We start from the raw sequence: 57671 nt of genomic DNA on the forward strand, positions 1-57671 counted from the left end.
AAGTTCTCCAGCGGTAACTATCCCTTGCCCACCTCTTCCTCTTAAAGCTAATTCAATAAGAGTCATTTTGTCACAATTATAATATTCCAATTCATAGGAAAAAAAGTTGTCCCAAAAAGAAATATAATAAAGATATTTAACAGCGTTTAGTCAGATAATTTTTATATTCTGATTAAAATATGATATTATGATAGTATGAAATACGCGGAAAGATTTAATTAGTTAGTTTACGTAATAACTTTCATGATACAAGAGCATTTACCTCTTATAACTGGCAAAGGTAGTTATATAGATGATATTAATCCGAAGAATGTAGTTTACCTTCACATAATTAGATCTCCAATAGCTAGGGGTATAATAAAGAGTATATCCAAACCGGAAAGCGCACTCTTATCGTTAACATGGGAAGATGTGAAATTATACATGCCAGTGAGGCTATTTCCAGACCTAGCTAAAACTGCACAAGTTGCTAAAATGCCAGTATTGGCTGATGGTAGGGTCAACTTCGTAGGTCAACCAATTTTAGCATTTGTGGTTGAAGATAGGTACAGGACTGAGGACGTTGCAGAGGAAGTTTTAATTGATTATGACGAATTAAAGCCAGTAGTTGATCCTGAGGAATCCTTAAATGCGGATCCCATTCATCCAGGTTTAAAAAGTAACATCTCCATAGATCAACTTTTAGAAGGGGGAAACTTATCATTAAAAAATAAGGCTGAGGTTGTTGTAAGTAGGAAACTTAAGCAACAAAGGGTAGTTTCAAATCCAATGGAACCAAAAGGTTTCATCTGTTGGTGGGATAATGATATACTAAACGTTTACGTTTCCACACAAGCACCGTTTGGAGTAAAGAATGATCTAAGGGAAATTTTAGGTATTTCTCCAGAAAAGATAAGAGTTTATTCCGCGCCTAACGTAGGAGGAGGATTTGGGAATAAGAGTGGGGGATACCCAGAATATGTCCTAGCAGCGATAGCTTCCTTGAAGCTTGGTAGGCCAGTTAAATGGATAGAAACTAGAAGTGAAATGCTAGTCAATACTCAATCCTTAGGTAGAGGGGAGGTATCAGATATGAGACTTTATGCTACCAAGGACGGTGAGATTTTAGGAATAGAAGGCACTATAATAGCAAATATAGGTGCTTTCGATTACGGAATAGGCTTCATTGCTCCTTTATTTATTGCGAGACTATCTAATGGTCCCTATAAGATGAAATTCGCATCGATAAGAGCAATGGGAGTATTTACTAACACTCCTCCAATGGGATTTTATAGGGGTGCTGGTAGACCAGAGGCTGCTTTAATTCATGAGACTTTGGTTGAGGATTTGGCTGAGGAGTTGGGTGTGGATTCTGTTGAGATTAGGAGGAGGAATTTGATTGGTGATAATGGTTATGTTACTCCTTTGGGTGTTAGGATTGATCCTGCTGGTTATAATGAGGTGTTGAATGAGGCTGAGAAGTATTATAGGAAGGCTAAGGAGGTTTATAAGGACAAGGGAGTTTCAATAGTTACGTTCGCCGAGATAGTCAGAACTTCGCCAGGTGAAGGTGCTAGAGTTAAGATAGAAAACGGTAAAGTACATTTTTACTTGGGAATAGGTCCACATGGTCAAGCTTATGGTAGCACATTCAAGAGACTGGCATCTGAAGTACTAGGTATAAGTGAAGATAAAATAGAGATAACTACTGGTAGTTCTGAGATAGTTAAAGAGGGAATAGGTAGTTTCGGTTCTAGGGCAGGCACTATAGGAGGTTCTGCCGTGATAGCTGCTGCAACTGAATTACTCAAGAAGTTGAATACTAATTCTTTAAATGAGAGTGAACTAGTTAAGTATGAAGGTGTTGAGGCTGAAGTGTTCTATAAAGCTGATGATATCTTTGCCCCAGGAGCTCACGTAGCTGTAATTGATGTAGATAAGGAGACTGGATTTATTAGAGTTTTGGAGTATTACGCTGTTGATGATGTTGGTAGAGCTATGAATAAGGAAGAGATAGAGGGACAAATAATTGGAAGTGTCCTACAAGGGGCATCACAAGTTATAATTGAAGCTATGAGATATGATGAGAGGGGAATCCCATTATGTTCCTCAATTGCAGATTGTGGAGTTCCAACAGCTTTGGAAGCTCCTTTAAAGGTAAAAACTGAGTATATAGAGTATCCCTCTCAGCTTTTGTCCAGAAGTAGAGGTGTAGGAGAGGCCGGCACGACCGGCGCTTTACCAGCTGTTTTCATAGCAGTGGAAAAGGTTACTAAAAAGAAGTTTGATAGAACCCCCGTAGATCCTTGGATATTAGTTTCCTCTACATAATAAGGTGTACGATTATAGATCAATAAATGGAAAAAGAGATTTATAGCCTTTAGCGATATATAACTGAGGTTTTCAAAATTATATACTGTCGTTATCATAATATTCTAATATGATCAGAAAGAGAAAGGACTTTTTCCCTATTTTATAAAGCCGTAGGTGCTGCTTAGTTTATCAGTTTAATGTTTTTACACCAAATCACTATTATTTTTCCTATTGATTAATATCAGATATATGATTTCTATTTGTGAAAATTTAACAAATCTATAAAACACGTGCTATTCAAGTCAACTGTAAATTGTAATATCTTATATGAAAATAATGGTAATGGTTCTTTCTCTTAGTACCTTTAGTATAATGTTCGCTCACGCTAGTCCCCTATTAGTCTTTGAAATATGAAATCAATTATTACAAATACTTCTACAGAAACAAATTGAAATCGTGAAGGAGACGTAAATCGCCCAGAGGCACATAGAAGCAAGCTTAATATCTAGAAATTAATATAAACTTTACTTAAAATTCTCTAGTTAGTAGATAACACTTGGCCGTGCACTTTTATGATCCTATCGCTAATAAACCAATATAACTATTTGATCAAGTTTATATTAGTGAAATTCAGCACCGGTCTCATAGTTTTCCTACTCGTGTTAATTTTTAGGTAATAATCTTGGATTAGACTCAATTATCTTTACTAAGTTATCTAAAGTTTTTAACTTCTCATCGACTTCCTCCTCTTTCTCTTCAAGTTGTTTATGTAAATCGGTAAGTTCTTTTTGCACTTCTTCAAGCTTTTTCTTGCACTTTTCTTCAATTTCCTTAAGTTCATCATTACACTTATCAAAGTTATCGAGATATTTTATGGTAGCGTAAATGATCGAGGCTACAGCTATTCTCTCATCTTCCGTTAATTGTTCTCCGTGCACAAACTTATCTAATGCAATAGAAAGTTGTTTTATCCATTCTTCAAGCATAATAATCATACTAGTAGAGGATTTATATTTGTTTTTCGTTTTCGTAATTTCGACCCTAATTTCCCTTCTGTACCGCGTATGAGAAAGTTTAAATTAGTATGCGAGAAGAACATTAAATTGATGCCTTCGTTCGGCATTATGACAGATATTGTAACTGAAGAACTTAAGGAAGAGCTAAGGAAAAAGTTAGGAAGGGAAATTCCTAGTGTTACTGTGGAGTTTGTTAACTACCTCCCTCCTCAAGTATTGGCATATGTAAGGGCTAACGATTACACAATATACGTCAACTATGAACAGTATATGAGAGCTAAGAGAATGGGATACGAATACGATTATTTGTACGTTATACTACTACACGAATACTTACATATTATCGGGATTGCTGATGAAAGAGAGGTAAGGAGGATAGATTTAGAAATGGTAAAGGACAAGTTTGGTGAAAATAGTACAGCATATAAAATAGCCTTAAATCTAGCAGACCCTAGGGATATACATTTAAATGAATCTCAAAGATTAGGCGGAAAGCCAAATACCTTTATGTAATACAAAAATATTTATTTTCTTGGTTTTACATTTTAGTTAAGAGTAGTTAGGTATCTGAATTAGAAGGGAAATGTTTATATAGAAAAGAAATAAGATACTCTTGTGCAGGATAAAATAGAAATTTATGGCGAAGAATACGATGAGAAACTTTCTGTAATATTAGCCGATCCCAATTTTTTAATTACAAATCTGCTTGGGGCGTCAAATGTTGATATTAAAGAAGGCGACTTTACTGCAGAAGTTCCTTTATCAGCACTACTTGGTAAGGCTACAATAGTAATATATGGCAAAGTCTTCAGATCCCTAAACTCTATAACTTATGTGATTAACGTTGCCGGATATGGTCCAGATAAGGGTGGGAAAATAAGAGTCCAGTTAGAAAAAGGTAAGATAATTATTGATGTAGAATTTAATATTCCATTAGGGTTTTTAAATGCAAGACTTATTAAATCGAGAATAGCCGATTTCAAAAACAAGGCAAATGAGTTGATAAGACTAGAAAGGATAAAGAGAAAAATTTAACTTTAGTATAAAATACTTTCAAAACTCATCGAGCTGATTTGAACACTATATAGCCATAAAGGGATCTATCTACCATAAAAATCCTTTTATTAATTAACGTTTAATTATTTATTATGGACTTCTCCGAATTGAGAGATATTGAGCAAAAGGTAGAGGAGAGAGAGGATTTTTCTGGAGATAAAGTAAGACCATTAGTCGTGTTTTTCCCTAAGGATGAGGATGAGGTTATTAGAATTGTTAAGTTTGCTAAGAAAAACAAAGTACCCATAATACCCTGGGGTCAAGGAACGAGTTTAACTGGAGCAGTCTCATGTGATAAAAACTGTATACTTGTTGACCTATCAAAAATGAATAAAATTTTAGAGATAAACGATGTTGACTGGTATGTAAGAGTCCAACCGGGAATTAAATTAATAGACCTTTTCGAGGAATTGGAGAAAAAGGGCTTTATGTTACCTCCAGATCCAGCAAGCTTCTTCCTATGTTCAGTCGGCGGGGCAGTTGCTGAATCCTCAGGAGGGATGAGGGGAGTAAGACATGGCTCGTTTAGAGAATGGGTATTATCATTACGTGTTGTATTACCAGATGGGGAAGTAATTAAGGTTGGAGAACCACTAAGGAAGAATAGGGCCGGATATGATTTAGTCCATTTGTTTGTGGGAAGTGAGGGAACTTTAGGAATAATAACGGAAATCTGGTTAAGAATAATCCCAATTTCCAAGAGGAAGATGGTTATGATAGCTGCAATGCTAAAAGATTTCGAATCTGCAGGGGAAGTGATATTAGGTTTAAGGAAGAACAAGATCTTGCCAGAGTTATCAGAATATGTTGATGCTGATGTAGTCAAGGCGTTGAATAAGCACTTTAGCGCTAACCTAAAGGAAACGGAGGGAGGAATGCTATTAATTTCAATAGAGGAAGATAGTGTTAATGATGTATTGAAAGTTCTTGAGGGGAGGGCAGTTGATATTAAAATTGCAGAAGGTGAAGAGGCACAGAAATTGTACTCATTAAGATCACAAGCTGCGATTGCAGTGAAAGCAGAGGCAGGAAACGTATTTTACGCTGAAGACATAGTTGTACCAGTTTCTAAATTGCCCGAGGCTATAAGAAGACTTGGAGAAATAGGCGAGAAGTACAATACTAAATTCTACGTAATATCACATATAGGTGATGGTAACCTTCATCCAAATATAATAATTGAGGAAAAAGAAGTAAGGGAAAAGGCATTTGAAGAAATAGCTAGAATGGCAATAGAGTTAGGTGGTTCTGTTAGCGGTGAGCATGGTATTGGTGTGCAGAAGGCAAAGTTAATGGCTGAGCAAATAGTTAAACACAATGGTATTAGGGTATTAGACTTAATGTATCAGATAAAGAAGTTAATTGATCCAGACGACATAATGAATCCAAATAAGTATGTAGAGTTAGCCTATAAGTACATATCCTCTCCTACAAATTCTATACTAGATTAATAGGATTTACTAACTTAAAGTTAGGTCCTTTTAATTCTTACTATAAAATTTACCCTCCTAATATTTAATGTAACATTTTCTCTTCTCAAAATTGTAACATCTAAACACTTTATCTTAACGGGGGTTAAGGGATCTTCCGCCCCCTTCCTCAAGGGGATGGATAGCCCCCTTATATAAAAGTTTTTTAACTAATCTAATCATATATTTCTTACATGATAGTTACCAATGGAGTAAGCGTCACCGAGACGCCTTGGTTAAAGCGAGGGTCAATGAGGTACGCCTCTGCTCCAGACAGTAGCCCCAAAGGCGGTAACAGTGTCATGGTTAATGAGTTTCGTTCGGGGTCGGAACGACCCTTAGTGTGGAGCTCTGCCCTCTACCGCTGGCAAGGTGGGGGTATGAGGCAGGAAGCCTTGTCCGTTAGGGCAGGGCAGTTCACTCTGGCATAGCTAGTGGAGACTACTTTCCCATTTTCAAATACCTAAACCAGTAAACACTAATTCCATCTCGTCTACAACATAAATGCTACTAGGTGATTTAGTATCAACCTACGCCAATGCTATTATTGGACGCACTTTATATGACTGTATATTACTTTTTAAATGTTAATAATTTAAGTTTTTACTAAATATAATGAAGATTTTATTAACCCCGATACGAAAAGTAAATTGGTGAGTAAAAAGTGAGTAGTCTTAAGATATATAAGGAATTGGATTTGACTAGTTCTTCGTGTGCTGGGCCTATTGGTGAGTTGTCCAGTGTTATTGATGAGTTGAGGGATGGCGAGGCTGTTAAGGTCATTTTGGGTGATGAGGCCACTAAGAAGGACATTACTTTGTGGAGTAAGAAGAAGGGCTTGAAAATAGTACAAGAGTCGCAAGAGGGAAGCAAGTACGTATTATTAATAAGCAAATAAGGAATTAGGTTACTTTTCTTTTTTCTCTCCTATTTTTATTCAAAAGGAGTGTATTAGGTGAAGTTAACATATGGACGTATTTTAGGGCAATTTTTATGCTCTTTATGTCTGGTGTAAATGAAGGTTTATCCATTAATGGGTTAATCCAGATGATAGAGTTACACCTTTGTTTTATAATTTTCAACTCTCTTTCTAATAACTCTAATTCACCTAAATCCCATCCATCGCTAAATATTACAACACTACATTTCCTGAATAGTAATTCGCCATAGTTTTTCCTTAGATTATATAAGGCTTCTCCTATTCTCGTTCCACTTCCATAAGATACTAGGGAGATTATTTTTTTCACATCAATCTCGTCTATTCTGCTTACTTGGAAAAATTTTGTAACTCTTCTCATATCAGTACTAAAGTAGAATATTTCAGCTCTATTAGTAACTCTTCTAGTAAAGAACGAGAGTAATAGTATTTCCTTAATATAGTCCTTCATTGAACCTGATATATCGCATAATAATACCATGTATGATTTATTTATTTTCCTCCTATGTTTAATAAGATATGGCGATTCTAATGAGTATTTTATTTCATCCCTTATTGTCATTCTTACATCTATTTCCCCGTTATCATTAACTTTGAATCTATGTCCCTCATAATTTAGTGTAATTTCCTTGAGCCTCTTTGCTATTTTACTCCATTTTATCATGTCACTATTTTCTATATTGAATAAAATTGTCTTAATTTTAGATTCAGCTGGACTATACATGTAAAGTTCATTGGTTAAATATGGCCTATCAGTTACTTTACCCAGAACTGAATATTTATTTTCAATTTCTTGTCTTTCATCTAGTCTATCTTTATCTATTGCAAAATCTTTTATCATTGTTGCCTTTAGTACTGCCTTAATGGTCTCAAAATCTCTGTCTTTTATTAATTTTAGTGAATTTATCGTGTCTATAGTCTCATCTACTCCAACATTCCTACCTAATTGTCTGATAATATTAGCTATCTTTATTATTTTCTTTTCTTCTTCCATTTTTAATTCCCTCAAAATGCCTTATATCATCCTCATCCTTAAGCAAAACATTTACCACTAAACTCTTTATATCCTCCTCGGATTCCGCACCTAGTAAGTTTATCGCATTAACTAGATCTATAGTCTCAGCTATTCCGGGTTTATGTAATATTTCTTCATCTTGTCTAACACTATTCACTATTTTAATGACCTTTCTAGCTTTCTCCACGTCTATTTCTCTAACTTTTCTTCTTACTATTTCTAACTCCTTTTCCTCATCTGGATAATTCAAGTATAGGTAAAGGCATCTTCTTTTAAGTGCGTCTGAAAGGTCTCTAGTCTTATTAGACGTTATGAACACAAATGGTTTATCTTTAGCTTTTATGGTTCCCAACTCTGGAATAGTTACTTGAAATTCCCCTAGAAATTCTAGTAAAAATCCCTCGAATTCAGGATCAGCTCTATCAATTTCATCAATTAATAAAACCACTCTCTTATCACTTTTTATAGCTTTCAATAATGGTCTCTCAATTAGAAATTCCTCACTATATATTCTTTTCTTAACTTCATTCTCATCCACTTGCTGCATCATTTTAATTTCTAATAACTGTTTTGGATAATTCCACTCATAAAGGGCATGAGTGTAATCTAGACCTTCATAACATTGCAGTCTTATTAAGTCTAAGTCCAGCACTTTAGCTATAACCTTAGCTAGTTCCGTTTTTCCACAACCTGGCGGTCCTTCTACAAGCAAAGGCTTTTCTAACTTCAAAGCAAGGAATACCGCTATAGCTGACTTTCTATCAATTATATAGTCCTTTTCGGCAAGCAATCTAATTAATTCATCTACACTGTTAAGCATAATTTATAACACCTATAGAAATAAATTGAATAGAGTACAGAAAAACGTTTTATTAATTGATATCTTCCTATTATTACTCATCAGACGCTACTCCTTTCTCCTTGAGAACCTTCCAAACTTTCCACGGCCATATGGGCATGTCAATATGTTTAACTCCTAAATCCCATAAGGCGTCAACTACTGCATTCACAAATGCCGCTGGGGATCCTACAGTAGCTGACTCTCCTACTCCTTTAGCACCTAAAGGATGATGTGGTGATGGTGTCACAGTCTTATCTAATTCCCATTTAGGTGTTTCAACCGCAGTAGGTATTAGGTATTCGGCGAAGCTTCCTCCATAAATGTTTCCATTCTCGTCATAACGTATTTCCTCCATGAAAGCTGTACCAAAACCCATTGTTAGTGCTCCCATTATTTGCCCATCCACAATCACTGGGTTTATTATATTACCACAGTCGTCAACAGCCACAAATCTCCTTACCTTAACTTGTCCAGTTCCCTTATCTATATCCACTACACAGATATAAGCTCCAAATGGGAATGTCATATTTGGAGGGTTATAATACGTTACTGCTTCAAGTCCTGCTTCAACGTTAGGTGGTGGGTTAGTATACGCAGCAAGTGCAACATCTTGGATAGTTTTATATTTGTCTGGATAGCCTTTAACGTAAAACTTGCCCTTTTCAAATACTATATCCTCTTCTCTGGCTTCAAGTAAATGAGCTGCTATTTTTTTAGCCTTATCTAAAATCTTTCTAGAAGCTACAGCGGCAGCAGCACCTGCTGTAGGTGTACTACGACTTGCGTAGGTACCTAAACCATATGGACAAGTATCTGTATCACCCTCTTCTACTATTATGTCCTCTACTGGGATGCCTAATATTTCAGAGATTATTTGGGCATATGTCGTCTCATGCCCTTGACCTTGTGCTCGTGTTCCAAATCTAGCTATGACTTTTCCAGTTGGATGTATCCTAATTTCAGCACTATCGAACATTTTAATACCGACTATATCAAACAGATCAGCTGGACCAGCCCCTACTATTTCCACAAAAGTGCTAATTCCTATGCCCATAAGTTCTCCCTTCTTTCTCTTCTCCTCTTGCTCCTTTCTTAACTCGTAATATCCTATCTTTTCCATTGCTTTCTTTAACGCTGAAGCGTAGTTTCCACTATCATAAGTCCAACCAAGTGCGGATCTATATGGAAACTTCTCTGGAGGGATGAAGTTCTTTAGTCTTAATTCTGCAGGATCCATATGTAATTCGTGTGCTAAAATATCAACTAATCTCTCTATTGTGTAAGAGGCTTCTGTTACTCTGAATGAACACCTATATGCTATACCACCAGCTGGCTTGTTAGTATAAGCTCCAGTAACCTCAACATACGCAGCCTTTATATCATAAGCACCAGTACAAATACTAAATAACCCTGCTGGGAATTTGCTTGGATTTGCATCACCATAAAACGCTCCATGGTCACTTATCACTTTAATTCTAAGTCCCAAGATAGTACCATCCTTCTTAGCGGCCAATTCACCATGGATGTGGAAGTCCCTTGCGAATGCTGTGCTTCTCATATCTTCTGATCTAGTGTTTATCCATTTAACTGGTCTTCCTAATTTTACTGATGCGTAGGCTGAAACTACATATCCGGGATAGACATATACTTTGCCACCAAATCCTCCTCCTATATCTGGTGACACTATCCTTATCTTGTTTTCAGGAATTTTAGTTACCATTGAGAACACCGTCCTAACGACGTGAGGAGCTTGAGTAGTCATCCATAGGGTTAACTTTCCAGAAACTGGGTCATAATGCGCTATTGACCCCACTGGCTCCATATAGGCCACATGTAGACGCTGATAATAGAAGTCTTGGCTCACTACAATATCCGCTTCTTTAAATATTTTTTCAGTAACCTCTTTATTGCCAGCTTCCCATCTAAATACTAGATTAGATTTCTTATCTGGCCTAACAATAGGAGAATTGGGCTCTAACGCTTTTTTAGGATCGATTACTGGTTCTAACGGCTCATATTCTATTTCTACTTGATTTGCAGCATCCATCGCTGCATACTTATCCTCAGCTATTATGGCCACTACTTCTTGCCCTTGAAACACTACTTTATCGGTTGGCAAAACCATCATTTTATCTCCCATTAACGTTGGGATCCAAGCTAGTCCAGCTTTATCTAGCTCTTCTCCAGTAATTATATCAATAACTCCCGGTATAGACTTAGCTTTCTCGACACTAATTTTCTTTATTTTTGCATGAGCGTACGGACTTCTTACGAAAACTAGATATGCCATATTAGGTAGTTTTATATCGTCAACGTAAGTTCCCTTACCCATTAAAAATCTAACATCCTCTTTACGCCTTATCTTATGTCCCATACCGTGAACTCCAATTGGCGGTAAGGTTTCTTCCATCCTAACTCATCTCCCTCATTTTCTCAGAAGCATATTTTATGGCTTCAACAATATTCTGATATCCAGTACATCTGCATAAATTTCCAGAGATACCCCATCTTATCTCTTCCTCCGTTGGATTTGGATTCCTTTTAAGTAATTGATACGCGGCCATTATCATTCCAGGAGTACAATAACCGCATTGCAACCCATGCTTAACCCAAAATCCTTCTTGTATTGGGTGTAATTTACCATCTCTAGCTAAACCCTCTATAGTTAGCACTTCCTTTCCATTAGCTTGAACTGCAAATATAGTACACGATTTTGCTGCTTTACCATTAAGAATTACCGTACAAGCGCCGCAGTTTGTTGTATCGCATCCTACATGAGTTCCGGTTAGTCCTGCAACCTCCCTAATAAAATGTACTAATAATAATCTTGGCTCTATATCGGCCTCATAAGGCTTTCCATTAATCGTTATTCTCACGTGAACCTTCTGAGCCACTTTAAGCACCTCCCAATACTCTTCTCAAGCTATGTCTAATTGCCCTTATTGTTAACACTCCAGCCATTGCCTTCTTATAATCTCCAGGGGGACCAAAAGGTTCTTCCACTGGCGTAATCTCTTCAGTAACTATTTTTCCAACCTCTTTAATTAGGTTATCATTTATTTTATTCCCCCTCAACAAATTCTCAGCCCTAGTTACCTTTACTGGATTATTTGCGGCTCCTCCTATTGCAATCCCAGCATCTTTGACAGTACCATCGTAGTCTAGGGATAAGTTAACTGCAGTGGAAACTATTGCGAAATCTCCAACTCTTCTCTCTAATTTTATATAATGACCCCCATTTCTAGGTTGAGGAATTGGAATTCTTACCTCAGTCAAAATTTCATCCGGTCTTAGAGCAGTTTGGAAGGGTCCTAAAAAGAAATCTTTAGCCTTAATAATCCTACTTCCCGAGAGGCTGGTAGCAACAAATTCAGCGTTATATGCTAGCATTACTGCAGGTAAATTATTTCCGGGATGATTGTAGCATACATTTCCTCCAACTGTCCCCCAATTCCTAACTATTGGATCAGCTAAATGCTTAATAGCTTCATGAAGTAATGGATACTTAGACTTTATTAAATCTGAATATTCCAAATCAGAATACCTAGTGAGAGCGCCTATTTTTAAATATCCATCAGATTCAATAATATATGAGAGATTAGGTATATTATTAAGGTCAATTACGTACTTAGGAGAGACTATTCTTAATTTCATTGCAATTATCAGACTTTGTCCGCCAGCTAGTACCTTAGCATCTTCGCTATACTTAGAAAGGAACTCTAATGCTTCATTAAGAGTGCTCGGAGAAAAATAATCAAATGGTGCAGGATACACTTACCTCACTATGTATCGATTCGTTATATTAGTATAAAAAGGTAATTATGTCTAATAATACATATTCCATTATTTGACATATATTTGAGGATTACCATCAAATTTATCCTTACAATATTTACTACAGAAATAGTATACTTTACTCCCAAAAGTTGAATAGTAAGGAACTGACGTAGAGATACTCATCCCACAAACTGGATCAGTAGCCTCATTAGTTTTCTCTTTAACATTCCTTGTATTTGTTTCTCTAATATTTGAAATTTTAACTACCTCAGCTAAAACACTTAACGCTATTTCTTCAGGCAATGTAGCGTTTATATCTATCCCCGCAGGAACTTTAATCCTAGAAAGAGAGTCATCTTTGTAGCCCTTATTACGTAAATATGAAAGTAAATCCTCTCCCCTTCTCTTTCCTGCTATGACTCCAATATACTTTATCCCAGTGTTTAGAAGAGCTTCTGCAAATTCGTGATCCTTTTCGCCCATTGTAGCTACTATAGCAAAGGTATTTCTGGTTATTTTTACATTTCCTATCTCATTTGTACTATCTAACTTTATTATGATAAAGCCAAGCATCTCTCCTAATTTCTGAACGTAATGCGTTATAGGGTTATTTCCTACTAAAATAAGCCTTTTCTTAGATAGTAAGGGCTCTATATATACATGAACAATTCCTCCATGGCAAGTATTTAAGCTTAAATATTTAATTTGACCGTTTTCTATGGCTTCTAACGAATATCTTATTATATCATCCCTAGTACAAAATCCCCCTATCCATCCCTCAAAGTTTCCATCACTCTTAACAATTATTTTATTTCCGGGCTTTAAAGAGCTTGGTCCTTCAGTGCTAATTACTTCAACAATAGCGAATTCTTCATCATTTTCAATTAATTCCCTAACTCTATTTATAAACTCATAAGAATGGCCAAAGTAGCTAATCTTCTCTTCATACATCATTACAAATTAATATGAAAATGAGACTATTTAAACTTAATCTCACTATATTTGAAAAACACTAAAGAGAGTTTTAATATTTTAGCTAGTCATAGTCAAGTATACTCCCAATAGCGTTATTGCAGAACCAATAATTTGCAATGGTGTAGGGATCTCTCTAAAGAACGCATAAGACAATACGTAAGCCATTATCGGAACTAACAATGAACCAGATCCAGCCTTAACACTTCCCAAATGCTTAACCGCATTAAACCAGAAATAGAATCCTCCAACTTGCGAAATCAACCCTAAAGCTAATAGCAATCCAATATTCATTACGTTAACCACGAAATGATATCCAATTGGTGTTAAGAGTAATAGGATTGGCAGTGACGTTATTCCCATGAATCCGTTTAACTTCACTAAGTCTTCCTTAACTAAATTTCTCTTGTAATATACTGTACCAATAGCCCATACTAAACCTCCTACTAGACCAAACAAAAGCCCTAAATCAAATGATAGGAAAGCCGATGCTGTAACTCCTATTACACCTAAAATTATTCCAATAATTCCTTTCGCCTTAACTTTGGTTCCTAAGATCGTCTCTATAATAAGGATAAATAGTGGCTGAGTATATATCATAACTGCTACTAAACCGGGATTAGAGGAAAAATAGACGCCTAAGTTTAAAAACGTTAACAATCCCACAAAATTAAACAAACCGTTAATAAATTGTTTCAAACCAACTGAAAGACCTCTGCCTAGTATAATGAAAAACACACTAGCTATTGCCACTCTAACAACGCTCACTATCATAGGCGACGAGTAGTACGTAATGAGTTTAGTTAAAGGATACGAAAGGCCCCAAACTATTGCCACTGGAATCATCCATTTTACAAATAGATATGAGGTACTGGATGACATAGTGTAAGATTACATGAGTAAGTAAAAAAGTTTACTGTTAACTATTGAACAACTTTATGAAAGCTATAAGAAAAATCACTTTAACAATTCCTTAAGATCAAATCCTTTATCTGCCAAAGAGTTCTTCTTATTTGAAACATCCACACTTCCTTCAATTAACTTATTTAGAACCTCTAATTCACTGTAATCCCTATTTATAGCTACATATCCCCTAACTATACCGCCTTTCAAATATATTACATTAAAATTAGGATTATCAGAGTTAAACCTCCCTCTTATTATATATTCGTCATAATTCCTCGTTTCACCGGCTGACTCTATGTGTAAGTCGAATATGTCTGACCATATGGATGATATGAAATTGTAAGCCTCTCTGCTTCCAGCCATATTCCTAGCTGCCAATTTTCCAGTGTACTCCGCGTTGTTCCAATGCTCTATTCTCTTCCTCTTACCCTCCCTTGGATCGAATATGTTAGCGATGTCCCCAGCTGCATAAATATCCCTGGCATTCGTCTCTAGGTACTCGTTAACAACTATGCCATTATCCACTTGCATTCCACTTCTCTGCGCTAGTTCGACATTTGGCGAGATTCCCACTGCGATTAGGAACATGTCTGCCTCAATTTTTCTACCGCTTGAGGTTGTTGCGATTTTCCCTTGAATCTCCTTCACTGACTCGTTTAGAATGAAGTTTATTCCCTTACTTTCCAAGTATTGTTGTATGACTCTTGATACTTTTTCGTCTACGAATGTATTCCATATGTATGGCATTACTTCCACTACTGTAGTCCTTACGCCAAGTGTTGTCAAGCTAGAGGCCACTTCAACACCTATAAATCCAGCACCAATTATTAACGCGTTTTTGCCTTTACTCGCAGCTTCCCTTATCCTATCTGCGTCATCCAAACTTCTTAAGTATAACGCGTTTTCACTCCCCGGAATGTTTAATCTCCTAGGCCTACCACCAGTACTTATTAATGCCTTATCAAAGGATATTACACTACCATCATTTAGTATTGCCTCCTTTAAATTAGCATCAATCCTTTCGACACTCTTGTTTAACATTACCTCTAAATTATCCCTCTTGTAAAAATCATCAGACTCGAAGAATAATTTATCTCGTGGCATTTCTCCTCTGAGGTAATATTTTGATAGTGGTGGTCTATCGTATGGGTAGTATCTGTCTGATGTTACCATGATTATTTTTGAGTTTGGTTTTAGTTCTAGTAGTTCCTTCAACGCGTTGTATCCCGCAATACCACTCCCAATTATTAAGTATTGACAAGATTTTTCGGTCATAATAATGAATTCGTAAAGGATGATTATAAACCTTAAATTTATACTTGCTTTGTGTTGAATTCTCACAAAGAGAGAGATAAGAGGGACTATAAACCTAAATTGTACACTTGGAGGTAAATTGATAAGGAAGATAATATAGTAGTTCAGTGGAAAAATATTCAATATATCAACAAAGCAATTCAGAGTACTTATCTTCCTCCTTTTGTAAAAGCTTTCTGCAACCATTATTGCGAGATGCTGAAAGTATTTTGGGAAAGTTTTATTATTTAACAATCCTTCGTTATTATATGCAAGATCCTGTTTGCAAGATGGAAGTTGAGAACACTACACCACATAGGATAAACTATAAAGGTATAACGTACTATTTCTGCTCTAAAGGGTGTTTAGACGAGTTTAAGAAAAATCCAGCAAAATACGTCTCCCCAACTGATTTGAATAAGAAAATTAACGTTAAGATCGTTTACTGTAGACCTTGTAAGTATATGGATAGGGCGTTAAATCTAGCTAGAGACATTTTATCCTATTTTGAGGAGGCTAATGTTGAGCTAGTCCAGGGTGATAGGGGAATTATGGACATATATGTTAACGATGAATTAGTATTTTCTAGGTATATAGAAAAAAGGTTTCCAGAAAGTGATGAGATTCTAAAAAGTATAGGTCAAAAATTACAACTTGCCAGACAGTCTTAGGATATCCTCTACAATACTCTCAATTTCTTCAATGTTACTGTAATTCTTTTTTATATCCTCTATTGTCATCTTCTTCTCTGTAAGGTGTTTAACTAGAACGTCAGTAGCTATTTTAGTTAAGGTCTCTACGTCAACCTTATATTTATCTTTCAGTTGCATTACTGCATCATCTACTGTACAACTCTTAACGTTAGTAGGGGCTGATAACCCTTTAAGGTCTTTTAATTTCCAACTCATAATTAATGAATAATTGTACAAGCTAAAAATCCTTTTCTTCAAGAGGCATATAACCTTTTATTCTCTTGATAAAATAATCATAAGCAAGTTGGACTAAGTTTTTATTCATGAACAGAGATAGATAATTTATGATAAGAGGGATAGACGGTATAATTAAAGGGAGAAATACTATGGATGGTGCTGGGGTTAAACTTTACAGAGTGTTCGGTGGGCCAGATACAGTGGATCTGACAGATCCCTTCCTTTTGCTGGACTTCTTCGGTTCGAATAAGGTTGAGGAGTACATTAATGGGTTTCCGTGGCATCCACATAGAGGAATTGAGACTGTGACATTATTATTTGAGGGAAAAGTAGAACATCAAGATAGTTTAGGCAATAAGGGTACAATATATCCCGGTCAAGTTCAATGGATGACCGCAGGGAGTGGGATATTTCACCAAGAAATGCCAAAACCATTAGAGGGTACAGAAATACCTAAGTATAATCAAGATCCCTTCCTAGTAAGAGGATTACAATTGTGGGTAAACCTACCATCTTACAAGAAGATGACGCAACCAGTATATAGAGATGTCAAAAGTATTCCAAGAGAGAGGTTTGAGTTTGGAGAGGTATCGGTATTGGCTGGAGAGTTTGCTGGAATTGAGGGACCAGTTAAGGTTAAGAGCGATGTCGATCCCTCATATATTCATGTGAAATTAAATGGAGACATGAGACTAAAGGTAAAAGAAGGATATACAGTATTGGCCTACGTGGTTGATGGTACTGCTAGGTTTGCTCCTAATTCTCCAGAAATAGGAAAGGGTAATTTAGTGATCTTCACTAGGGAAGGAGATGAAATTAAAATTAGTGGGAACGCTAGCTTTATAGTACTGTCTGGAAGGCCTCTAAATGAACCAGTAGCGTGGTATGGACCAATAGTTATGAATACTGAAGATCAGATAATTGAAGCCTTCGAAGATTTGAGGAAGGGTACGTTCATAAGACATAGGGAAGTATTATATGAGTAATACCACGGGTAGGACTTAGTTTAGTTTTATTATTTTTCCTGAATAAATTAATGGGATATTCTTTCAAAATTTAGGGAATACGAAGAGTATTACGCTAGTTAAAAAAGATTCCTCTATTTCTATATGGGATTAAAGTTTAGTGATCTCGAAATACAAAATCTCTCAAAAGAAGACATTATAGAGAAGTTAAAGAATATGCAGAAAGTTAGAGGAGTTGAATTAGATCTTGAAGTTCAAAAAGGGAAGATAGGCGGTATAGAGATTTCACACTACTATTTCCATTAAGTTTATAGTCTAGTATTACTATGTAAAAACAATATGAAAATTACGTCTATTGCAATGACCTACGAAAGCATATGGATCCTACAACTAATCTCTCAATTTTCTTTATTAATCTAAGCTTATAAGTAACTTATTGATGGATGATGAGGTATAATAATTTTCTGGAAACACTAACGTCGATGACTTGTGCTAGATGCGGATACGTCAGGGAAGATTTAACTCTCTTCGACCGCGTGTTTGTTTGTCCTAAATGCGGTTGGATAGTAGACCGTGACTATAATGCTTCTCTCAACATCCTACACAGATCGGGGTCGGAACGACCCCTAGTGTGGAGCTCTGCCCTCTACCGCTGGCAAGGTGGGGGTATGAAGCAGGAAGCCCTGTCCGTTACGGTAGACCCAAAATCACCTCCATAAAAATAAATCTATAGTATTAATAAGTGTTTCCTCAAGATTAAATATAAAATCCTTTAGATCAGATAAATCGTCTAGAAAGCAGAGGATGAGCAGCAATCTAAACTCCTCTCTTGTCATGACGTTCTTAAACACGGTGTAAAGCGAGTAGAAGATCATGGCCAGCACGAAGATCAACTCGCGGAAGATGAACTTGGTGGAGCTCGTGAAGGGAAGGAAGGCCTTGATGTTCCTGTAAGACGTCTCAATGGGACTCCTAACCTTGTTGTACAACTTCAGCACTTCCCTCTTGGGTAGGTCGAGGTTGGTCGCCCTCGCGAAGTACACCACGGTCTTCTTCCTCTTCTTAACGATTTCCTTACCATACACCAGGAGTCTGAACTTGACCTGCTCTTCCTTCTTATGCCTCTTACTGTTTGTCGTGTACTCTCCGTCGAACTCCTCGTAGATCTTCACGTCCCCCACAGGGACTCCTATCACGAACTTGAACTGCGATATGAACTTGAGGACTTCCACGGTGTAGAATCCCGCGTCCAAGGTTACGAGCCCCACCTTGAAGCCCATTCCCACAATTTGCTCCATGAGAAGCTTCACGATCTCATCCTTGCTCATCCCGTTAACTTGGGGAACGAAAGCTAGGAGGAGCACCATATTCTGATACTTCGTGGTCGCGGTAGCGTAGTTCCACGAGTTCCCCTTGGCTGAACTACCCAGTCCCTCCACCGGCTTACCATACCACGTCTTGGTTGTCCAGTCTATGGAGATGTCGACTTCCTTCACTCCCTTGAGTATCTCCATGGAAATCCTCCTCATGGACTCTAATAGCTTCTCGATCACCTCAGTTCCCTGCTCCTCCACGTAGTTCCTCACGGTCTGTGGTGACACGTTATACCCTTTGGACTTGCTTTCCACGGAGTCGTTCCACAAGCACGCGGAGACCAGAACTCTCGATACCTCCTCCGCCTTTCTTCCCTTGAAGCTCAACATGGAAAGTAATTTATACCCTACTTGTTGTAGATTATTTTGGTGAGGAAGACCAGGTGTTATCACCTTGTCTTCACCACGTGATAATACCGGCTTCCTCACCTTAAATCTTTCTTCAATTAATTGCGTTCTTGTCAAAGCTATAAATTCTATTATTTTTCAGAATCTGATATTACCCAACCAAAATTATTTTTTGTAAAATGATTTTGGGTCTACCGGTTAGTGCAAGGTAGTTCACTAGTGCTTTCAGAAAGTTTATAGCTTTAGGCAAAGGATATACCACTAGATTATAGTCTAAGAACTTTTCCAAAATACTAACGTAGGTTATGGAAATAATGAGATATTACATAACATAAGTCTAGAAATAGCGGAAAAAGGAGTTTACGTGAGAGTGTCCGGAATGTAATTATCTGAACGAATAGATAAACAGAATGATAAATATTAATATTGCCAGAAGGGTAGGACCTGGATCACCGAGAAAAACTTTATAATGGAAAAATATCAAGACGAGAGGATTTACCTATCGCGCATAGCGTTGCTTGATCGCGAGGAGGCGCGTCTCAGAGCTGAACGGCTCTACGTCCTGGAGGAGTCCTCCGTTGGATCGCGAGGAACATCTTGATGTTGTAGATCACTCCCAGGACGTGAAGGAAGACGTCGTTCCTCCAGGTCGTGGTCCCGTAGGGCCTCCAGAACGCGTTCAGGTAGGTGCCGAAGAACTCCACGTGGGCCCTCAGGGTAGTGAAGGGCTTCTCCCGCGCTATGAGCTGTGTCGGGGAGGGAGAGAATCCCCTGTCCGCGATCTTAATCCCCTTGAGCGGTGACTTGAACCTCTTGTCCGAGAAGTTGGCCGGCTTCACCGTGATGGACCTCACGAAGAGGGAGACGGAGATCACGGCTATGGCCTTGAGCCCGTAGTGCGAGACCCCTCTCTTCTTGGTCCACCTTCCCTCGAACCTCCTCTTGGTTCTCCCCAGGGAGAGCAGCTTCCTGGCCCTCTCCAGGTTACCTTCCCTCCTCTCCAGCTCCGCCTTCTCCCGAAAGGTCTCCACGCTCCTCTTCCCAGGAGGTAAGTCCAGTAGGAAGGAGTCCACTAGCCACGCCATGAAGTCCACGAGATGCGCGCTCGCAGGGAGGTAACTGGGTAGGCACTTCTCCTCAAGCTTGAAGGAAATCTCCAACAACTTCTTCCTCACCCCGTACAACCTGCCCACGAAGTCGTGCAGCGTGCTCTTCCCCACCTTCCTCCCCACGAACCAGGCCACGACCACGTTCACGTTAACCATTTTCACCGCGTCCCTATAGGAGCAAGAGTAGAGCACCATGACGATTAACAACTTCAAGTAAACCAGCGCGCCCTCGCCCAGAACCCTCTCCAAATCCATGGCGTCCAGCACGGGCTTGATCTCCGTTAACCATTTTTCCCTCCACGGCATATCCTCTATTGGGGGAAGAGGGTAGTACATCAGGTTTGGTATGTGTCTTAATGTTCTTGCCATGGTACTACCCTCTACTCCCATAACTTAAGTGTTACTCCAATTTAATCCAAGATAATGCTAAAAACCAATTTATTCTTGCCAATAAAAATTCAATTTTTTACATTCCGGACACTCTCACGTAATACTGGGAAAAACGGTGCGGGAAAAACTACCTTACTAAGGACAATAGCCGGAATTCTGAAACCGATTAGGGGAGAGATTAAGGTTAACGGAAAAGTGGCTTATATTTCTCACTCTTATGGATTGCCTTAAGAGATGAAAGTTAGGGAGACGCTGGAGTTTTTCAGAAAGATATTACTGGGTGGAGACATAGAAAAAGTAATTAACGAATTAAATTTACAGGATATTCTGGATAATAGGATTAGTGACTTATCTGAAGGGCAGAAAGGAAGGATTTCGTTAGCTAAAGTATTCATGAGGGGAGGATAAATACGATTAGTAGTTTTAGGAAATTCCCTTATTATAAAAAGTCAAAATATTTATCCATGTATTTATAAATATCTTTCATTGTACTTCTTAATATTATAGCTTATCAATAAACATTTCTCATCTAACCAGGAAAGATTCGTTATATATTTTTAACGTAACGTAAAAGTGTAACGATTTTCCTATAAATGCTATACGATATATTCTTGTTAGACTAGCCTACTTCTGCATTAGATCCTATAATTTCCAGTGAAATTAGAAAGAAGATTGTGGACATTTCTAGGCAATAGTCCTATATGCTTCACACAATTTATATGAAGCTAAGGATATTGGAAACTATGTCATACTAATAGATAATGGTAAAGTCGTAAGATACAGTAAGATTATTGACATTAAGGTGAGGGAATACTTGATCGGAATAAGGTCTCCTCAAAACCTATCGGATATTTTAGACGGATATTATGAAGGTGAATATTTTATGATTAAACTTAATGACCCTTCGGAACTAAATAATATTTTGAAGAGAATACTAGAGAGGGGGATAGTTGTATATGAAGTTAAAGAACTGAAAAATCCTTTGGAAGATCTACTTAGGTGAGAGGCTTAATGATCTATGAATTCTTGAAAAGAGTATTAAGAGAAATAGGGGTACCACAGCGTATTATTTCGTGCTAGCCTTTCTTCTCTTTGGACTAGACATCTACATTTCAATAAGAATAGCTAAACTATACTTCTCTCCGTCTCTTTTAATGAACTATACAATTTCGCCACTAATTCTAGGGCTAGGACTATCTACACTAATAATATCCATGTTTAATGATGATAGACAGAGCGGATTAGTAGAATATCTTATTGCGGAGGGGTTTAAACCAAGCACTCTTTTCATTACCTACCTATATTACAATATTCCTTATCTTAGCCTTACCCATAGAATTCGTAATATCAGTTATATTAGGCGCTTGTTAAGTAACGTATACTATTCAATTTAATATTGATAAACGCTTTAGGAATAAGTTGGTTTGTAATTCCGACTTCTCTCTACATAACTTATTTTCAGAGGACTACTACTTCAAGTAGATACACATTAGGAACGTTTATCGGATATGGAATATTCTTCGTCTATCTTTTCTCACTTCAATTTATAACAAATAATTTGAGGGAGATAACTTCAGTCATGTTTTATATAGGATTAGCGTTTGTAATGTTATCAGCCATATTAACCTTCTCACTTCTCAATAAAATTCGTTCAGAAAAGTTATTACCTTAGTCACTAATTTCTAACCTTTTTATTAGCCAATACCGAAGTCCACCTTTGAGATAAAGAAGATTAGGCATTTATTACATACCATGAATATAAATTATATCCTAGATTAGCAACACCGTTAGTGTCATTAAACTCCATTCCAACTTGTATCGCATCTAAATAATATGTATTGGGATTGTATATTGAAACTCCAGCCTTTTCTAGATAAGATCCCATTTTCTTTAAAACATAAGCTATTGGTATTCCTATTTGACCTTCTAACTGTTTGGGAGATAAGAAGTATATTGATGTCCAACCGTTTGCTGATCCAGTTCTAGGTAAAACGTAAACTGACCACGTTAAATTCTCTATTGTACCATTAATTAATGTAGGAATTTGTATTGATCCCACACTGACCATGTAAGGATCTCCCTTAGTTATATTCTCCTGCCAATTCATCCAGATCATCACCTCGAAGTCCCCATATTGTAAATAAGTTATATTTGGATTTTGAGAAAGCCAAATGTCATATGAAAAATCATCAATAACTCCTACATTTTTATATACAGTGAAATTAAGAATAGATAAGAAATTTGGTAGGTTTGAGACTATCATTGGTAAAGACAAATAAGGACTCACCTCAGTTTTCCCGGCAAATGGAAACCATAACTCTTGGCCATACATTAATCCCGGGTAGCCATCAACAGATATAGAAGGAGTTATTTTCTTTATGTTAGACATATTCACATGGACATTGAGGTAGGGAGTAAAATTCATTATTACCTTGCCTTGACCAGACGCAATATTCCATAAAAATGGCGAAGCATACAAGGTTGCCACGTTATTATCCAGCAATGCCATCCCATATCTACTCTGACTTAAGTAGCTTCCAATCAATGAGAAACCAGATGCGAAAGTGGGAAATAGGATAATTGAAGCGTTTTGAGTATAAGTTGATGTAGAAGAAGTTTGAGGGGAAGAAGAGGTTGATGTAGAAGTTGGATAGGTGGGGGATGAAGATGAGCATGAAGTAGAAGACGTCATATTTCGGGGAAATGATGTAGAAGTTTGGGGAATTCTCTCGAAATAGGTAAACGATGAAGCTACTATAATCAGTATAATTATCATTATAGATATAACAATTATTTTTTTATCCATAATATATTTCCTTGAGGAGCATATTAAAGCTATCCATGTCCAAGTGAACTACCCCACCCTCACGGACAAGGTATCCTCACCTCGCGATTTCCTGCTTCTCTGAGCAACCTCTATCCCCCATAGTGGAGGTCCCATCGAACGAAACCGTTCTGTAATGCCCCGTATGAAGGAGGGGTTACGGAGGGTTTGCTCTCCACAAGCACTGAGGCAGTCCCGATCCCGCACTAGATCTTTCAGCCAAGGTCAGATTCATTTTATCACTTTTTTCACTAATAAACGCTTCTAGGGGCTATCCATCCCCACGGAAGGGTACTTTCCTCCTTAACCTATTTAGGTTAATTAGCTGGGGAGAGTAATATTCTCCTCAGCTGGGGAAACGTGGTCGACGGGATAAATGAAGCCAAGTCTTCGGGTACGGGCGTGACGAGCCCCTACAGTCAGACTGAACATTTGCAGGAAGTTGTATACTGCCTTAGCTAGAAAGTTGGCTAGGATAGTGTGGAGTGTTTGGTATAATAATGCGAGGTGAAGTGACCCTCCCCTTAATTACGCGGATTGAAAGAGTCGCGTGGCAATAGTAGCTTACACTATGCTCAAAATTCAACCGAAAGATTTATTACTAAACGCCCCCAACTGCTGTAATTTAGTTTTATTCGTTCTATAGTTTTACGTGAATCGGTGCAGGAGTATCAAATATTTTTAAATATCTGGAATCATTAATATTTATGAATGGTTCAAGACTTCTCTTGTCCCTTCTAAAGGATTACGATGTTGAACACATATTTGGTTTGCCTGGCGAATCATCAATATCGTTATATGATCAACTTAAGGAGGGGGAGATTCAGCATATAGTAACCAGAGATGAGAGGAATGCAGTATACATGGCAGACGCCTATGCCAAACTAACTTATAAACCTGGAATAGTAGAGGGACCCAGTGTAGGCTCCGTGTATATGCTGCCTGGCGTAGCCGAGGCATATAAGTCATCTACACCATTAATAGTAATAACTACCGATACACCATTATACGGAGAGAAGGAGAATTACTTGACAGCATTAGATCAGACTTCTCTTTTTAGACCGATAACTAAGGAGACTATAACAGTCTATAAGGTTGAGGAATTACCTCATGCTATAAGGAGGGCATTTAGATTAAGCACCAGTGGAAAACTAGGGCCAGTTCACCTAAGAATACCCTTAGAAGTTTTAGAGAGTGAATTAGAGGGTAATGTTAAAATTAAAGCCCAAAAGGAGTTCTCAAAATATCCAGCTCAAAGGCCTTTAGCGGATCGTGAAATGATCAAGAAAGCAGTAAAAATAATTTTGAAGAGTGAATTCCCAGTAATAATTTGCGGTCAAGGTGCCCTATACTCAATGGCGTGGGATGAGATAATCGAGTTAGCTGAATTACTTGGAATTCCAGTAGGGACTACAATAACTGGTAAGGGTTGTATGCAAGAAACACATCCCCTGTCGATCGGTGTAGTTGGTGGTAGGGGAGGGACAAGTTTTTCGAACAGTGTTGTAGACAAGTCAGATCTTATAATTCTCGTAGGAAGTAATACGGATTCAGCAAATACTTATAACTGGACTATACCATCTAGAGATAAAACCATAATCCATATTGACATTAGTGAGGAAGAGGCTGGGAATAATTACGAGAGCTTAAACCTAATAGGTGATGCTAAAGCTACATTAAGGGAAATAATTAATGAAATTAAAGGTAGTGGAGAAATTAGGAAAAAGAATATTGTTTTAGATAGAAGTGCGTTCGAAGAAAGGCTTAGTGAGGAGCGGAGAAATGTAGTAAACCCGCTACGTTTCATAAAGGAGCTTTGGAATTTGTCACAGGGAGAGGCAGTGTTGATAGCAGACCCCGGAGTTAGCTCAATTTATACTGCTGCTTTCTATAAGGCCAAGAGAGCCGGTAGGTATTTCGTTTTTAACTATGGTCTAGGTGGTCTTGGCTATTCAATTCCAGCATCCGTAGGTGCTTATTTTGCAAGGCCTAACTCTTTAATTTTCTCTCTTTCTGGAGATGGGAGTTTCGGCTTCTCAGCTGGTGAGCTAGAGACCATTAAGAGAGTTAGTGCTAACGTAGTTGTTATTCTCTTTAATAATGGAAGTTACGGTTGGATAAGGGCTGAGATGAGGGCTAGGGGTAAGGATATTGTTGGAACTGATTTTTCAAGTCCAGATTACGTCAAGATTGCGGAAGGGTATGGGCTATCAGGATATAGGATAACCACTGATGATGTGATATCCGATACGTTAAAGAGGGCGATAAAGAATACTCCTTCTTTAGTTGAGGTTATTGTTGAGCCGGAGGATAAGTTCGTTCCACCAGTTATGCCTTGGAGTAAGAGATTTATTTAAATTACATAAAATAAACGCTAAGAATTTTATAGCTGATTTTCTACAATTTGGTTCAAAATTTTTCTATTAGCAATATAAAAAAGATTTGGTTCATTTAGGCAAAAAGGAGTCAGATATGATCTTGGACCTTAAGGTATTTAACTTCACTAGGGGAGAGTGTTCTCATGCAGTCATCTTATTCGATATCATATAGTAAAACTATATCAAGTTTTCTCTGATATACTGTACTCCCTTCAAGTAAGCCTCATTTAAAGGGAGTTATCTCCCTTGAGAACACGTGAGAATACATGACATTCAACAAGGCCAAACAGTACCCCACATCCTCTCACTTCTACGGTGGCAGAAAATCACTGCCACGGTCCACTTTGTTAGAGGCGAGGCATGTGGTGCCTCTTCACTAGGCTGTAGACCGTAGTCAATGGCTTTCCCCAAATTTTATTCACCATTTAGCAAATCTCTTATTTTGCAGAACTGCTTTCTTCGTGTTTATCTATATTTTTTCGTAAATTTTTCTAACGTAGACTTATATATTAGATACGATGTTAGCCAAGTTATAGCAAATGTTCCTATGATTATGAATCCAATATTTTCCCAGTATATATTGCTAAGGAAGTTCACTTGATCCCAGAATGGTCCGGATAAGTTAAATTGACTTGTCACTAACCCTAATAACTCTATAGTACCAACAAGATACGATACAATAATCGATATTAAAGTCATTGTTAGATTATACCATAACTTCCTGACTGGATCAGTGAACGCCCAGCCATAAGCTCCATTCATGAAGAGACCATCAGTTGTATCTATTAATGTCATTCCTACTGTAAATAAGAATGGAAATACTAATAACGTATATAGCGGAACTTTTAGAAATATTCCAGCGGCTGCTGCAGAGATCGCAAGTAGTGCTGTTTCTGAAGCAGTATCAAATCCTAAACCGAATAGAAGACCAATTAAGTATAAATAATATTGGTTATTAACAATCTTAAATAACTTACTGAAGTACTTATTCATAAAGCCTCTCTGCATCAGAACCTCCTCAAGTTTTCCCTTATCCACTTCCCTTTTCTTCAAATAAGCCTTGTATAAACGATATATTTCTAAAAGAACCAGGAAATTAAGAAAACCTATAATATATAGGAAACTACCACTTACTAAAGTCCCTATAATACTACCAAGCTTCTCTAGAAATGGGAGTTGTGATACTATATACCTAGTAGAAACTATTAAACCCAATGATAATAATATTACAATAGTTGAATGCCCAAGCGAGAAGAATAGACCAGTAAATTGTGGGGGTTTACCCTCTTGTATTAACTTTCTGATCGAATTGTCTATTGCTGCCAAATGGTCAGCATCAACTGCATGTCTTAAACCCAGAAGGTATGACAAGATACCTAGGGTTAGGAAAGTTCCCACTATATGCTCCTCCTCTAAGCTCACTTTTACATTACTAACAACCCTTCCAGTGGTAAATAGCCAATAAAATAGTAATCCAGTTATAATGGCCTCCAATAAATAAAATATAACATACTTATTCCGATTCATGTATATAGATAGCTCTCTGCTTATTTAAACTTTACTACTTATTTCGTTACGGATTCATACCAAAAATTAACTTTTACTTAGTTATATATATATTAATATATATTAAAAAATATAGTATTGATTAGCCATATTGTCTTATCCATTCTGCAGGGAGTGTTCTCATGCAGTCATCTTATTTGAGAAGTATTAGTAAAAATGTATCAGACTAGAGGTTTTTATAATTAGCCGTTTGATCTGAAGATAGTTACGGGATTAGAAAGTGAAAGACTGACAGAAAAACTCATGTGCGAGGTTTTTGTGAGGGTTAGCAAGATGGACCTCTTAACCTATATATAGAACGCCCCTCGCACAATTAATACTTATGATTCTAAGAAATTTAAATCTTAAGCCAAGAAAGTACGAGCTAAAGGATATTGCACTAGCATTAGCAGCCTACTCCTTGGGAGTTCAAATCACGAAAACAAGAATCCCACCATCAACCCTATCTTGAGGAAAATAGGGATAAGGAGGAGAAGAGATCAGCATGACCATCATGTAACTCTAATAGAGTAGTGGAGAACGGTTCATCTAGAGGGAAAACTAAGTACAAGTACAAGACGTGTGGAAGGATATTTTACGACGCACTGGAGCACAGAATGGATAGGGAACAGAGGGAGAGAATCTTAAAGGAGTACTTAAACAAGATGAGCATGAGGGCAATATCCAGGGTTGAAGGTAAGTCATTAACTACGGAAGAGGTATACCACATAGGCCCTCGTTTTAACCAAGGCGTCTCGGTGACGCTTACTATGTTAATAACTATCATCAAGATACAAATGAATTGTGTTGTTTTTAATTCTATAAGGGGCTATTCATCCTCGCAGTAGGAGTCTTCTGTCCCTTACCTCTTAATATAAATTTTTCAATGTAAAATTAACCCTATTAGTTATTAAATATAGATCATTTGTTTAAACTCCTCTGTCTTCTAATGAGTATTTAGTCTAATATCAAAAAAGCTTTATTTGTGCAGAAAACAATTTAATACTATGCATGAATGGTCTATTGCCTACTCAATAGTTAAAACACTAACTGATAATTTTAACAAGAAAGTACTAAAAACTACATTAGTAATACCACATTTCTCATTTCTTGACTTAGAAATACTTAAGGATGCATTTAATGAATTAAAGAAAGAAAATGGAATTACTCAAGATGCTGAGCTCGAAATTAAAATAGCTAAGCCTAGGTTTAGATGTATGAATTGTAATAGGGAGTTCAGTCTGTCAGATGTTGAAAATCAACTAAGTAATGTTAGAAATCAATACGGTGAGGAATATCCTTTACACTTAATGCCAGAACTCTTCCCAACATTTTTAAAGTGCCCATATTGTGGTTCCCATGATATTGAAGCTAAGGGTCAAGAGATTTACATAGAGAATGTGGTGGAGGAAAGTGGATCCGTTGCGAGAACTAGCTAAGAGTAAGCTAAAAGGTAAGAAAGTTATTACGATAATGAGTAGTAAAGGCGGTGTCGGAAAAAGTGTAGTATCGGCCTTACTTTCACTTTCCTTAATATCATCTGTTACACTAATAGACATGGATATACATAGCATGGGAATAGCTAAGCTCTTTGGTATTGAGAATAGGAATCTAGAAGTATCAAAGGAGGGGATTGTACCAATAAAAATAAGAAACGTTAATCTAATCTCGCTTGCAAGTATTGTTAGAGATAGATATGTTATACTACCTGGTAGAAACCAAAGTAACGTTATGAGGGAATTGATAGCGTATTCGATAATAAATAGTGATTATGTCGTATTTGACTTACCACCAGGGTTGGGGGACGAGGTTCTAGTGTTGGAAGAGTTAACAGATTTTAAGCCAGTAGTAGTTACAACACCATCAAAGGTCTCAGTAAAGGTAGTTAAGAATTTGATAGAGTACATGAACGAGAGGGGAAAGAAATCATTGGTTGTAGTTAACATGTCTTACTTTAATTGTCATGGTGAAAGAGTATACCCATTTGGTTATTACGATGGCGAGGTAAACTTACCAATAGATCCTAACATAGAGGAATATATAGGTAAGATTCATGAATATTATGGAGAGGTGAAAAAGGTAATTGAGAAGGAGCTAATTCCTAAACTCGTTTTTTAAAAACTCCCTTATTTTCTCATAAGCCTCCACTTCAACGTTTGTAGCGTTTTTGAAAAGGCTTACATAAAAATCAATTGATAGATTTAAATTTAGATGTTTATTATAGCCTAATTTCTCTGCTTCAGATTTATATAGTACCAATGGAATGGACATATTTCTAAACCTCACTTTAGTATAAACGAAATCTACTATGTGATCTGTACCGCATTCTGCTATCAATTTCTTTTGGAATAGTTTAGAGGAAATATCATAGGGATTAATACCTATTACCTTCTCCTCACATAGATTATTAGTAATAGTTACGATAAGCTGTTCATTGACTACCTTCTCACTATGTACTATTAAATCCCACTCCTTTAAGGTCTTTATGACATAATAAGGTGCGATCGCAACACTTGGTTTTACTATTGAAATAATAAGATTACCAAATTTTATTTTACCATTAAATATCTGTGATAAGATTACCTCTGATGGTAAATTCTCGATTAGATATCTTGCGGTTGGAATACTGCTAATCAAAGATATTAATCTGTCATTTATAACCCAAAAATTGTAGTTCTCGATGACAAGTAAGTTATAGGGAATTTCACCAATGAGATTGACCATCTTGTCATCTTCACTGGTTAAGTCAATTATTATTCACCACCCCGTAAAGCTTTTTAATTGTATCGTCTACGGTGACTTCGATCCCAAAATTCTTTTTCAAAAATTCGGTCAATGATAAAACTATTTGATCTAGTTTTCTTCTCAACTCCTCTGATAGTCCTAGCTTTACATCTAAGACATAAGGCTTACAGCCCACTAAGTATACTTCTGGAGCATAGCCCATGATCTTAAGAGTTGTTAAAATACTTTGTATCCCTACACCATGTGACCCTGAATACTCAAAATCTAATACTGTAGAGGTCACCTCATCACTATCTATGTTAATGTCAATTCTACTTATATCGAAATCTTTATCCATCGCTACCGCATCAATTAAAATGATTATATCATAATCTTTAAGTACTTCCATAGCTGATGCTCCAGCTGCTCCAAGATCTATAACATCACATCCCTTGACATTTCCGTATAGGGCTTCTGCCATATATGATCCAAATCCATCATCACCCATTAGCCTATTTCCAACTCCTACTATTGCTATCCTTTTCATTTAAAAATCCCTCCAATACTTCTCACCTTCTGGAATAGGCTTCCAACTGGGCTTCTTTTGGGAATTCATTATCCTTCCGTGAAGTCTTACGAGCCTTGAGATCACTGGCATTAACTCCTCCCTCTCCTTAACTTGGTCTGTAATCAATCTACCTACTAAATCCCTCGCCTTCAGCAAGTTGTCTGTAACGTCCTTCCATAATCCCCAGTCAGCTGAAGTGAGTTCTATAATTTTATTCCCCTCAATATCGTATTTTAATAATAATGAGATCACATCTGATAAGTGTTTATCTAAAGCGAAATGAATCTGAAGCTTTGATAGTAATAAATCTTCCTCATTTAATGTAAACTCTGAGTTCCAATTAACTGGGATTACGTGGCTAAATCTCATTTCGTTGAAGTAATAAGCTCTTACCACTTTCTCTTCCTTGAAGAACATACTTACAATATTTCCTAGTGTTTTCTCGAGGTGAAAGTATGGAGTGTAATCTAGATTGTACATAACTTGTTTAAACTTTTCCCTATCTTCAGTTCTTACTATGAAATTAATGTCTTGAGGACCACTTCTTCTATACAACTTCATTATATCTGACGATAGTTTGTTATCCTTGACCTTATAGTAAACTGCGATGGATCCATAAAGTAAAGCAACTATCCCTTTCTCTTTACATTTCTCATATATTTTTTCAGCATCACTCAAATAATCATTAAACATCTTATTAACATCAATCTTTCTAAGTTGTGCATCAAATGGGGAAATTCCAGACATTATATTTACATATTATCTTAGTGATATATATTTTTACCTATATTTCTTTATGTTTTTACTTTATCTAATAATTTTTCTAATTCGTTTAATAAACTTATAATATCAATAAAATTCTGTGATCTCTTTATAATCCTTATATACTTGTCTATTTGGATAGTCGTGAAATTCCTATTCATCATTTTAAAATCTGGATCATTTGTAATTACAATTCCACAATTAGTGACACTACCAATTAATGGTAAAACGGAAGGTATCTGAAGTACTTTAGCAATATTAAAATCTCCCTCAACCTCTATATAAACCTCATAACTCCACACTATTTCATCCAATCTTAAAGAGTATCTAGCTTTAAGAAAATTTAATAGATCATTAACTAGTTTCTGAGACTCATCTCCAATAAACATGATCTGCTTTACGAAATTGCCACCTCTTTCATCTAATATTAGGTTAATCTTAACACCCCTAAAACTAAACTCTAAGGAACTTGTGTAAAAAAACGAATTAATAATTTCTCTAGGAATTGGTCTTAAAAAGGAAATTGTATAGACCATTTCCCTTATTTTCCTAGCCTTCTTAACACTTCCCTTTTCATCATTTCCTTGCATGTTTTACCCCACTTACTAATTTCTCCATCATTGTTCACAACTTCACATTCAATTACTATTAAATCTGGAGGTAAACTACCCATTACTCTAGCCATTTTAATAAAAGTATCAACATCCATGAAGTAAGCTTTCATTCCGCTATGAATTTCTAAAAAATCTGAAAAGGTGCTACCATTAAACTCTGGTCTATATACTCTTAACTCCTCCTTCCCTCTCTTTTCACTTGCTAATAGAATAAGATTATCTAGATTAAGTTGAAATAAAAAAGTAGATGCCTTAATTGCACCCAAACTTAAATCAATTACCTCAATACCCTCTAGTCTCATTTCTTCCATAACTAGCAATGGAATTTGATAATCTCCTTTATACCAATAACCTATTGCTGCGATTTTTGGCATTTATTGGCACCTTTAGGTTTTATTGTTTCTGCTAGCTTCCATAATATATTTTCTGGGTTTTCAATATTTAAGGGAGTCACATTGCACGCTAATGCTGCTAACCTTCTTGATTCGCTTATCCTAATGTTCCTATTCTCTTTTATTTCTAAATTGAGGTTATACTCCCTTAAAATCTCCTTTAGAATTGAAATTGAATCTTCTCTTTCCCTAATAACTGGGTAAATGAGTTCCTTAACACTTTGTTTAACATCTTCATCTAAAACTTTGGTTATATCACTAATCATCTTGTCGAATCCTAAAATACGAAGTAGAAAACCACTCATATCTTTATCCCCCTATCCAGTAGCTCAGTAAAGTAGATCACTTTGAAATCGGCTTGTTTATCCTTTACTGCATTCTCTAGTGACAACATACAGTTAGGATCAAATACTATTACGCTCTTCCCTCCCCATTTGGTTAGCTGAGAAACGACGTAATTTCTAACTCTCTTCAGAATATCCTTTTTCTCACCTATCAATTCTACATGATGAGTACACGTGTATAATTTATCTGAAGATGGCTTCTCCTTAGGCTCAATGAATTGCGGAGCTGTTAGCCTTAATATCTCTCTAGGTGGCTCCTCAATACCACCCAGTCTACTGAGGAATTCTGAGTAGTGGACACTAGTAGGCGCTACTATATCAGCCTTTTCTAACTTTACTTTACCTTGCTTATACATGTCATACACAGTTTTGGTTAAATGTTCAACTTCTATTGGAGGAGTCTCCTTAATGCTCTTTGGACCTTGCCATCTTAGCCAGAAATACCCCATACCATCTGTGGTGATTATCTTTTTAACATTTAGTTTCATAGCAGTTTCATAAATTCTAACTAATATACCTCTGGCAGTCTCAAAGTCACCCATAAGATATGCGTAATATCCTGGATCACTAATTTCAGAGCTTACAGTTACGCTGAGTTTTAGTTTACTTAAAACGCTTACGGTATTAGCCAAAACGTTAGTGTTTTGAATCTCCAAGGGTGAAGGAACATATAGTATTTCACTGTCCTTTTTATCTATATTAAAGCCTACCTTACTTGCTACTTCACCCCAATTTTCTATTCCAAATGCGTTTCCTTTTTCTTTAGAATTAATAATTAACTTCTCTGCACTTTCATAATTAAATCCAGAATAGTGAAGAATCCTCCTCATTATTATAGCAGTATACCAATTTGGTACCTCCATTGGAGATGTATATGTACACGCTCCACATGCAGTACAATCATATGCAGATTCAGTCCAATGTTTAAATTCATTTCCACTTATTCTTCTAAGCCTTAAATATCTAGCAACAATGCCATAACCAGTGTAAAACATTGAATATATTTTATTAATTTCATACGTTCTCCAGGCTGGCACATCATAAAATTTCTTAGTTTCCTGCCAAAATGGGCATGAATAACTACAAATCCCACATCTCATACAATTCTCTATTCCCATTACATCTGATGGAGTAAACTCATCAAAAGTCTTAGATGCTAATTTTCTATTTATTTCAACCTTTCCCTTACTCAACCTAAATCCCCCACATTTAAACTCTTCTTTTACCATATACACTACCTGCAAATCCCTTCTGCACATAATACCAGAACATATGGAATGCCTTACTAAATGGCGTATATCCTATGAATATTCCAATTAACGCTATGTGTAAACCATACCAGTTGGCTTGATTAGGTATACCTAGATATGGAAATCCCCAATCATATGCTGCCCCTAGACCAGTGATCATTATGGCTGCTAATAATATTAAGAAAACGTAATCACCAACACTGCTAATCATTCTATGTCTGGTAGTATCATCAACTATTCTAGTAGCTAAATAACCTACTAAACCCGCTAATGCTAGCAAGGTCATAAAACTTCCATTAACTATTACTGATAATACACCCCATGGCGAAATTGTATTCGTTGCTACTTGAGCGGAATTCCAGGCTCCAACTGGATTCATTATTCCTCCTTGAGAATATGAATTTGGACCAAGTATTCCTATCTGATACCCTGAGGTAAATGACTCTGGTACTGATGCAGGCATCAACCAACCAAGAATATTCTGAAGTCCGGTAAGTTCGCTATATATGTAGTTCCACGCTATAATGTGAATACCTACAACTATGATTAGACCTAATATGAAGATGTGGTTAAATATTGTCTCTAAGATCAATAATGGATCATTTTTAGCGGCTCTACCGAATGGTCTAGGAATCGCACTAACCGCTTCCTTAAATTCAGTAGCAAATCCAGCTTGTCCCTTTGTCGCGGCTCTTGAAAATAAAAATTCCCTAGCTATCCTATAAATAGCACCGAAAACAAAAAATATAATACCTATAGGGAAAATGACATCTAAGCCCCACCAATACAGACTTAATGGAGTCGCTGGACCACCATTTGCTCCTATTGCAGCATGGACTACTATCAATTACTTCACCCTCATTGCAAACTTATAGAATGCCTTTATGGATTCACTTAAATCTATAGGAGCTCCTAAGGTGATATATCTAACTTTACCGTTTGGCAAAACTACGTGAACCCCACAAACGAAGCATGGGTCGAATGATCTTAGTGTTGCTGCAAATTCAAACCCATCCCATTGCTCTAATGGTGTTACTGTTAATTTTGGTATACCATTAATGTTATACCCTTGATTTCCTTGGATAACTTCCTCAAAAGTTCCAGCACCTCCATTTTTAGCCAATAATGAAAATGGTTGTATTTCCCCTATAACATCTTGATAAGAGTTAACAACCCTAGGACCAGCATTTACTGTTGTTGGTTGTTGCTGCTGCGGGTTTATTGTAGGAACTGTGGGACCACTGCCTAAGGCTATAACTTCTGAGTGCCACTGTGCTCCTCTAGGTGCCTCTTTAAGGCCAACTCCTAGTGCAACATCCGTATTAGTATTCTTCTTATAGGTCCAATCATACTGGTTACCTCTACTAACTGCAGTTTGTCCTTGAGTCAGATACTTTACTGCAGCAAACCAAGCTATCCATCCACCAGCACCTTCTAAAGCCACAGCGTGAGCTCTAGCTCTCATTCTTTCCACAGCATTGGTAGTCACATTTATAGTACCGTTAGATAGCTTAGATGATAAGGCCCATGGTGAAACATACTTTATGTCTATCTCACCTTGTAGTTCTGGCGGTAATATTATCCTAGAAGAAACGGTTTGCGGTAAGTTCCATATTACTGATTGCTCATTACTATTATAATTGATTTCTATACCCGCAACTGAATATGTTGAAGTGTAAATTGGATCCGGACCTTGTGGCTGCAATACTTGAACCCACATAACAGCTTGCGGATCTGCCTCAACATTGAAGAAGGAGTTCATAGTAGGTTTATGCCCAGAATATGGTACTATTCTCGGCGATACTGCCCAGCTATACTTATTCTGTGAATTTCCGCTTCCAAATGGATAGCCCCTAGCTAATGGCATTGGTATTGTCCATTTCTTCCATGGATGATAATTACTTACTGGATTTCCTATTGGATCTTGCGAGATTCCAGAAACCTCTGACGGAACTTGAGGGTTGTTTACCCAATCCTCATAAAACGAAGACTCGATAAATTGTCTCATTCCTAGATTTATATCAATTAGACTATTAGTTACCAGTTGTGGGGGTGAATTTGGGCTTGTTTGTATTACCAGTCCAGGTTTAACTACTCTAGCCCTTCCCCATGCTCCCATGTTTTCATATGTAGCGTCATATTCCATAACTGAAGTTGATGAGGGGGTCACTGAGGGAGGTTCAGCTACATCACTTTGGCCATAGCATAAATAATTTCCTGGCCTATTACCCATTTCAGCAAAGCCTAAATTATTATATTTGTCGTAATACGCTTGTACACCGAAAGCGTTACCATAATCGGTTAAGAATAGATTTAACACTTCCCAATACGCTACTTGCTTCTTTAAGTATGCTGTTCCATCTACTAATCTTTGTAAGTACTGTTGTAGGTTTTCTACAGTAGCAGGGACTCCTATCCCACCTGGAACCATGGTTATAGGATGCGGGACTCTTAAATAGTATAATAGCTCAGCTTCATGAAATATTCTCCACACATATGCACCTTCCAACCATATCGCACCGATGATTGGAACTAGACCATCCATTATATCAGCCACTGTTCTCATGGTTACTCCGCTAAACTTTAGCTCGCTAGGAGCTCCATTTGGAAATGCTTCAGAATACTCTAAAACCTTGCTTATTGGTGTTTGTTGTGCTAATTGGTAAATTTCTGGTGGATAATAGCCTGCAATCTTAAAGAATAGTGAACTCCAATCTGGTCCACCTAAAGCTGTTAAATGTGCAGTGTGATCATACATCATTGCAGCATCATTAGCTAACATGATAGTCTCTAGTCCTAACGGTGGTGGAGCATAACCGCCCATTGCCATTTCTTGCGCTATTCTCTCTATGAACTGATGATGTTCTCCACATATTCCACACTCTCTGGATGATAACATTATGACATCTGGTGCTGGTTTATTCCTCATGAAGATCTCGAATCCTCTAAACATTCCTGCTCCAGCATATGCTTCTACAGCCCTGACTTGATTTTGACCTTCTATATTTACGCTTACTTGAATCCCTAACTCTGGCTTTATTCTAACTATGGGCTCTATTACAACTGGCTTTGTCCAATCATATTTAAATAGGTATGAAGAGGCCATTTTAACTCACCTCCTTAGCTTTTGGAATTATGGGTTTACCTCTTCTCCTAGATAAATAATAAGAACCTACACCCACCACTATTCCGGCACCTACAGCTGCAGCTAGTAATGTTGTTGAAGGTAGAGTTGGTGCATTTGGTGGTGCATAGAATGGTTCATATAAATCTGGAAACCCTGGGGCAGTACAAGCGATACATACTCCACCTCTAGTGCATCCTCCTACACCACCGACCCAACCTAAAAGTGGGGCGGGACTATTAGCTTCAGTACCCTTACATCCTAGGCTATAAGTACATTGAGGGTCTCCGAAATTCTTAGCAAATATGCCTTGTGCGAAGAATCCAGCTCTTGGACAATTCTGATGGGTTTCATTTCCGTAAAAGTATTTTGGTCTATTGAAAACATCTAGAGATTCTGACGGTGCGGGACCTAATCCTCTGGCATATAGTACTCCAGCTACTAATGTTCTCATAATCCAATCCCCGGCAGGTGGATCAGCTGCGATTGCAACAATTGGTTGTTTTAACGTACTTAACCAATGATAACTTGGTCCGGGATATGCCGTATTATATGGCGAATTGGTAACAGCATATATATCTTCATCAATTACTTGCTCTCCTCTGAAGTAACCTAAACCTTTCTGATATACTTCATGTATATATGCAGGGAAACCTAAAATTCCCCTATAGGGATCATCTAGCATTCCCATAGTATATGTGGGACTTCTCTGTCCTAATCCATTTGTAGTGGAAGGTATTCCCCCATATGTTGCACAAGCACCGGTAGCATAAACTAGAGCTGCTCTCTTCATTAGATTAAATACGAACTCGTCACATAATAGTACATGACCGCTAGGTGTTCTGCCGGCAGAACACCAGAAGGAGTCCTTGGGTTTTTGATAATATAGTCCAAATTCATCAAACATCGTACCCTCAACAACTAATACATAGGGGTCGAAAACCCCAGCTAATGCAGCCTCCATAGTAGGATAGGCCATATCATCTTGTGGCATAAGTATTGGGTGATAAACTAGATTTACGTTCCCTAGATTTGCTATTGACGGAGCTCTTAATGTTATTGGTTGTAGATTTATTGTTACTTGCGTTATCACATCTTCTACAGCAGGGTTCATTGCATCTATAAACGCTATTGTGTTTCCTCCACACCATCCGTTCCCTGTCCATATCACGTTTATTGGATCTGCTAAAGAATCGCTAGCCATATTAAATAGATCTTTCCAAGTTAATCCCTTCTCCATCATCCAAGCTGTTAATCCTGTAATACCCGCTAGTTTCATGAAATCTCGTCTGCTTATTCCCACCTTTATTTGTCTAGGTTTAGGATCTTTCACTCTACTCCCCTTTATTAGGTATATTAAAGTATACCATGTTTATAAATTTTTCTTATAAACTTGCTACATCATATTGTTTTATTTTTTATTCACGATCTATGAGAATAATAATAGAAGATCGGAAACAACGAAACGAAAAAGGGTGTAAGTGATAGTACCATAACTGCTGAGATTACATTGTAAAAATAAGCTACTGATGCTCCGAAGAGTAACTCTGAAACGGCTGGGAGTAAGGACAAGTAGGGAACTATTCTTACATTCACTTCTTTCCTACTCATATCTACATAATAAAACATCATTGATGTCATTAAAAGTGTTGCAATTGCGTATGGAATTTGATTGATTGTTAGGGAATAATAAAATTCTGTTGAAGAAAGGGAAAGACTGGATATGGCGAATAGTAGATAATAGAACGTATTAATCCTTCCGCTAATATATTTATAAGAAAAATAAATTGTGAAGATTACTGAGAGAAGTAGTTCAAGTATGGAAGACTCTTTAATGGGATCGTACGGTAATGGAAGTATTGAATGCGTCATCTCCGAGGCTATGTTTGGTCCTGCAAATATTAGGGAAGAAAGAAGAAGCGAATAAATGTTTCTATATTTAAAACTTAAGTAAGCTATTTCTGGAAACACCATGAGGAAGAACATGAACGAGTTAACAACTTCTAGAATTGCTGGAATTATAATTTGGGATATCGATAACGAGAAGCTTGGAATATCCGTTGCATAAAAGTATAGGCTATATAGAGATTTTGTTAAATTACCCCTTAGTATTACGTAATATAGTAAGCTCATTAGAATCTCTTGTATAACTAAGGAGGACACTATGGCAAATTTGTATTTTCCGAGATTATAACTTATCTGCATTATTAGCCAGAAATAAACAACAATTATTAATGACAACATAAAGTCCGATAGGGAGAATAGTACGAAATATACCGCAGTTGATATATAACTTATGAGAAGAAAAAGGTATCCTAGTTTGTTCTTTAACGCGAATTTATATGACATAGTGACTAATATGGTCATCGCGGATATGTAAAATATATAGAATAGTACTAACAAGTGGGTTTCACTGTTCATATGTTTACTCTTCTCAAAAATAATTATAAAGTTTACCATAATATACCTAGTATAGCTTATTAACTACTAAAGTAATTAGAATTTATATGAAATTTCTATCATGGAGGGAAGCAGTTAATGAAAATAAGAAGCTGATAGTGTTATTTATGACTACTAGTTGGTGCGAAAGTTGTGAAGAGCAAGAAAAGGAATTACTTGAAATCGAGGATGAAAGAGTTTCCCTAGTTAAGGAAGATGCTGATGAAAGGTTGGATTTAGCTGTAAGATATACACCCCAAATTTACCCAACAATTAGTCTAATATCTAAAAATTCTGTCATTGGGGGAACTTACGGCTTAGTAAAAAGGGGCAAATTGATAGAAATGATAAGTGAGGCCTTAAAGCTAATAGAGGGAAAGGGTAAGTTTATAGTTCCCCCTAAACTGTCTTCCCAAAAAATTGATAAATTCCCACCAGATTACGCATTTAACCATATCTTAAGGGTTTGTGAGGGATATTTTGATTGGAAAGAGGGAGGATTTGAGAGGGAACCAAAGCATGTTTCTCCAGAAGTATTACAGCTATTCTTGCATTTTAATGATTATTATCATAAGATAATGGTGGAAGTAACGTTAGATAACGCTATAGAATATTTATGGGAAAATGGATTTTGTATGTTTTCCAAGTCAGGAGATTGGAAGGAACCCTATAAGGCTAAATTATTAGACTATAATGCTGAAATGGTTAAGACGCTTGTTAAGGCGTACCAAGTTTTGAAAAAGGAGATCTACCTAGATTACGCAATTGCTACTACTGACTGGTTATTGAGTAAGAGGGACAATAGGGGTTACTTCATCAATGGTGAATTTCTTGGAGTAGAGGATAAGAGACCATTTCTCAACGTTAATGCTAATGTTGGAGACGCCTTCATGGAAGTTTATAGGATTACCAATGACAAGAAATATCTGGAGATTGCAAAAGACTTAGAACAGAGATTAGTATTAGCACATAGAATGGATGTACTTTCTCCTCCATACTTGATAGATTTAGCCTCATACTTAAATTTCCTCTCTAAACTTAATCCAGATAAAGCTAGAAATTTATTGCATATACTTGACGATTATAAAGGAAGTGAGGCTTATTACGACACGACATTAGGGTTTGCTACGGAGAACAAGATAGGTAGGTTTTACTTCCTTTACGATAATGTTTTGCTAGCAAACGCATTGATTAACCTTAATATTTTTGAAGAAGCCAAAAGAATTGTAGATATGTTTCTCTCCTCATATAGCATTTACGTATATTTTAACCAAGCTAAGTATGCTCTAGTTTTGGGTGAAATTTATGGTCTCTTTACTCACTAAACTATATTTTCTTCTGATAGGTTTAAGCCAATTACCATTTTTATATGAAATTACAGTTCTGCTTCATTCTACGACATCTTTTCCACTTATATACATAAATTATAGCCTAGGGATAATAATTATAGTTACCCTCATTTGTAACCTATTCATGTTATTAGATGGTTATACTAAATACGCTTCTGTCCTCCTTCTTGTTCCAGTTATAAATGTATTTATTATACCTTTTATCTCGTATAAGTTAACATCATCTAAACTATTAACCGGAATTACCTTTTCCCTATGGTTTTCTAACTTAGTCTTCACATTAATCTCCAATGTACCTACAACAATCTATTATGGAAGTGGTAAGTATTTTCTAGATAAATTTATGGTCTTAGATTTTCTCTCAGTTGCGTCTCTTATAATTATTGGATATTGTGTTATTTATAAGGAAAAGAAGATTTCCAAAAATAGGTAACATTATTAACAAAAAGTTTTTATAAAGAAGAGAGAAGAGTGCATGTGAAACTAAAAATAGTGTGTTCGATGTATATGTTTTTATTAGCGCTAATCCCTTCTACAGCTTTCTCCTTTGTAAATCAAGTAGGAGATTCTATTTTAATTGTAAATGAGCACAACTTAACAATATCTGGGCTCAACATATTTGAAGGAAATATAACAATTGTCAACTCAAGTAACATTGTCATAGAAAACAATAATATCTTAAATAGTTTTTATTTTGGTATTTTCGTATATAACTCTATAAATGTCACAATCTCAAATAATATAATTAAAAATTCCTATTATGACGGAATTTCCATAAGGAACTCCAAATACGTGGAGATTAAATATAATATTATTACAAATAATACCAATGGGAATGGGATTTCAGTTTGGGATGATAGCAAGTATATAAACATAAACAACAATAAATTATTGTATAACCTATACGGAATTTTTGTACTATCCAGCTCAAATGTTAGTATCTTCAATAACAGTTTATCTAACATATACCATTATGGAGTATATCTCTATAACTCTAGTTTAACTAAAGTTCCTAATAATTCGATACGTAACTCCGATGTGGGGATAGAAATTATCATGGGAAATCTCATATCGATACAATCTAACGCTATACTAAATAATCTTGTTGGCATTTACATAGGAGAAAATATAGGAAACCTTACTATAATAGGTAATTTAATCCAAAACTCCAAGTATTTTGGGGTATTAATTTATAATTATCCTACCACTTTCATCTTCAAAACAAATGCCTTTATGAACAACGTCTTGAACGTCTTTTATGCGTATAATTCAACAATTCCTAAGATAAGTGTTTCGAATTCAACTATATTAACAACGATAAAACAAAGCGATAGCCATCTCGTGAAACTTTCTCCCATTATACCATTGTTACTATTGATAATGATAGTATTCCTTGTCTACTTATTTCTATTTAGAAAAGGCAGAAGATAATGAATTTTCAAGTAAACTTCTCATTTCCTTTTCGTAATTTAACATTTCGATGTATTCTTCATTAGAAATCTTACTCACTATCATACCGTAACTCACAACAACGTAGTCCCCTTCTTTGACATCATCAACATTATTTATAACAGGTTCGACCAATCCATTACCGTAATCTACGAAGGCTACTATTCCATTAATTTGAACAACTTTTGCAGGTAAACTTATACACATAAGATAACAATGTTTTTAATACTTTTAAATCTTTATAACTCTTATGAGCTTATATGATTTAGAAATAATCGACCTAGACGTCAATATAAGGGATGGGAAAGTAGTTAGTGCTAAGTGCTCTGGAAACAAGGTAAGAGGATTTGAAAAAGCATTTACGGGGAAAGATGCTAAAACGTTATATGAAGTTTTACCTAGAGTCTTAGCTACATGCAGCCAATCTCACCTTTACGTATATGTTAAACCTCATATCCAAACTTCAATAACTGAACTACTTATGTTTCTAGAAATCATTGACAGTCATATGAAACACCCTTATGCTTACTGGTTTCCACATATAATTAAAGACGACAGTGGTGTTTCACCAAATTATTTCATTTGAAAGATATAATATTAGCACTTTCAAAAAGAGATTGATATAGAGAAAAACAATAAAATTATTATGAAACATAACATGTTAAAATAATTTGCAAAAAATATAGCGTACAATTCTAATAATAAGAGGAGAATTCTGAATTTTTCTCACGTGGTGAAAACGACGTGCATAGTCTCCTCTGAACACCGAGAAAGTTAGAGAAGCTTGACGAATGAATCGAAGGACAAAACCTTCTTACACGTGGACTTGAAGTTAAAGAGAAGATGATTCACTAGATTCCACGCAGAATCCAGAACCGTATAATAGAGGAACAAGAAGATCTTATTACTCAACTTCCTAACATACCTTATCCTTGCCTTCCTAACCTTAAAACCCTCCTCAACCTGCCACCTCAACCTATAGAGTTCAGCCAGTTCATAGGGATCTCCCTCGAAGTTCGTTACGAACATGAAGTGCCTCGGCTTTCCCTTAACGTAAACCACATCGTAATAATAAAGCCCTTCAAATTCCAAGACCCTATACGCAACGTAAACCTTGTCCTTAACCTCGTATCTCTTCTCAACTAATGGAACGTTAGATAGTTCCTTGAATCCCTTCAAGTTCGACTTTCCTCTCACAATGGTCTTCACGGGCATTTCCTTGATGACCCCTAGGTTCAAGAATCCGGCGTCAGCTACAACGTAATCTATTTCCATGTATTGGCTTACTTCCCTCACGCTCCTGAGTAGGAACTGTGATGGACTGTCGCTTCTCAAATCTGCTACCTCCACTAGGAGGGGTAACCTTAAGGGATATACGAGGTCCAAGGATCTCATCTTTACTCCTTTTCTCTTCCAGTTGTAGAGTAGAAAGCCCTCTGCTTTTTCTTGTTCCTTTTCTCCCACGGTTAATCCGGTCTCATCTACAGCGACTACGTTGATCTCTCCCTTTACTTCTCTGTAGATTGGGTAGAACTTGAAGGTTCTCTGACCTTTACTAATTACTTTCTCGCCTCGTCTTACTACCTTCAAGTAGTATTTTCCTCTGTTTCCGGTTAGCAAGGATGGTGCTGCTTTCACTATTTCCGGGTCTAGATCTTGAGAGATAACGTTAATATTGTTTGTTGCTAAAGTTATAGCGAGGGACTTCAGCTCCGTTTTGGATACTTGTATGGTTTGCATAACGGAGTTATGGAGTCCCTCGCTTTAACCTTTTCTTGTTCATCTCGTCCTTCCACCTACTTTCCTCTATTGATAATACTAGACAAATGGTATTACTCTTTATATATAAACTCGTTTTCTGTTAGTTTCTTCAACAAATATGAAAATTTTTTGCTTCTTGTGTTGAAATAAGCCGATTTTTCTAACTCCGCTCTGATATTTTTCTCTTCCATAGAAATTGTATCATTTTGAGTAAAATTGGTGAAACACCACTGTAAAGACGAGAAGTACTCTTTCCCCTCAGGAGAAAAATTTAGAAAAGTGAGTTTAGTATCTAGAAAAATAAAAGAGATTATGGAGAAAATTGGAGGAAAGTGGCCTCATGTGGATTATTTAAAAGGTGAGAAAATTGTGAAAATTACAAAAGGAGAACTAAGAGATATAACAAGTTTTATGGAAAGTGAGTTACTTGGAATGTCAATAGAGGACTTTCTTAACGTAAAAAGGTTGGAGGAATTATCTGGTGATCTAAAACTAATGGTGGAGAAAAGTATTGATTCGTTGAACTGGAATTTCGGGTTAAGGAATTATCTAGTAGTTGGATTTCCTTTTAAAAATACTGAATTTGATTGCAATTACATTAAGGATGAGGGACTAGAGGTAAGTTATAAGGGTAAAAAGGTTGAAGTTGGACCATTGGCTCAAGCTTTAACTTTTGATAAATTAGTCAAAAGCTATTTTAATAAATATGGTCCTTCACCACTACTTAGGGAAATATCTAGGATTAAAGTTGCTGTGAAACTAATAAGCGAGATTAACGATTTAGATATAAGTAGTGAAAGATTTTCGATTTCAGATGGCAATTACGTTTCTTTTGCCGAGTCAATCAGAGGTTCTCTAATTCATCAGTATGAAATAAGTAATGGTAAAATTTCGAATTATAGGATAACGCAACCAACTACATTTATAGCTTCACCGGGTGGTGCATTGGAAAGCGCGGTAATTGGATTACCGATTAAGAGTGCTAAAGACCCAGTTGAATTAGCGTTGGCAGTATCATCCTTGGATACGTGCTTCGTAACTAGGGTGAGGGTATTTGAGAACGAGAAGCTTGTAACTACAAAAAGGATAGGAGGTTTCTGTTAGTAGAATGTAGCATGATATGCTTGACCTAGAGCAATTCCCCCATCGCCAGCAGGAACTCTCCTAGGAGTTAATATCTCGATTCCTTGTGAGTTCTCTATAATCCCCCTCAGTATATACTCATTTACAGCAGCACCACCTGATATGAAGATCCTTTCTGGGTTTAATTTTAACGCTGCCTTTACTAAGGCCTCTCCAAGCCTATATTGGACTGACATTGCTAAATCATTTATCCTCTTATCCCTATTTTCTAGTAACCATTCGAAAATTTTTATAGTATTTATCTCCCCATCAACTATACCTATCTCTAAATCCAAAACCTTACCACCTCTGGCTGATGCTTCCAGTTTTATTGCAGGTTCTCCCTCATAAGTTCTATATTTACATATTCCTAGGAACGCTGAGACTGCGTCAAGAACCCTTCCAGTACTGGACGTAAATAATGTACTCTTTTTAACTACTTTCTCCAATATGTTTAACTCCCTTTCATCTAATTTTACAATACTCCTAATCTCGTCCCAACTCATGAAGGTTGATAGGATTAAGGCTAACATTCTCTCTGGTCTTATTGCATTAATATCACCCCCAACATAGGGAACGTATTTTAAGTGATATTTCCTCTCGTAATTTTTACCATTAAATTTTATAATCTCGCCACCCCATCCATTACTATCATCGCCATAACCTATACCATCAATTACAATACCAACGCCCTCCTCAAAACCATAATCAGCTGCGACACTTAAGACATGGGCATAATGGTGTTGAACCTGGACTAACTCTGCTGAGAATCTCTCTGCAATCTTACTCGCTAAGTAGGTGCTCTGATATGCGGGGTTCTTATCGGAAATCACCAATTTGGGCTTTATATTATACCATGAGATCAATAGGCTCAAATATTTATCAAGTTCATTTAGAGTTTCTAACTCGTCAGTATCCCCTATATACTGCGTTAACACTACCTTATCATCAAAGGCTATTGCGCCCACGTTTTGCAATTCTGCCCCAACAGCAACTATTGGTTCCTTAACTTTCCTCTTTAATTTTATCCACATAGGCGCGTATCCCCTACTTCTCCTTAGGAACATGATTCTATTGGCAGATACTCTTAATACACTATCATCAACCCTATTTACGATTTTCCTATTATGATAAAGAATGTAATCTACAACACCTTTCAACTTCTCTCTAATACACTTCTCGTCTGTACACATTGGATATCCGTGCTTGTTTCCACTTGTCATGATTAATACATGATTTTTGACATAATCAAGTAATAAGTAATGAAGAGCAGTATAAAATAGAAAGAAACCTTCTCTATCTAAGTCTGGGGATAAGTATTTAGACAATTCATAGGGCTCTTTTTTCCTGAGAAGGACTATCGGTCTCTGGGGAGATTTTAAAAGTTCTTTCTCCAATTCGTTTACATATGTGTACTTCTCTATAGTAAGTAAATCTAATGCCATTACTGCAAATGGTTGTTGAGGTCGATTTTTCCTTTCCCGTAGTTTAATTACTACATCATCATTAAAGGGATCTGCTGCTATGTGAAATCCGCCTATACCTTTAACAGCTATTATGTAGCCCTCTTCTATGAGTTTAGCTGACGTCATTAATGGATCTCCTTCCACATTATCTCCATCAATGCCTTCAAGATATAATCTCGGACCGCATCTAGGACAACTTATACCTTGAGCATCAAATTTCCTCTCGTTGGATGGGTCGTAATACTCAGATTTACATTCATCACAAAGTGGAAAATCTATCATGGATGTATTTTCCCTATCATAAGGTAATTTGTACATCATGGAATACCTTGGACCACAGTATGCACAACTATTAAAAGGATACTTATATCTCCTATCTTTAGGATTCAAAACTTCCTTTAAACACTCATCACAAATTGAAAAATCTGGAGGAATTATACTAGGTTCTCTTATTTCATCACCACTAGGTAATATTTTAAAGTCGGGAAATAAGTTAGGTTCCGTCTCTTCTATTTTGATGTTCTCTATTTTAGCTACTGGAGGAAGTTCTGATAATAATAGTCTCAAAAATTCACCTAGCTCATTACTACTTCCCTCTATCCGTATCTCAACTTCACTCCCACCCATGTTCTTCACGTAACCTTTTACGTTAGCTTTATGAGCAATTCTATAAATGAATGGTCTAAATCCAACTCCTTGCACTATTCCGCTTACAATTATTCTGTAAGCATAAGTTCTCATAATTCATATTAACTTAGAAAGAATATTAAATCTTATTTAGTACCGTTAAATCAATTCATCATCTCACGAAAGTATGATTCTAATGGATAAGTGATAATAGGGAATACCATATTTTTAAATAATAGTGTAATATAAATAATTATTACTGACATCCAATAACTATTTTAAAGTTGTTAAAAGTATCCTAGAAATAAACTTATATTTTTGAAGATTGATGAGATTCAAGTATGGGAGAAAAAGCTTACGAAGAAGATGAAGATTACAAGGAAGGAATCAAAAAGCTTGCTGAGATAGTAATCTATCTTAACAGTAGCGGAATCCTTGACTCAGTGCTAGATCTACTAAAGTCCGGTAAATTATTAAAAATTATAAAATCACCAACATTTAAGGCAATTATAGAATTGTTAGGAGACATACAGCAAATGATAGATTCTGGAGAAGTTAATTCAGAAGATTTCATTAATGGAATAATAGCAATAGCCAAACATTTAGATAAGATAGGTAAAATAGTAAGTTCTCTAGACAAACATGGAGTACTTGATGTTGTTACCAGTGGGTTGTCTAAGGCTGCTGAAAAGATTATTAAGGAGAATAGTCAATCCAACATAGTTGAACTACTAGCCTCCTTTGATGATCCAGATGTAAAGACAACTCTTGCATATTTGCAGTACATGCTAAAAGAATTAGGTAAGTCCACAAGGCCTTTAATCGAAAAGAACAACGGAAACAGCGAAAGTAGCTCAGCATAAATATTCATCCTTATTACTGTTATCCAAAAGGTTAACCAAGCTAACCAAAATCTGTATTGCATTCTTAACTGCCTTACCTTCCGTAGTTATCACATAATATACCTTCACAGGTTCCGTTGTCTCAACTACTCTTTTTACTAATTTCGCCTTTTCCAACTCCTTAAGCCTTATGGAAAGTGATCTCTGCGTTAAACCAGAAATCTTCCTTTGCAATTCATTAAATCTCAATTTACCGTATTTGTCTAGAAGTACTAAGATAGAGTAAGTGTATTTTTTCATTATTAACTCTAAAAGCTTCGATGAATACAAAACACATAAATCTTGATCTTCCTTTATACAACATTCAGTCATAAAGTATTTCTAGATATCTATTAAATAAGTTTTAGCATATGGACATTACATACCATGCAAGGATCGTGAGATCTAACCACGTGATAAACTTCTATTGGGTTATTAATATCTGAAACCTCAGTGCCAATTAAGGCCAAGGCTAAATGACTCTTATTTCCTTTAGGATCCTCTGGACTCATGTTAATTTGTGTTGGAGTTACCATTTGATAATTGAATATCTTACCATTCTTAACCACTATCCAATGACCTAAAGCACCCCTAGGTGCCTCAACTAATCCAAACCCCTTTCCTTCATTAACCTCTCTGGGCTTCTTATAGGTTGGTTTCCAAAAATCATAATCCTTTAATTCGTTAATCATTAGCTCATTGTAAGTTATTACTCTAACCAATCTGGCAATAACTCTTGAAAGCACACTAGGTCCAATCTTATCCATAATATCCAGAATTAAGGGATTGCCAGAAACAGTTAGCATGGCTAAAGCACCTACTTCTGGAGCTAGGAGATTTCCGTCCATCCTATACCTAAAACATTTAGTTAACGAATACTTCTTACTATTGTCTGTAAGACTAGGATTGGTCTCTCCATCAAATGGATGTAAACCTATTTCGTCTCCCTTACTATAGGTGTAATATGAAGTAGTGACGAACTCGAGTATATTATTTTGGTCGAATTCTTTATACTCTTTTTCCTTGACTAAGAATATTCCAGGCTTAAAATACTTCCTTGAAGGACTTCCCACATATTCCTCAGATGGTAAATGACCATAACTTAGCATAATCCCAGCTCCATATCCTAATTTATGCCAATTAGCCTCTAAACCAAACTCAACAATCTTTGATAGATCACCATCCTTATAGTCTTCTACCCACTGGAGTAAATCCTTGTAGGATTTCACAGTGCTTAAGAATTGTTCTACTGGACCTCCTAGTACTACCTTCTCTAAATAATTCTTCCTAATATCAATGAGGATTGAAATAGCCTTCTGTACTTCATTTGGTAAAGGATATGAAGTAACCCCTCCTGGAATGATTGCTGAACCATGAGGCCACTGTCCACCGAAAATCGCGTAAACCTCAGTGTACTTCTTAGACCATCTAAAACATTCCTTATAGGATGAGCCAGTGATTGGGGAAAATCTCTTCAATACCTCTTCAAAGTTAATATATTCTTGATACTTCTTATTTACAACGTCGATTAGGAACATAAAATACGTATGCCTAAGATCGTTTTTGGCAACTTTCTGCCATACTCATAACGTTCCTTAGCCTTATCGCATTCCTTGGAACTTCAGCGTTAAATATCATATCCAACGCTGACGTTGACGCGTAAAGATGTGATGCTCCACATATTCCACATACTCTTGGAGTAATTACAAGTGAGTCTAGCGGACTTTTACCTTTAAGAATAAGCTCCAATCCTCTAAATAGCCTAGACACAATCTTCGCATCTACGACTTTATTTTCCTTAAACTTCACTTCAACATCTAAATCCCCTTCAACTCTATTAAATGGTGAGACGATTTTACTAGTCAAGCCAATCTACCTTTTCATCTTTCTTACTATGAAGTGGCTTTACTAGGAAGTTTGGTGCAGAGCCTCTAGCAATTGCGGATAGCGTAGTATATGCACCCCTACTGACACCAAGAGGCAATTTCTTAGGTATACCACTCCTATTTTTCTCCGTACTAAAGAAGTTGAAGGTTGGGAAATCAAATTCGGTACAACCAAAACAAGGTGTACCAACTCTAGTTTTACTACTTTGATTATTCCATAAGATAATATTACATGGACTCTTAGTGTAAGAACCCCTACAGCCCAACTCGAAATATAAGCAACCCTCTCTATGTCCAAATTCCTTGAGGGCAACCTTATAAGTAAAGTATAAATTCCTAGGGCAGCCAAACTGAGTAGTTGTACCGTAAATTATCTTCAACCTCTGATATTCATCTAGATCATCTTCAGTTAGTTTATCATTTAAGATTAAAGACAAAGTAGTAGTTATCCACTCAGGATGTGCGGGGCAACCAGAAATGTTAATCACTGGAAGACCCTTTCTCGTCTTGAAATTTTTCCCGAGAAATCCACCCTTTTCCTTTTTATAAAACTGCAAGCCTGTAGATTCAGTTGGGTTAGGATCTGAAGCTGGTATACCCCCAAAACTTGCACAATCCCCTACTGCTACAACGTAATTAGAGACATTTGCTACTTCACGAACCCAATCCTTCATTGGCCTTCCAGCAAACATATTAAACCCTCCACTACCGTTTGGTCCTAATACTACAGTTCCCTCAAATATGAAAATGTCGAGGTTAATTTTTCCGCTAATTATGTCCTTTAATAGTTCTTTAACCTTCTCACCGGATTCTAAGGAAAGTGATGGATGCCATAATAATTTTGCATGATACATGGAAAAGAACTCTAACACGTCTGGACTCTCAGCATTAAGAAATGATAATGTATTTCCACCGCAGGCTCCACCTTGAAGCCATAATACTGTCTTCATCAATATAACTTTTTATATTAAAGTATAAAACTTTTTATATTATGAAATTTGAGGAGATTTTAGATAGACCTAACTTCTTTTTAGATAAAATTTATTTAAACAATACCTCACAGAATTATCAAAGGATATCATGAGAGACAATTCTTTAGGAGAAAAGACAAAAAGCGTAAATTAATCATATTGAATGTATTGTACAAGGTAATCTTAAAATACAGAGGTTAGATCTAACACTAATGAAGGATAAAGTTACATTATATTCCATTAAGGAACATTTAATAGTTTAAAGGTCTATATACATATAATTTTTGAATTAAGTTTAATTATAATTGTTAGTAATAATAATCTATTTCAACTACAGTTTTCTCTATAATATTATCTAGACATCCCTCAGATATTAACAATAGATTGTATAAAATGATTTCATTATTTTGGGCACTAAATTCTTCCTTAACCATTAATCCTACAATATCACGAGGTAAAGATTTTATTCTAGAGAAGAACATATCTAATAAGTTTTTTATATCAATAGAATAACTCCCTTTTCTTAAACTTTTACCACAAATTGGGCATCTTGTAATAAGACCTCTTATTATCCCATCTAAATAACCTATTATATGATCGTTTTCACACTTTAGGCAGATTCCAACTCCATTAGTTTCCTTTAACCTTTTATCGATTTCCATTATTTTTTTCTTAATATTAATTATTGTAGTCAGCTCATCAGAATTTAGCAAGTAGAATGATGAAAGTGATAACTTACTAACTACTAATAGATCATTTGAGGAAGGTAAATTTAGTATATTAAGTAGCTTTCTAAGATAATAAATCTTATATTTACTGCATGTATAACTTTCTACATATTTACCACTTAACATTAAAGGATTTTCATTAATACTGTTTGACATTAGCTTATGCAACGTTGATACTCTAAAATTAATATCATCGCTTGTTAATACAACATAATTAATATCATGGGGAATGATACCATTAAGAAAATCCACATCTCTTAAATTTAACGAGTCCTCATCAAAGCACTCCCTATGTATGGGATCTATATATGCCATGAGGTATATAGCAAAATCTTTATTAACAAACGTATACCTATTTTCCTTCCCCTTAAACGAAAATATAATATCAGTTACTTTAAATTCCTCGTCATCTGGACAATTATATCCATTTATATCATTATCCCACCATTTTATTGGTTTAGCTCCTTTAATTATCTTCGTAGGTTTCTTCACATAAAGGGAATCGTCCTTAACCTTTATTTGAACTATATCATCTAGTATGATAATTTTCCTATTGTTTAACTTTTTAACTAATTGAAGACTTGTGGAAGTTTTATATTTACCTAAATATACCATACACCTTTTAATTTCAGGTAAGATTATAGCATTAGCATTAATTACAAACTCCATGTCACATTTAATTAGACGGAATGAATATATAAGGTTTTAAATTTTTACGATTAAGCTCTTTTCATAATAATGAGGAAAGATTTAAGGTTAATAGATAGTTTATTCTCTTCTCTTAAACTACGAGAAATTTTATTAACTTAAATAATTTGAATATATAATATGGAAGCTAAAGTAAGTGATCCTAGAGCAGAAATATTGGAAAGAGTTAAGAAGGGAGATCTCCTATCATTACTTATAAAGGCGGCTGAACTACATGGACACTATTGTATAGGTCTTTCCACTGGCGTTTTAGCGTCTTATATCGCGTTAAAGAAGCTAGAACTACAACAAAATGTAACTGAAGTTGAATCTCACGTAAAGCCAAATTTAATAGCTATGGTAGAGAATAACTTGTGCTTTGCCGATGGCGTTCAAATGATTACGGGGGCTACATTAGGAAATAATACATTGATATTTAGAGATACCGGCAAACAATCAGTTACAGTTATAGATAAGGAAACTAAAAGAGCTGTTAGGGTCACAATGATTGATAATCCTCATAAATACTTAAGCGTTAGTAATGACCCTAAGTTTGCGAAATATTTTGAGAAATTTGCATCTAAAAGAGAAAAATTTGATGAAAACGAGCTAAAGGAATTTAGGGAGTTAATGACTAGAGCTAGTTTAGAACTTTTAAGTATTCCCACCGAGAAGTTATTTAAAGTTGAAGAATGGAAACTAGGGGAGCTAAAGCAGGAAATGAAGACTCCTCCAATTAGACATGTCAGATGTGAGAAATGTAATGAATTAGTATTGGAAAGTAAAGGTAAATATGTTAATGGTAAATTCTACTGCCTAGATTGCTTAGATGAGAGCGTTCCTACTGTAATAGGAAGAGGAATAGCTAATTTAAGATTAAATGATATACTAGAAAGATGATGAGCTAAATGGATGAGAAACTCTTTGAGAAACTTAAGAATGATGTTAGGAACAATTTATGGATATATGGTTATAGTAATGATGAAAACTTGATAGAATTGGGAGCGTTATTAAGAATGTTAAAATATCCATTATCTGAAGATGAACTAAAAGAGATCAATTATTTAATAAGTCAAAAGCTCGATAAGCTGCCAGATGAGGATGATGTAACATTAACTTTAGCTGTTGTCGCAAGTTTTAAGGAGGAATTAAATAAACTAAAAAGTGAAATTAAAAATATAGCGGAGAGACCATTGGGAAATAACATATTATCAATTATTATACCCCTAGTAATTAAGGATGTATTATTAGAGATAGCTGATTTAGATCCATCAAAGGCTAGATCTTTTACCTTAGACTTATTTGCAAATATCTTTCAAGCTGTAAAGCAGTTCTTACCAATGGGTATTGAAGTGGTTAATATTCAAGACTCCATAGATAAATTACTAAATGCATCTAGTGAAAATATTGATGTTAAGGAGGCTTTAAAACATGAGTATAAGAGTGAATTTGAAAAAGATGAAAATAAAAAATCCTAATGATATCAATTTTTTCCTACTCTTTTCCTTCTTCCTTAATAATGGGAGTGTTCTCATGCAGTCATCTTATTCGATATCATATAGTAAAATTAAATCAGGCTAGAAATTTTCACAATTAGTCGTTTCGATCGAGATGCAGCCAATGAATTAGAACATGAAAACAGCCTCTGAAAAAGCTTATGTGCGAGGGTTGCGAGATTTTTTGTGAGGGTTACCAGGATGAACCTCGTAACCCTCGCACAATTAATACTTATGATTCTAAGAAATTTAAATCTTAAGCCGAGAAAGTACGAGCTAAAGGATATTGCATTAGCATTAGCAGCCTACTCCTTGGGAGTTCAAATCACGAAAACGGGAATCCCACCATCAACCCTATACTACTATTTGAGGAAAGTAGGGATAAGGAGGAGAAGAGAAAGCAGACCAACATGCCCATCATGTAACTCTAACAGAGTAGTGAAGAACGGCTCATCTAGAGGGAAAGCAAAATACAAGTGTAAAGCATGTGGAAAGACGTTTTACGACGTCACAAGTCATAGAATGGATAGGGAACAGAGGGAGAGAATCTTAAAGGAGTACTTGAACAGGATGAGCATGAGGGCAATATCAAGAGTTGAAGGTAAACCATTGACTACTGTTTACAGCCTAGTGAGGAGGATTGGGATAAGGGCCTTTACGAATCTAACGATCTTGAAGGGTGAGCTCAAGAATTTCACAGCTAAGTCTACGGTGTTTGACGAGTTCTGGACTTATTTCCGTGTTAGGCATGGGGTGATGAGGGAGGATTTGTGGATTTGGACTGCTCTTGCTGATGGTGTGCCTTTCTATGAGTTTGGGGATAGGAGTTATGGGACTTTTCGTTATCTCTTGGGTTGGTTACCTAGGAGTGAGGTAAACTATACTGACTACTATTGTGTTTATCAAGTTCTCGATAATCGTGTAGCGGGTAAGAAGTATACTTATCTTGTGGAGAGCCATAATTCTTGGTGTAGGTCTCATTTGGCGAGGCTGGCTAGGGATACTAAAGCTGTTACTAGGAGTGGGAGGATGACGGAGTACAGTTTGGCCTTGTTGAATGTAATGTACCCTCACGTATTCTCAAGGGAGAGAACTCCCTTAAATGAGGCATACTTGAAGGGAGTACAGTATATTAGAGAAAACTTGATATAATTTTACTATATGATATCGAATAAGATGACTGCATGAGAACACTCCCTTAATAATCTCATTAAACACTATATCTGCATTTTTGCAATCTCCTAGTTCAAATTCCCTTAAAATATTTTCATTATATATTTCATCTACAATGACAGAATTCTTAATCAAGTCTATATACATTATAATATCCTTATCTCTAACTTTAGCAATTTTGATTATTAACTTACCTCTTACTTCGAGTAGTTCTGATTGAGAATTATCAGTGATTACCTCAATTTGCTGGTAATCGAATCCATCATTTAACATAGGCTCCCTTTTAAAATCTAACGTAACTTTAACGTTATTTTCAAATGGTTCCCTTTTTATATTAATTATATTAAATTTTATATATATACAACTAGTTAAAAAATTTATATTATCTTCAACTATACGTTCTATCATTTTACCCACATATTATAAGGACATGTAAAACCAACTTTAATTACAACATCACTATTTCTAATACTATTAAGGAAATCAGAGTATTTTATAATTCTAATGTCATCATTAATTTTTTCAGTACTAAATAAATTTACATTGCCAATTTTACGAGTGATATCTCTTGCCAATTCTTCTATCTTACCCTTAATTTCAAGAGAACGACCTATAAATATAATATTTACCTCCTCACTGTCTTTGAATTCATCTAACATATTAAATGTTTCCATTATCTCATTTAAATCCTTTTCCTCAATGATAACAAATACTCTCCTCATTCACCTATATCCTCCATTGTTAACTTACTCACTATCTCCTCCACAGCTCTTACAGCCTTGCTATTCAAATTATAATCCATAATTGACTTACCTAATTTGTCCGCTTCCACTACATCTTGATCGTATGGTATTTTACCAATTACTGGAATATCGTTTCTAGATAAAACTGACTCAAATAATGAGATTTCGCTCTCATTTCTTACTTTGTTAAGCACCGTATATATTTTCTTCATTCCTAGATCTTTTGCCAAATTAAATAACTTAATAGCGGTTTGTACAGATTTATAATAAGGTTCAACAACTATTAGTAATCTATCACTATACCTCGGAGTTGCCCTCCCCATTATCTCTAATCCCGGTTCCATATCGATAATTATTGCCTCACCTTTTTTGGTTGTCAAATGTTTAACTAATTCCCTTATGGTAGCGTGAGAACCACAAGCACAGCCTACTCCAGCTTTCTCAATTTTGGCCATTATAAGTAATTTAATATTATAAGGACACTCGATAGCGTATTTCCTTACTATTTCATCCGGAGGAAGAATTAGCCTTAGTTCCTCTTCCTCTTTCACTAGTAACCTTGTAGGAATAGGATTAAAATCGTATAATTTCTCTACTGGTAAACCTAGTGTTAATCCTAAATTGGGATTATCATCGGCATCAATTGCTAAAACCTTGTAACCCCTTTGTGATAGTATTCTAGCCATTACTCCTGCTATTGTGGTCTTTCCTGATCCCCCTTTACCCGATATAGCTATCTTCATAATCTACACTATACTAAATATATTTATATTTTTTAACTATATCTCGATATAGTTGGTATTTATATATATGAGTATCTACAAATATAGTTGATATATTATGTTAGATAAGGTAGTAAGGGGAATATTCGGTATAGTTGGAGTAATATTAATATACTCTACGATATATTCATTAATAAGCAGCTACTTGATGATGGGAAGAACAATGATGATGGGGGGAATGATGAGTGGACCTACAGTATCCATTCCGTTTTATCTTATCCAATTATCTTGGGGTATTATAGGGATAATATTACTCTTGATAGGAATTTTACCTAGATTGTTTACATCTTATGTAAACCAATGGAAAAAACCAGAATGGATAATATTAAGAATTGTATTAGTTCTCATGGGATTTTTCGACGTAATTCCAATCTTAACTAGAGGTATGCTATTTGGGAATTTGCTAGAACCTGCATATTCTGTGGGACTATTTTTCACTGGAGGTCTTTTTGTCCATGTAATATTTGAACATATATTTGGAGGAGTCTCCGCTATTGTAATAGGAGCTACAAATATTTTAAAGAAACTAGTTCCTATTAAAGTTAAAAAATAGTTCCCTTTTTAAAATTTTTCCTAAATTACAAAGAAAGGAGGAATGTATATGGATAAATACGAGTTTAGGTCATATCTTTCAATAATTTTTATCATAATATTTTCATTATCAATTATCTCAACTTCTACTAGCCTAATAGTTCACGCTAATAATATACAAGAATATGTTATAGCTTGGTCAGACGTGGGGCCTCCGCAACCTTTCACAGGATATCCATTTGGACCCATATTTCCAGTTTTAACATTAATGTTTGACACGCTCGCTTGGTATAGTAAAAATGGGATTGTTCCACTATTAGCTGAAAGTTGGAATCAGCTTAATAGTACTACATGGATCATAAAGTTG

General features: G+C 36.1%; 61 protein-coding genes and 4 pseudogenes (2 of these 65 only partly in view). 27 read left to right on the top strand and 38 right to left on the bottom strand.

Annotation, left to right across the window (positions count from 1 at the left end; all coding sequences use genetic code 11):
* On the bottom strand, positions 1-66 hold the 5' portion of the coding sequence (locus SSOP1_RS06090; protein ID WP_009990061.1) for a 2-oxoacid:acceptor oxidoreductase subunit gamma family protein. It extends 483 nt beyond the left edge of the window; only the first 66 of its 549 coding nucleotides appear in the window; it begins with the start codon at positions 64-66; its stop codon lies beyond the left edge, outside the window.
* Positions 67-243: 177 nt separating this feature from the next.
* Between SSOP1_RS06090 and SSOP1_RS06095 the strand changes: the two genes are divergently transcribed.
* Complete coding sequence (locus tag SSOP1_RS06095) at positions 244-2310, top strand: xanthine dehydrogenase family protein molybdopterin-binding subunit (RefSeq protein WP_010923249.1); 2067 nt, start codon at positions 244-246, stop codon at positions 2308-2310.
* Between the two features lie 644 nt (positions 2311-2954).
* On the opposite strand, the gene SSOP1_RS06100 is transcribed toward SSOP1_RS06095, so the two are convergent.
* Positions 2955-3278: a hypothetical protein gene (locus SSOP1_RS06100; RefSeq protein WP_009990060.1), complete on the bottom strand. Its 324-nt coding sequence runs from the start codon at positions 3276-3278 to the stop codon at positions 2955-2957.
* Between the two features lie 120 nt (positions 3279-3398).
* Here SSOP1_RS06100 and SSOP1_RS06105 point away from each other — a divergent pair, with 120 nt between their 5' ends.
* The 4 genes from SSOP1_RS06105 to SSOP1_RS06125 all read left to right on the top strand — a co-directional run bounded on the left by SSOP1_RS06105 (position 3399) and on the right by SSOP1_RS06125 (position 6731).
* Positions 3399-3821, top strand: coding sequence for a hypothetical protein (locus SSOP1_RS06105; protein ID WP_009990059.1), 423 nt, complete (start codon positions 3399-3401; stop codon positions 3819-3821).
* A gap of 102 nt (positions 3822-3923) precedes the next feature.
* Entirely contained in the window at positions 3924-4343 is a 420-nt protein-coding gene (locus SSOP1_RS06110; RefSeq protein ID WP_009990056.1) for an STK_08120 family protein, read from the top strand.
* A gap of 113 nt (positions 4344-4456) precedes the next feature.
* Positions 4457-5815, top strand: coding sequence for an FAD-binding oxidoreductase (locus SSOP1_RS06115; protein WP_009990058.1), 1359 nt, complete (start codon positions 4457-4459; stop codon positions 5813-5815).
* 682 nt (positions 5816-6497) lie between these two features.
* Positions 6498-6731 (top strand): sulfurtransferase TusA family protein, encoded by a 234-nt coding sequence (locus tag SSOP1_RS06125; protein ID WP_009992171.1) that lies wholly within the window; start codon positions 6498-6500, stop codon positions 6729-6731.
* A gap of 4 nt (positions 6732-6735) precedes the next feature.
* Here the strand turns inward: SSOP1_RS06125 and SSOP1_RS06130 are convergent, their stop codons facing one another.
* The 8 genes from SSOP1_RS06130 to SSOP1_RS06165 all read right to left on the bottom strand — a co-directional run bounded on the left by SSOP1_RS06130 (position 6736) and on the right by SSOP1_RS06165 (position 15556).
* On the bottom strand, positions 6736-7764 hold the full coding sequence (locus tag SSOP1_RS06130) for a VWA domain-containing protein (RefSeq protein WP_009990997.1): 1029 nt from the start codon (positions 7762-7764) through the stop codon (positions 6736-6738).
* Entirely contained in the window at positions 7730-8605 is an 876-nt protein-coding gene (locus SSOP1_RS06135; RefSeq protein WP_009990995.1) for an AAA family ATPase, read from the bottom strand. The genes SSOP1_RS06130 and SSOP1_RS06135 overlap by 35 nt, the downstream gene beginning before the upstream one ends.
* A gap of 73 nt (positions 8606-8678) precedes the next feature.
* Entirely contained in the window at positions 8679-11036 is a 2358-nt protein-coding gene (locus SSOP1_RS06140) for an aerobic carbon-monoxide dehydrogenase large subunit (protein WP_063492735.1), read from the bottom strand.
* 1 nt (position 11037) lies between these two features.
* Positions 11038-11520, bottom strand: coding sequence for a (2Fe-2S)-binding protein (locus SSOP1_RS06145; protein WP_014511629.1), 483 nt, complete (start codon positions 11518-11520; stop codon positions 11038-11040).
* Position 11521: 1 nt separating this feature from the next.
* Positions 11522-12400, bottom strand: a complete 879-nt coding sequence (locus SSOP1_RS06150) for an FAD binding domain-containing protein (protein WP_009992007.1) — start codon at positions 12398-12400, stop codon at positions 11522-11524.
* Between the two features lie 69 nt (positions 12401-12469).
* Positions 12470-13357: an XdhC family protein gene (locus SSOP1_RS06155; protein ID WP_014511630.1), complete on the bottom strand. Its 888-nt coding sequence runs from the start codon at positions 13355-13357 to the stop codon at positions 12470-12472.
* Between the two features lie 78 nt (positions 13358-13435).
* A complete protein-coding gene (locus SSOP1_RS06160; RefSeq protein WP_014511631.1) occupies positions 13436-14257 on the bottom strand; it encodes a DMT family transporter in 822 nt (273 codons plus the stop codon).
* Positions 14258-14332: 75 nt separating this feature from the next.
* Positions 14333-15556, bottom strand: coding sequence for an NAD(P)/FAD-dependent oxidoreductase (locus tag SSOP1_RS06165; RefSeq protein WP_063492736.1), 1224 nt, complete (start codon positions 15554-15556; stop codon positions 14333-14335).
* A gap of 287 nt (positions 15557-15843) precedes the next feature.
* Between SSOP1_RS06165 and SSOP1_RS17900 the strand changes: the two genes are divergently transcribed.
* A complete protein-coding gene (locus SSOP1_RS17900; protein ID WP_009990851.1) occupies positions 15844-16245 on the top strand; it encodes a SelT/SelW/SelH family protein in 402 nt (133 codons plus the stop codon).
* On the opposite strand, the gene SSOP1_RS06175 is transcribed toward SSOP1_RS17900, so the two are convergent.
* Positions 16222-16482, bottom strand: coding sequence for a hypothetical protein (locus SSOP1_RS06175; protein ID WP_009990852.1), 261 nt, complete (start codon positions 16480-16482; stop codon positions 16222-16224). The two genes, SSOP1_RS17900 and SSOP1_RS06175, sit on opposite strands and share 24 nt — an antisense overlap.
* A 128-nt stretch (positions 16483-16610) precedes the next feature.
* Between SSOP1_RS06175 and SSOP1_RS06180 the strand changes: the two genes are divergently transcribed.
* From SSOP1_RS06180 to SSOP1_RS16270, 3 genes and pseudogenes are all read left to right on the top strand, one after another.
* Positions 16611-17489 (top strand): pirin family protein, encoded by an 879-nt coding sequence (locus SSOP1_RS06180; RefSeq protein WP_014511633.1) that lies wholly within the window; start codon positions 16611-16613, stop codon positions 17487-17489.
* 123 nt (positions 17490-17612) lie between these two features.
* Complete coding sequence (locus tag SSOP1_RS17380; protein ID WP_009992454.1) at positions 17613-17774, top strand: hypothetical protein; 162 nt, start codon at positions 17613-17615, stop codon at positions 17772-17774.
* A gap of 170 nt (positions 17775-17944) precedes the next feature.
* A pseudogene (locus SSOP1_RS16270) lies at positions 17945-18201 on the top strand (zinc ribbon domain-containing protein); the annotation flags it as partial.
* Here the strand turns inward: SSOP1_RS16270 and SSOP1_RS06185 are convergent.
* Both SSOP1_RS06185 and SSOP1_RS06190 read right to left on the bottom strand, forming a co-directional pair.
* Positions 18176-19234 (bottom strand): ISH3 family transposase, encoded by a 1059-nt coding sequence (locus tag SSOP1_RS06185; RefSeq protein ID WP_164497324.1) that lies wholly within the window; start codon positions 19232-19234, stop codon positions 18176-18178. The pseudogene SSOP1_RS16270 and the gene SSOP1_RS06185 overlap by 26 nt on opposite strands.
* 494 nt (positions 19235-19728) lie before the next feature.
* On the bottom strand, positions 19729-20688 hold the full coding sequence (locus SSOP1_RS06190) for an IS5-like element ISC1234 family transposase (RefSeq protein WP_010923364.1): 960 nt from the start codon (positions 20686-20688) through the stop codon (positions 19729-19731).
* A 33-nt stretch (positions 20689-20721) separates the two neighbouring features.
* Between SSOP1_RS06190 and SSOP1_RS18040 the strand changes: the two are divergent.
* From SSOP1_RS18040 to SSOP1_RS16275, 3 genes and pseudogenes are all read left to right on the top strand, one after another.
* Positions 20722-21096, top strand: a pseudogene (locus SSOP1_RS18040) (ABC transporter ATP-binding protein).
* Between the two features lie 665 nt (positions 21097-21761).
* Positions 21762-22082: a hypothetical protein gene (locus SSOP1_RS16900; protein WP_158011696.1), complete on the top strand. Its 321-nt coding sequence runs from the start codon at positions 21762-21764 to the stop codon at positions 22080-22082.
* A gap of 2 nt (positions 22083-22084) precedes the next feature.
* The gene (locus SSOP1_RS16275) at positions 22085-22360 is read left to right on the top strand and encodes a hypothetical protein (protein WP_081225711.1); all 276 of its coding nucleotides are present in this window, start codon (positions 22085-22087) and stop codon (positions 22358-22360) included.
* Between the two features lie 60 nt (positions 22361-22420).
* Here the strand turns inward: SSOP1_RS16275 and SSOP1_RS06210 are convergent, their stop codons facing one another.
* Positions 22421-23494, bottom strand: coding sequence for a GH12 family glycosyl hydrolase domain-containing protein (locus SSOP1_RS06210; protein ID WP_063492739.1), 1074 nt, complete (start codon positions 23492-23494; stop codon positions 22421-22423).
* Between the two features lie 725 nt (positions 23495-24219).
* On the opposite strand from SSOP1_RS06210, the gene SSOP1_RS06215 reads away from it, so the two are divergent.
* Positions 24220-25869, top strand: coding sequence for a thiamine pyrophosphate-binding protein (locus tag SSOP1_RS06215; RefSeq protein ID WP_063492740.1), 1650 nt, complete (start codon positions 24220-24222; stop codon positions 25867-25869).
* A 198-nt stretch (positions 25870-26067) separates the two neighbouring features.
* Here SSOP1_RS06215 and SSOP1_RS16905 read toward each other — a convergent pair.
* Positions 26068-26182 (bottom strand): annotated as a pseudogene (locus SSOP1_RS16905) (IS1 family transposase); the annotation flags it as partial.
* Positions 26183-26355: 173 nt separating this feature from the next.
* The gene (locus SSOP1_RS06220) at positions 26356-27417 is read right to left on the bottom strand and encodes a HoxN/HupN/NixA family nickel/cobalt transporter (protein WP_063492741.1); all 1062 of its coding nucleotides are present in this window, start codon (positions 27415-27417) and stop codon (positions 26356-26358) included.
* Positions 27418-27778: 361 nt separating this feature from the next.
* Between SSOP1_RS06220 and SSOP1_RS06225 the strand changes: the two are divergent.
* From SSOP1_RS06225 to SSOP1_RS06235, 3 genes and pseudogenes are all read left to right on the top strand, one after another.
* A pseudogene (locus SSOP1_RS06225) lies at positions 27779-28148 on the top strand (IS1 family transposase); the annotation flags it as partial.
* A 294-nt stretch (positions 28149-28442) separates the two neighbouring features.
* Positions 28443-28874, top strand: a complete 432-nt coding sequence (locus SSOP1_RS06230) for a hydrogenase maturation nickel metallochaperone HypA/HybF (RefSeq protein ID WP_063492742.1) — start codon at positions 28443-28445, stop codon at positions 28872-28874.
* On the top strand, positions 28834-29553 hold the full coding sequence (locus SSOP1_RS06235; protein ID WP_063492743.1) for a P-loop NTPase: 720 nt from the start codon (positions 28834-28836) through the stop codon (positions 29551-29553). Before SSOP1_RS06230 ends, SSOP1_RS06235 begins: the two co-directional genes overlap by 41 nt.
* On the opposite strand, the gene SSOP1_RS06240 is transcribed toward SSOP1_RS06235, so the two are convergent.
* The 11 genes from SSOP1_RS06240 to SSOP1_RS06290 all read right to left on the bottom strand — a co-directional run bounded on the left by SSOP1_RS06240 (position 29530) and on the right by SSOP1_RS06290 (position 39634).
* Positions 29530-30159 carry a hypothetical protein gene (locus SSOP1_RS06240; RefSeq protein WP_063492744.1) on the bottom strand — a complete coding sequence of 210 codons (630 nt, stop codon included), beginning with the start codon at positions 30157-30159 and terminating at the stop codon, positions 29530-29532. The two genes, SSOP1_RS06235 and SSOP1_RS06240, sit on opposite strands and share 24 nt — an antisense overlap.
* Positions 30160-30181: 22 nt before the next feature.
* A complete protein-coding gene (locus SSOP1_RS06245) occupies positions 30182-30706 on the bottom strand; it encodes a hydrogenase maturation protease (protein ID WP_063492745.1) in 525 nt (174 codons plus the stop codon).
* Positions 30707-31474, bottom strand: a complete 768-nt coding sequence (locus SSOP1_RS06250; protein ID WP_063492746.1) for a nucleotidyltransferase family protein — start codon at positions 31472-31474, stop codon at positions 30707-30709.
* 47 nt (positions 31475-31521) lie between these two features.
* On the bottom strand, positions 31522-32079 hold the full coding sequence (locus SSOP1_RS06255; RefSeq protein WP_063492747.1) for a hypothetical protein: 558 nt from the start codon (positions 32077-32079) through the stop codon (positions 31522-31524).
* Positions 32031-32477 carry a hypothetical protein gene (locus SSOP1_RS06260; RefSeq protein ID WP_063492748.1) on the bottom strand — a complete coding sequence of 149 codons (447 nt, stop codon included), beginning with the start codon at positions 32475-32477 and terminating at the stop codon, positions 32031-32033. The genes SSOP1_RS06255 and SSOP1_RS06260 overlap by 49 nt, the downstream gene beginning before the upstream one ends.
* Positions 32456-32800: a hypothetical protein gene (locus tag SSOP1_RS06265; RefSeq protein WP_063492749.1), complete on the bottom strand. Its 345-nt coding sequence runs from the start codon at positions 32798-32800 to the stop codon at positions 32456-32458. Before SSOP1_RS06265 ends, SSOP1_RS06260 begins: the two co-directional genes overlap by 22 nt.
* Positions 32797-34068: a (Fe-S)-binding protein gene (locus SSOP1_RS06270; RefSeq protein ID WP_063492750.1), complete on the bottom strand. Its 1272-nt coding sequence runs from the start codon at positions 34066-34068 to the stop codon at positions 32797-32799. The genes SSOP1_RS06265 and SSOP1_RS06270 overlap by 4 nt, the downstream gene beginning before the upstream one ends.
* Positions 34049-34936, bottom strand: a complete 888-nt coding sequence (locus SSOP1_RS06275) for a hypothetical protein (protein ID WP_063492751.1) — start codon at positions 34934-34936, stop codon at positions 34049-34051. Before SSOP1_RS06275 ends, SSOP1_RS06270 begins: the two co-directional genes overlap by 20 nt.
* A complete protein-coding gene (locus SSOP1_RS06280) occupies positions 34937-37195 on the bottom strand; it encodes a nickel-dependent hydrogenase large subunit (protein WP_063492752.1) in 2259 nt (752 codons plus the stop codon). It abuts the gene before it with no gap.
* Between the two features lies 1 nt (position 37196).
* Positions 37197-38546, bottom strand: a complete 1350-nt coding sequence (locus SSOP1_RS06285; RefSeq protein WP_063492753.1) for an NADH-quinone oxidoreductase subunit B family protein — start codon at positions 38544-38546, stop codon at positions 37197-37199.
* Between the two features lie 89 nt (positions 38547-38635).
* Entirely contained in the window at positions 38636-39634 is a 999-nt protein-coding gene (locus tag SSOP1_RS06290) for a hypothetical protein (RefSeq protein WP_063492754.1), read from the bottom strand.
* 86 nt (positions 39635-39720) lie between these two features.
* Between SSOP1_RS06290 and SSOP1_RS06295 the strand changes: the two genes are divergently transcribed.
* Genes SSOP1_RS06295 through SSOP1_RS06305 form a run of 3 tightly spaced genes read left to right on the top strand, consistent with a single transcriptional unit; the run spans position 39721 to position 42432 of the window.
* Positions 39721-40977: a thioredoxin domain-containing protein gene (locus SSOP1_RS06295; RefSeq protein ID WP_063492755.1), complete on the top strand. Its 1257-nt coding sequence runs from the start codon at positions 39721-39723 to the stop codon at positions 40975-40977.
* Positions 40958-41434 (top strand): hypothetical protein, encoded by a 477-nt coding sequence (locus SSOP1_RS06300; protein WP_158011697.1) that lies wholly within the window; start codon positions 40958-40960, stop codon positions 41432-41434. Before SSOP1_RS06295 ends, SSOP1_RS06300 begins: the two co-directional genes overlap by 20 nt.
* A gap of 44 nt (positions 41435-41478) precedes the next feature.
* Entirely contained in the window at positions 41479-42432 is a 954-nt protein-coding gene (locus SSOP1_RS06305; protein ID WP_231918214.1) for a right-handed parallel beta-helix repeat-containing protein, read from the top strand.
* On the opposite strand, the gene SSOP1_RS06310 is transcribed toward SSOP1_RS06305, so the two are convergent.
* Entirely contained in the window at positions 42409-42657 is a 249-nt protein-coding gene (locus SSOP1_RS06310; RefSeq protein WP_063492758.1) for a HypC/HybG/HupF family hydrogenase formation chaperone, read from the bottom strand. The genes SSOP1_RS06305 and SSOP1_RS06310 overlap by 24 nt on opposite strands.
* 43 nt (positions 42658-42700) lie before the next feature.
* On the opposite strand from SSOP1_RS06310, the gene SSOP1_RS06315 reads away from it, so the two are divergent.
* On the top strand, positions 42701-43036 hold the full coding sequence (locus tag SSOP1_RS06315; RefSeq protein WP_063492759.1) for a hypothetical protein: 336 nt from the start codon (positions 42701-42703) through the stop codon (positions 43034-43036).
* Positions 43037-43224: 188 nt separating this feature from the next.
* Here the strand turns inward: SSOP1_RS06315 and SSOP1_RS06320 are convergent, their stop codons facing one another.
* Positions 43225-44190, bottom strand: coding sequence for an ISH3-like element ISC1439A family transposase (locus SSOP1_RS06320; RefSeq protein ID WP_010923988.1), 966 nt, complete (start codon positions 44188-44190; stop codon positions 43225-43227).
* A 300-nt stretch (positions 44191-44490) separates the two neighbouring features.
* Here SSOP1_RS06320 and SSOP1_RS06325 point away from each other — a divergent pair, with 300 nt between their 5' ends.
* Positions 44491-45315, top strand: coding sequence for a nickel-dependent hydrogenase large subunit (locus tag SSOP1_RS06325; RefSeq protein ID WP_231918215.1), 825 nt, complete (start codon positions 44491-44493; stop codon positions 45313-45315).
* Here SSOP1_RS06325 and hypF read toward each other — a convergent pair.
* Entirely contained in the window at positions 45312-47540 is a 2229-nt protein-coding gene (gene hypF / locus SSOP1_RS06330; RefSeq protein ID WP_063492760.1) for a carbamoyltransferase HypF, read from the bottom strand. The two genes, SSOP1_RS06325 and hypF, sit on opposite strands and share 4 nt — an antisense overlap.
* Before the next feature lie 227 nt (positions 47541-47767).
* On the opposite strand from hypF, the gene SSOP1_RS06335 reads away from it, so the two are divergent.
* Positions 47768-48289 carry a helical membrane plugin domain-containing protein gene (locus tag SSOP1_RS06335; RefSeq protein ID WP_063492761.1) on the top strand — a complete coding sequence of 174 codons (522 nt, stop codon included), beginning with the start codon at positions 47768-47770 and terminating at the stop codon, positions 48287-48289.
* Here SSOP1_RS06335 and SSOP1_RS06340 read toward each other — a convergent pair.
* The 5 genes from SSOP1_RS06340 to SSOP1_RS06355 all read right to left on the bottom strand — a co-directional run bounded on the left by SSOP1_RS06340 (position 48281) and on the right by SSOP1_RS06355 (position 52561).
* Positions 48281-48640, bottom strand: coding sequence for a winged helix-turn-helix transcriptional regulator (locus SSOP1_RS06340; protein WP_063492762.1), 360 nt, complete (start codon positions 48638-48640; stop codon positions 48281-48283). The two genes, SSOP1_RS06335 and SSOP1_RS06340, sit on opposite strands and share 9 nt — an antisense overlap.
* 20 nt (positions 48641-48660) lie before the next feature.
* Positions 48661-49845 carry a nickel-dependent hydrogenase large subunit gene (locus SSOP1_RS06345; protein ID WP_231918216.1) on the bottom strand — a complete coding sequence of 395 codons (1185 nt, stop codon included), beginning with the start codon at positions 49843-49845 and terminating at the stop codon, positions 48661-48663.
* Between the two features lie 13 nt (positions 49846-49858).
* Entirely contained in the window at positions 49859-50173 is a 315-nt protein-coding gene (locus SSOP1_RS17595; RefSeq protein WP_231918217.1) for a nickel-dependent hydrogenase large subunit, read from the bottom strand.
* Entirely contained in the window at positions 50166-51143 is a 978-nt protein-coding gene (locus tag SSOP1_RS06350) for an NADH-quinone oxidoreductase subunit B family protein (protein WP_063492763.1), read from the bottom strand. The genes SSOP1_RS17595 and SSOP1_RS06350 overlap by 8 nt, the downstream gene beginning before the upstream one ends.
* 329 nt (positions 51144-51472) lie before the next feature.
* On the bottom strand, positions 51473-52561 hold the full coding sequence (locus tag SSOP1_RS06355; RefSeq protein ID WP_063492764.1) for a hypothetical protein: 1089 nt from the start codon (positions 52559-52561) through the stop codon (positions 51473-51475).
* A gap of 159 nt (positions 52562-52720) precedes the next feature.
* On the opposite strand from SSOP1_RS06355, the gene SSOP1_RS06360 reads away from it, so the two are divergent.
* From SSOP1_RS06360 to SSOP1_RS06370, 3 genes are all read left to right on the top strand, one after another.
* The gene (locus tag SSOP1_RS06360; protein ID WP_063492765.1) at positions 52721-53479 is read left to right on the top strand and encodes an FmdE family protein; all 759 of its coding nucleotides are present in this window, start codon (positions 52721-52723) and stop codon (positions 53477-53479) included.
* A gap of 8 nt (positions 53480-53487) precedes the next feature.
* The gene (locus SSOP1_RS06365; RefSeq protein ID WP_063492766.1) at positions 53488-54057 is read left to right on the top strand and encodes a hypothetical protein; all 570 of its coding nucleotides are present in this window, start codon (positions 53488-53490) and stop codon (positions 54055-54057) included.
* Positions 54058-54276: 219 nt separating this feature from the next.
* Positions 54277-55227 (top strand): IS1-like element ISC1173a family transposase, encoded by a 951-nt coding sequence (locus SSOP1_RS06370; protein WP_048054255.1) that lies wholly within the window; start codon positions 54277-54279, stop codon positions 55225-55227.
* Here the strand turns inward: SSOP1_RS06370 and SSOP1_RS06375 are convergent.
* Genes SSOP1_RS06375 through SSOP1_RS06385 form a run of 3 tightly spaced genes read right to left on the bottom strand, consistent with a single transcriptional unit; the run spans position 55174 to position 56734 of the window.
* Positions 55174-55656: a hypothetical protein gene (locus SSOP1_RS06375; RefSeq protein ID WP_231918218.1), complete on the bottom strand. Its 483-nt coding sequence runs from the start codon at positions 55654-55656 to the stop codon at positions 55174-55176. The genes SSOP1_RS06370 and SSOP1_RS06375 overlap by 54 nt on opposite strands.
* Complete coding sequence (locus SSOP1_RS06380) at positions 55653-55970, bottom strand: hypothetical protein (RefSeq protein WP_063492767.1); 318 nt, start codon at positions 55968-55970, stop codon at positions 55653-55655. Before SSOP1_RS06380 ends, SSOP1_RS06375 begins: the two co-directional genes overlap by 4 nt.
* The gene (locus SSOP1_RS06385) at positions 55967-56734 is read right to left on the bottom strand and encodes a carbon monoxide dehydrogenase accessory protein CooC (RefSeq protein WP_063492768.1); all 768 of its coding nucleotides are present in this window, start codon (positions 56732-56734) and stop codon (positions 55967-55969) included. The genes SSOP1_RS06380 and SSOP1_RS06385 overlap by 4 nt, the downstream gene beginning before the upstream one ends.
* Positions 56735-56831: 97 nt before the next feature.
* Here SSOP1_RS06385 and SSOP1_RS06390 point away from each other — a divergent pair, with 97 nt between their 5' ends.
* Both SSOP1_RS06390 and SSOP1_RS06395 read left to right on the top strand, forming a co-directional pair.
* Positions 56832-57326, top strand: coding sequence for a hypothetical protein (locus SSOP1_RS06390; protein WP_063492769.1), 495 nt, complete (start codon positions 56832-56834; stop codon positions 57324-57326).
* A gap of 48 nt (positions 57327-57374) precedes the next feature.
* On the top strand, positions 57375-57671 hold the start of the coding sequence (locus tag SSOP1_RS06395; protein WP_063492894.1) for an ABC transporter substrate-binding protein. Its footprint extends 1464 nt past the window's final position; only the first 297 of its 1761 coding nucleotides appear in the window; the start codon lies at positions 57375-57377; its stop codon lies off the right edge, out of view.

The sequence above is a fragment of the Saccharolobus solfataricus genome, assembly GCF_900079115.1.
Taxonomy (GTDB): Archaea; Thermoproteota; Thermoprotei_A; order Sulfolobales; family Sulfolobaceae; genus Saccharolobus; species Saccharolobus solfataricus.

Coding starts and splice junctions, on each gene's coding strand:
- SSOP1_RS06385 (WP_063492768.1), bottom strand. CDS start 56,734: ATGAAGATAGCTATATCGGGTAAAGGGGGATCAGGAAAGACCACAATA.
- SSOP1_RS06235 (WP_063492743.1), top strand. CDS start 28,834: ATGTGGTGGAGGAAAGTGGATCCGTTGCGAGAACTAGCTAAGAGTAAG.
- SSOP1_RS06360 (WP_063492765.1), top strand. CDS start 52,721: ATGGAAGCTAAAGTAAGTGATCCTAGAGCAGAAATATTGGAAAGAGTT.
- SSOP1_RS06230 (WP_063492742.1), top strand. CDS start 28,443: ATGCATGAATGGTCTATTGCCTACTCAATAGTTAAAACACTAACTGAT.
- SSOP1_RS06130 (WP_009990997.1), bottom strand. CDS start 7,764: ATGGAAGAAGAAAAGAAAATAATAAAGATAGCTAATATTATCAGACAA.
- SSOP1_RS17380 (WP_009992454.1), top strand. CDS start 17,613: ATGGGATTAAAGTTTAGTGATCTCGAAATACAAAATCTCTCAAAAGAA.
- SSOP1_RS06250 (WP_063492746.1), bottom strand. CDS start 31,474: ATGTCTGGAATTTCCCCATTTGATGCACAACTTAGAAAGATTGATGTT.
- SSOP1_RS06355 (WP_063492764.1), bottom strand. CDS start 52,561: ATGGAGTTTGTAATTAATGCTAATGCTATAATCTTACCTGAAATTAAA.
- SSOP1_RS06340 (WP_063492762.1), bottom strand. CDS start 48,640: ATGACTGAATGTTGTATAAAGGAAGATCAAGATTTATGTGTTTTGTAT.
- SSOP1_RS06140 (WP_063492735.1), bottom strand. CDS start 11,036: ATGGAAGAAACCTTACCGCCAATTGGAGTTCACGGTATGGGACATAAG.
- SSOP1_RS06295 (WP_063492755.1), top strand. CDS start 39,721: ATGAAATTTCTATCATGGAGGGAAGCAGTTAATGAAAATAAGAAGCTG.
- SSOP1_RS06265 (WP_063492749.1), bottom strand. CDS start 32,800: ATGAGTGGTTTTCTACTTCGTATTTTAGGATTCGACAAGATGATTAGT.
- SSOP1_RS06375 (WP_231918218.1), bottom strand. CDS start 55,656: ATGATAGAACGTATAGTTGAAGATAATATAAATTTTTTAACTAGTTGT.
- SSOP1_RS06390 (WP_063492769.1), top strand. CDS start 56,832: ATGTTAGATAAGGTAGTAAGGGGAATATTCGGTATAGTTGGAGTAATA.
- SSOP1_RS06370 (WP_048054255.1), top strand. CDS start 54,277: ATGAACCTCGTAACCCTCGCACAATTAATACTTATGATTCTAAGAAAT.
- SSOP1_RS06245 (WP_063492745.1), bottom strand. CDS start 30,706: ATGAAAAGGATAGCAATAGTAGGAGTTGGAAATAGGCTAATGGGTGAT.
- SSOP1_RS06315 (WP_063492759.1), top strand. CDS start 42,701: ATGAGCTTATATGATTTAGAAATAATCGACCTAGACGTCAATATAAGG.
- SSOP1_RS06310 (WP_063492758.1), bottom strand. CDS start 42,657: ATGTGTATAAGTTTACCTGCAAAAGTTGTTCAAATTAATGGAATAGTA.
- SSOP1_RS06350 (WP_063492763.1), bottom strand. CDS start 51,143: ATGAAGACAGTATTATGGCTTCAAGGTGGAGCCTGCGGTGGAAATACA.
- SSOP1_RS06240 (WP_063492744.1), bottom strand. CDS start 30,159: ATGGTCAATCTCATTGGTGAAATTCCCTATAACTTACTTGTCATCGAG.
- SSOP1_RS06155 (WP_014511630.1), bottom strand. CDS start 13,357: ATGATGTATGAAGAGAAGATTAGCTACTTTGGCCATTCTTATGAGTTT.
- SSOP1_RS06215 (WP_063492740.1), top strand. CDS start 24,220: ATGAATGGTTCAAGACTTCTCTTGTCCCTTCTAAAGGATTACGATGTT.
- SSOP1_RS06180 (WP_014511633.1), top strand. CDS start 16,611: ATGATAAGAGGGATAGACGGTATAATTAAAGGGAGAAATACTATGGAT.
- SSOP1_RS06365 (WP_063492766.1), top strand. CDS start 53,488: ATGGATGAGAAACTCTTTGAGAAACTTAAGAATGATGTTAGGAACAAT.
- SSOP1_RS06380 (WP_063492767.1), bottom strand. CDS start 55,970: ATGAGGAGAGTATTTGTTATCATTGAGGAAAAGGATTTAAATGAGATA.
- hypF (WP_063492760.1), bottom strand. CDS start 47,540: ATGAGAACTTATGCTTACAGAATAATTGTAAGCGGAATAGTGCAAGGA.
- SSOP1_RS06165 (WP_063492736.1), bottom strand. CDS start 15,556: ATGACCGAAAAATCTTGTCAATACTTAATAATTGGGAGTGGTATTGCG.
- SSOP1_RS06290 (WP_063492754.1), bottom strand. CDS start 39,634: ATGAACAGTGAAACCCACTTGTTAGTACTATTCTATATATTTTACATA.
- SSOP1_RS06175 (WP_009990852.1), bottom strand. CDS start 16,482: ATGAGTTGGAAATTAAAAGACCTTAAAGGGTTATCAGCCCCTACTAAC.
- SSOP1_RS06220 (WP_063492741.1), bottom strand. CDS start 27,417: ATGAATCGGAATAAGTATGTTATATTTTATTTATTGGAGGCCATTATA.
- SSOP1_RS06105 (WP_009990059.1), top strand. CDS start 3,399: ATGCCTTCGTTCGGCATTATGACAGATATTGTAACTGAAGAACTTAAG.
- SSOP1_RS17900 (WP_009990851.1), top strand. CDS start 15,844: ATGCAAGATCCTGTTTGCAAGATGGAAGTTGAGAACACTACACCACAT.
- SSOP1_RS06135 (WP_009990995.1), bottom strand. CDS start 8,605: ATGCTTAACAGTGTAGATGAATTAATTAGATTGCTTGCCGAAAAGGAC.
- SSOP1_RS06260 (WP_063492748.1), bottom strand. CDS start 32,477: ATGCCAAAAATCGCAGCAATAGGTTATTGGTATAAAGGAGATTATCAA.
- SSOP1_RS06320 (WP_010923988.1), bottom strand. CDS start 44,190: ATGCAAACCATACAAGTATCCAAAACGGAGCTGAAGTCCCTCGCTATA.
- SSOP1_RS06255 (WP_063492747.1), bottom strand. CDS start 32,079: ATGCAAGGAAATGATGAAAAGGGAAGTGTTAAGAAGGCTAGGAAAATA.
- SSOP1_RS06160 (WP_014511631.1), bottom strand. CDS start 14,257: ATGTCATCCAGTACCTCATATCTATTTGTAAAATGGATGATTCCAGTG.
- SSOP1_RS06270 (WP_063492750.1), bottom strand. CDS start 34,068: ATGGTAAAAGAAGAGTTTAAATGTGGGGGATTTAGGTTGAGTAAGGGA.
- SSOP1_RS06095 (WP_010923249.1), top strand. CDS start 244: ATGATACAAGAGCATTTACCTCTTATAACTGGCAAAGGTAGTTATATA.
- SSOP1_RS06345 (WP_231918216.1), bottom strand. CDS start 49,845: ATGTTCCTAATCGACGTTGTAAATAAGAAGTATCAAGAATATATTAAC.
- SSOP1_RS06300 (WP_158011697.1), top strand. CDS start 40,958: ATGGTCTCTTTACTCACTAAACTATATTTTCTTCTGATAGGTTTAAGC.
- SSOP1_RS06190 (WP_010923364.1), bottom strand. CDS start 20,688: ATGGGAGTAGAGGGTAGTACCATGGCAAGAACATTAAGACACATACCA.
- SSOP1_RS06335 (WP_063492761.1), top strand. CDS start 47,768: ATGGGAGAAAAAGCTTACGAAGAAGATGAAGATTACAAGGAAGGAATC.
- SSOP1_RS06210 (WP_063492739.1), bottom strand. CDS start 23,494: ATGGATAAAAAAATAATTGTTATATCTATAATGATAATTATACTGATT.
- SSOP1_RS06115 (WP_009990058.1), top strand. CDS start 4,457: ATGGACTTCTCCGAATTGAGAGATATTGAGCAAAAGGTAGAGGAGAGA.
- SSOP1_RS06100 (WP_009990060.1), bottom strand. CDS start 3,278: ATGCTTGAAGAATGGATAAAACAACTTTCTATTGCATTAGATAAGTTT.
- SSOP1_RS06280 (WP_063492752.1), bottom strand. CDS start 37,195: ATGGCCTCTTCATACCTATTTAAATATGATTGGACAAAGCCAGTTGTA.